Raw genomic sequence first — 57,671 nt, 5'->3', positions numbered from 1 at the left:
GGCCCGCTATGGCACGGATAAGCCGGATTTGCGTTTCGGCATGGAGATCGTGGAGCTGACCGACCTGCTATCCGACAGCCAGTTCCGGGTCTTCTCCTCGACGGCGGCCGGCGGGGGACGGATCCGGGGCATCCGGGCGCCCGGCTGTGGGAGCTATTCCCGACGGGAGCTGGACGAGCTGACCGCCTTCGCCCAGCAGCATGGCGCCAAGGGGCTCGTCTGGTTGATCCGCACGGACGAGGGGCTGCGCTCTCCCATCGCCAAGTTCCTGACGCCAGAGGAGACGGCCGGGGTTATCGAGCGGTTGGAGTTGGAGCCGGGCGATCTCGGGCTGGTGGTCGCCGATCAGCCGGACGTTGTGGCTCAGGCGCTGGGGCATCTCCGGTTGGAGATGGGGCGCCGGTTGGACCTGATGGATCCGGATGAGCTGGCGTTCGTATGGGTCGTGGACTTCCCGCTGTATGAGTGGGATGAGGACGAGAGGCGCTGGACCGCCATGCATCATCCGTTTACGGCCGCTTTGGACGAGGATTGGAAGTATCTGCAGCCGGGGCCGGACTACGACCCGGGCAAGGCCAAGGCGAAGGCCTACGACATCGTGTGCAACGGTTGGGAGGTGGGCGGCGGCAGCATCCGAATCCACCGCCGTGACCAGCAGGCGCTGATGTTCGACGTGCTGGGGATCACGCCGGAGGAGGCCCAGGCGCAGTTCGGCCATATGCTGGAGGCGTTCGAGTACGGCGCGCCCCCTCATGGCGGGATCGCCCCTGGCATCGATCGGCTGGTGGCCATCCTGGCGGGCGAGCACAACATCCGGGAGGTCATCGCCTTCCCCAAGACGGCCCAGGCTACAGACCTGATGACCGGGGCGCCCTCGCCGGTGTCCCAGCGCCAGCTGGATGAGTTGCATATCTGCCTGAAGCTGGACGAGTAAAGTCATCGCAATGGCGGCGGGGCGTCTGGATATGCCCCGCCGCCTTATTTTCCCCGCTACACCTCTATCTCCATCCCGTCGTAAGCCACCAGGATGTTGTATCTGCTCAGCTCCGCGACCAGCTCCTCGTGTTTCCGGTTGTGGTGGCTGATGTGCGTGATCACCGCCTGGCGGGTTGGGTAGGATCGCAGGAGATCCTCCAGGCCCAGGACGCTGATGTGGTGCTCCGTCTGCTCGAAGTCGGGGGTGTGGAAGATGGCCACATCGGCCTGGGCGAGCAGCCGAAGGTGGAACTCGCTGAGCAGGTCGTTGCTGTCGCTGTAGTAGACGATCCGCTTGCCGTCCTCCTCGAAGAGAAACCCATAGCAGGGCACGTGGTGCATGACCTTGAACGGGATCACCTGCAGGGATCCGAAGACGATGGGGGCGTGGGACTCGAACTCGGAGAGCAGGATCATCGTCGATAGCCGGGGGGTGAGCCGGATTTGCGGCAGCACGTCATATCCAGCGAACGCATGGAGCACCCGGTTGCACCAGTACTCGAACTCCATCAGCCCGCCGACGTGGTCGTAGTGCTCGTGGGAGAGGAGGATGGCGGAGATGTCCGAGAAGTCCCCGTGATCCAGCATGTTGCTGATCTCCGGCGGCGTGTCCACCAGCAGCTTGTGCTCGGCCCCGCTCACGAGCAGGGATGAGCGCCGCCGCCTGTTCTTGTCCCCCGGCTCGCGCGCTGCCTCGCATCGAGGGCAATCGCATCCGAAGCTGGGGATCCCCTCCGCTGCACCTGTGCCCAGGAAGGTCACCTTCATCGTCGCACCTCCACGCGATCGTCGGGAAAGGCAGGCCCGGTGTGGTGTTCAGTGTGCCTCATCCAGCGGGTTTATGCAAGCCTCCGGCTCCTCGCCCTCCCCGCCGCCCGGACCAAGGGGTAGTCCTCACGATCTGCACCGCCTGAGGTTCGGCGGGGGAGTGCTTTTTCCATTGGCAATCATCGCCGCTGTGTCACTTTGCCTGAAATCTGCTATAATGACGGTAACCTGAGGGCGTGTCTGAGAAAAGCCGTTGTTTCTGCACGGTAAGTTTTCAGACACGCTCTGAGGGGGATGGTGGATGGCCACCCTCTCGTGGCGAGGATGGGACCCGACGTGCGGGATGGCTCCCCCCTGGTCCGGAGGTCCCAGCGGGTGATACTTTTCGCAAGGAGCACGTTATGGTTGTGACGGGAGATGCTAGGCCGCCCGGCCGGCTGATCGCCGTGGAGGGCCTGGACGGCAGCGGGAAGTCAACGCAGATCTATCTGTTGCGGCGTTGGCTGGAACTGCAAGGGTTGAAGGTGTTCTTCACCGAGTGGAACTCCTCGCAGATGGTGCGTCGTGCGACGCGACGTGGTAAGAAGAAGCAATTGCTGACCCCCATCACGTTTTCCCTCATCCACAGCACCGACTTCGCCGATCGATACGAACGCCAGATCCTGCCGTTGCTGAAGGCGGGGTTCATCGTTCTGGCCGATCGATATATTTACACCGCCATGGCTCGGGATGTGGCGCGGGGGTGTTCCCCGACATGGGTGCAGAACCTGTACAGCTTCGCCTTGCAGCCGGATATCACCTTCTTCTTCCATGTGCCGCTGGATGTGGCCGTGCACCGCATCCTGAGCAGTCGCACGAAGCTGAAATATCACGAGGCGGGTATGGACCTGGGGCTTTCCCCGGATCCGGTGGAGAGCTTTAAGCTCTTCCAGGACCGGGTGCAGGCACAGTACCTGAGCATGGTGGAGAAGTTCGACTTCACGGTGATCGATGCGGCCCGGCCCATCGAGGAACAGCAGGAGGAAGTGCGGCAGGTGGTGGAGGAGAAGATCGATTTGGCCCGCTTCCGGTGGAGGACGCGCCGATGACGATGAACGCGTTTTACGGTGAGGGGATCCCCGGCGTCACGCCGGAGAGCTTGATCGGGAAGTTGATCGTGATCGAAGGGGCGGATGGCAGCGGGCGTTCCACGCAGATCGCGTTGCTGACCGAGGTGTTGGAGCGACGCGGCCACGCGGTGGTGAACAACGTCGGGCTCAGCCGGTCAACGCTGATCAGCCGAGAGCTGGAGGAGGCGAAGCAGGGGAATGTGCTCAGCCCGACCACGCGTAGCCTCTTCTATGCCACCGACTTCGCCGACCAGTTGGAAAATCGCATCATCCCGGCCCTCAAGGCCGGCTTCATCGTGCTGGCCGACCGATACATCTACACGCTGATGGCGCGTGACCTGGTACGGGGGGCGGATATGCAATGGCTGGAGGGGGTGTACGGCATCGCCCTGGTGCCGGATGCCGTCTTCTTCCTTCAGGTGAGCCCTCGCAATCTGGTGGAGCGGAACTTCCAGAAGGCGGGTACGCTGGACTATTGGGAGGCGGGGATGGACCTCGGGCTGTCCCGTGACATCTTCGAGTCCTTCATCAAGTATCAACGGATGTTGCGGGTCGCGTTCCGGCGGCTGCAGGAGCGCTATGGCTTCGAGGTGATCAACGGCAATCGGTCCATTCGAGCTATCTCCCGGGATCTTCAGACGCGGGTATTGGCCCTGCTAGGAGAGGCGTAGTGTCATGGCGAGAAAGCGTGTTGCGAGCGGTTCGTCCTCTCGTTCGGTGGACGAGGAGCGGCTGCGCCGGGAACTCGTGGCCGAGTTGGACAAAGTGCGGGCGGATCTGCGAGAGTCCGTAGCCATGTTTCGGATGCGACTGGAGGGACGGATCACGCAGGTCCAGGAGGCGGTCTCCTCACCCGATCTGATGAGCGAGGATCTGGATAAGGAGGCTCGGGTGGAGGCGTTGACCGCGATGCTGGAGGCGATCCGTAGCCTGCGGGTGAAGCCGGAGAAGGGGCGCCGACGTGATCTGAAGCGGTTCGAGGCGCTGGTGGATGCCCTGGCGGAGCAGGCGGCGTCATGGGAATAGGAGATCCGGGGATGCTTCTCTGCGCTTTCGGGGGCAGGAGGGGAGTGTGACAGCAAATCGATCGAGTTCGGAGGCCCGCCACGTGGTCGGGGTGGACCTGGGCGGGACCAAGATCCTGGCGGCTGTGGTGGATGCGGAGGGGAAGATCCTCTCCCGAGCCAAGGTGCGCACCCAGGCGCATCGCCAGGCGGAGGCGGTCATCGCTCGTATCGCCGATGCGGCCCGGACGGCTGTGAAGGAGGCCGGGCTGACCTTGCAGGACATCGGCGCTGTGGGGATCGCCGCGCCGGGCGTTTTGGATGCCGAGGCGGGCGTGGTGCGCTTCGCCCCGAATCTGCGTTGGCGGGATGTGCCGCTGGCCGCTGCCTTGCGGCAACGGCTTGCCGTGTACCTGGAGAACGATGTGAACATGGGCACGTTGGCAGAGCACGCGTTGGGGGCGGGCCGCGGCGCCCGGGATGTGGTGGGCATCTTCGTCGGCACCGGCATCGGCGGCGGGATCATCATCAATGGACACCTGCATCGCGGTCGCAATGGCAGCGCGGGCGAGGTGGGACATATGGTGATCCGGATCGGCGGCCCCCGCTGTGGCTGCGGGCGCCGTGGCTGTCTGGAGGCCCTGGCCAGCCGCACGGCTATCGTCCGTGATCTGAGGGAGGCCATTGAAAGCGGGGAGAAGAGCATATTGCCCGACCTCGCCAAGGGCGACCTGAGCCGCATCACCAGCGGCGTGCTGGCGAAGGCGGTGGCTCGCGGGGACAAGCTGACCATCTCCGTGTTGAAGCGGGCGATGAAGAGCCTGGGCATCGGCGTGGCCAATATCGTCAACCTGCTGGGGCCGGAGGTGATCATCCTGGGCGGCGGCGTGATCGAGGCTCTGGACGATAAGTGGTTGGATCGTGTGCGCAAGGTGGCGCAGAAGTACGCTATGCCCAACGCCATGGAGGGGGTCAAGATCGTGCGCGCCCAGCTGGGCGACGATGCCGTGGTGTTGGGAGCGGCCGTGCTGGCCCGGCAGATGATGGTCGAAGCCCCGCCCCGGCGGCTGGCCGTGATCGACATCGGCACCAACTCCGTGCAGCTTTTGGCGGCCGCGCTCCGGGATGGCCGGATCGAGCAGGTGATCAAGGACGAGGAGCGCATTACCCTGTTGGGAGAGGGGGTAGGGCAGTCCGGCCGACTGGCCCCGGCGGCCATCGAGCGCACTCTGGCCGCGATCTCGGAGTTCGCTTTGGAGTCCTCCCGAGATGGGATCGAGCGCCTGGTGGCCTTTACCAGCAGCGCCGTGCGTGCGGCGGAGAACGGAGCTGAGTTCGTCGCTCGCGTCCAGGAGATGACGGGCGTGGAGGTGCGCTCGCTCACCGGAGATCAGGAGGCCGAGCTGACGTTCCGGGGCATTGTCGAGGATGAGATGCTGGCGGGGCGCCAGCTTATGGCCGTAGACGTCGGCGGCGGGAGCATGGAGGTGGTGCTGGGCGGCCCGGAGGGGATCGACGCCCGTTTGGGCCTGGACCTGGGCGGCGCCCGGCTGACCGAGCGTTTCCTGGCCTCCGACCCGGTTTCGGAGGAGGAGCTTGCCCAGCTGCGCTCCTTCGTGCGTGATGTGCTCTCGGCGGTGCTTAACCCGGCCTCGGTGGAGGGACGCACCGTCGTCGCGACGGGGGGCACGGCCCGCACGCTGGCGGCCATCGACTTGGTGGAGACGGGTGGCTCGGTGGGCGAGGTCCACGGGTATGTGCTCTCCGCGCCGCGCGTGAACACCCTGTTGGATCAGCTGGCGCGCATGCCTCGGGCGGAGCGACGCCGGGTGCCGGGGTTGCCGTCCGCCCGTGCGGATGTCATCGTGGCCGGCGCCGCCATCTTCGCCACGCTGATGGAGGTGCTGGAGGTCGAACAGATGGTGATCAGCTCCCGCGGGCTGCGCTATGGGGCGTTGATGGCATTGGCGCAGGAGTGAGCGGGGACGGGATCGCCGTCCCTTGCGGCGTGCTTCCGTTCGGCTCCCAAGCCTGGTTCCCCGGGCTGGGAGCCGTTTCCGTGTGAGGTATCGCTGTACTAACATTATAGGATTTTCATGTTGACAGGCGCAATCTAGCCGGTGTATACTCTTCGCTGGTTTGAAAATGCGCTTTGCGTGGAGAGATCAGGTGGGTATTCCGGGTCGATGTGTGGGCGCATATGCGGCTTAAACGACTGACGCTGCAGGGCTTCAAAACCTTCGCCTCGCGCACGGAGTTCGTCTTCGATTCCGGCATCACGGCGATCGTGGGGCCGAATGGGAGCGGGAAATCCAATCTGGCCGACGCGGTGCGCTGGGTGCTGGGCGAGCAGTCGTATCGGCTGCTGCGCGCTCGCCGGACGGAGGACATGATCTTCGCCGGGACCCGGCAGAGGGCGCGTCTGGGGATGGCCCAGGTCACGCTGGTTTTGGACAACGCCGATGGCTGGCTGCCGGTGGACTTCTCCGAGGTCTCTATCACCCGGCGCGCCTATCGGTCGGGGGAGAACGAGTATCGGCTGAACGATAGCCGGGTCCGCCTTCGGGACATCCAGGACCTGCTGGGCGACTCCGGGCTGGCCCGGCGCACGTACACCGTGGTCGGCCAGGGGTTGGTCGATCAGGCGCTGGCGTTGCGGCCGGAGGAGCGCCGTTCGCTGTTCGAGGAGGCGGCCGGCATCGCGGTGCATCAGGCCAAGCGGGATGAGGCGTTGCGTCGCCTGGAGGAGACGCAGGCGAACCTCGTCCGGGTGCAGGACATCCTGAACGAGATGGCGCCACGGCTGCGATCGCTAGAGCGGCAGGCGCAGCGCGCCGCGGAGTGGCGCCAGGTGTCCGCCGACCTGGAGGCGGCGCTGCGGGTTTGGTACGGCTATCAGTGGCACCGGGCGGTGCGGCGGCTTGAGGAGGCCCAGGAGGAGGCGGAGCGGGCCGCTGCGTCCCTAGCCGAACGCCAGAAGGCCCTCTCGGCGGTCGAGGCGCACATCGTGGAGCTGCGTCGGCGGCAGACGGAGCTGCGTGACCGATTGGGGAATTGGCATCAGGAGAGCAGCGCACTGCATCGCCAGGCCGAGCAAGTGCAGCGTCGACTGGCCGTGAGCGGCGAGCGGTACCGTCTGCTGGGGTTGCGGGCGGAGGAGCTGACGCGGGAAGTGGAGGGGCTGCGTCAGCGCATGGAGGCGCGATCCCAGCAGGTTCAGGCGGCGCAGGAGGCCGTGCTGCAAGCGCGGGCGAAGGCGGAGGAGGCGGCACGGGCAGCCGAGGAGGCCCGGCGGATGGCGGAGGCCGAGGAGCAGGAACGTCGCCTCCGACGTCAGGAGCTAGAGCGGGCCCAGGCCGCCCTGGTGCGGGTGGATGCCGCCATTGAGGAGACGCGTCGCCGCATCGCCGAGTTAGAGGAACGGGACCGGAGCGCTGCTCAGGAGCGTGCGGAGCTGGCCGGGAAGCTGGCCCGGGCCGAGGAGGAGGCTGCTCGCCTGGAAGAGGACGTGAAGGCCTCCGAGGCTGCGTTGGCGGAGTGTGCCCGGCGGCTGTCGGAGCGGCGTGAGGCGCTGGAGGCCGCCCGGGACGCGGCAGACCGGGCGAGACGTGAGGAGCAGCAGGCCTCCGTTGCCCTGGCGGACGCCCGGCGCCGTCTGGATCAGCTTCGGACGCGTTTGGACCTGTTGGACCGGCTGCATGAGGAGGGGGCCGGGCTGTACGCCGGCGTGCGTCGCGTGCTTCAGGCCGCACGAGGCTCCCGTCGGGAGCTGTCCGGCGTCGTAGGCACGGTGGCCGAACTGCTGCACGTGCCCTCCGAGCTGGAGGTGGCGATCGAGACGGCCCTGGGAGGGCGTCTTCAGGATGTGGTGGTCGAGCGCTGGGATGACGCCGAGGCGGCGATCGCTTATCTGAAGCGGGTGCGGGGAGGGCGCGCGACATTTCTGCCGCTGGACAACTTGCGGCCGTCGCGTCCGGTTCGGGCGCCGCGCATGCCGGGTGTGCTGGGCGTGGCAGCGGAGCTGGTGTCGGCCGATCCCCGCCTGGATGCCGTGGTACGGCTGTTGTTGGGCCGCATCATCGTCGTGGAGGATCTCCCGGCCGCCAGGCGGGTGTTCGCCCGCCTGGAAACGGGAGCGCAGGTGGTCACCCTGGAGGGGGATCTCGTCCGGCCGGGTGGCAGCGTGACCGGCGGGAGTCGGACGGAGCGACGCGACGGCGGGATGCTGGCCCGAGAGCGCGAACGTCAGACGCTGCCCCAGCAGATTAAGAAGGCGGAGCAGGCGGTTGCGGAGGCTCAGCGGCGCGTCGAGCGCTGGCAGGAGGCGTATCAGCAGGCGGAGGCCGACGTCCGTTCCCTCGAGCGGGCCATCGGGGCGATCTCGGATGAACGGGCGGCGCTGCAGCGCCAGTTGCAGGAGCAACAGCGCGCGCTGGATCGGGCGCGTCAGTCGTTAGAGTGGTATCGGTCATTGTCCGCCCAGGCGGAGCAGGAGATCGATCGGTCTGGGCAGCGGATGGCGCAGCTCCGCAAAGCCCTGACCGACCTGGAGGCGGATCGGGCCGTTCGGGCGCAGGCGCTGGCGGAGGCGGAGGCATCCCTGCAGGCGTTGGCGGATAGCGAGGTGGCCGCTCGGGCGGCGGCGGCCCAGGCGGCGGCTGCGACGGCGGAGGCCGAATTGCGCTCCCAGGAGGCGCTGTTGCGGAGCGCCCGTGAGGCGTTGGCGCAGGTCGAGGCCGAATGGCGTGCACGGGAGCAGCGCCTGGCCGACCTGATGGCCGAACGTCAGCAGCTCGCCGCCGAGGTGGAGGGTCTGGAGCGCTCGGTGGCGGCGTTGCAGGCCGAGATCGATCGGCTGGCGGGGCAGATCGAGCCCGCTCAGGCGGAGGCGGATCGGCTGGCGGCCGAACAGGCGAGCGAGGAGGAGCGTGAGGCGCTCCTTCGCCGGCTGGTGCGTCAGGATGAGGATCACCACCACCGAGTGCAACTGGCCCTGGAGAGGGCCCGGGATGAGGTGGAGCGGTTGCGGCGGGAGATCGAGCTTGTGGAGTTGGAGCCCGGCGCGGGCGCTGTGGATCAGCCGCCCCTGCCGCTACATCCGCTGGTGGAATCCCTGCCGGCGGTCTCCGCGCTGCCGGAGGGGTTGGAGCGGGATATCCGGCGGTTGCGCACGCAGCTCAGCCGGTTGGGGAACGTGAACCCCAACGCCCCGGCGGAGTACGAGGAGATGTTGGAACGCCATGCGTTCCTCTCGACGCAGTTGGCCGACCTCAAGGAGGCGGTGGCGACGCTGGAGCAGGCGATCGCCGAGCTGGATGAGCTCATGGAACGCGACTTCCGGCAGACTTTTGAGCAGGTGGCGAAGCGGTTCCGCGAGCATTTCACCCGGCTGTTCGGCGGAGGCACGGCCCGGCTGGAGCTTACCGATCCGGACAACGTCAACGAGACGGGGGTTGAGATCATCGCCCGGCTTCCGGGGAAGCGGGCACAGTCCCTGGCGCTCCTGTCCGGTGGCGAGCGTGCGCTGACCGCTGCGGCATTGATCTTCGCGCTGCTGGAGGTGAACCCGCCTCCCTTCTGTATCCTGGATGAGGTGGATGCGGCCCTGGACGAGGCCAACATTCATCGCTTCCGGGAGACGCTCAAGGCGCTGTCCGATCGCACGCAGTTCATCGTCATCACGCACAATCGGGGGACGGTCGAGGTGGCGGACACGATCTACGGGATCTCCATGGGGGCCGATGGGGTCTCGCAGGTCCTGTCGTTGAGCATGAAGGACATCCCCGAGGTCGCGTGATGGCAGGCAGGCCCATGATCGCCCGCGTGATGTCCTGGCCTCGGTTCCGTGTGTACGCGCTGGCCCTGCTGGTGTGCACCTTGTGGGGGGCGAGCTTCGTGCTGACCAAGGTGGCGTTGGAGGAGTTGGGCCCCTTCGCCGTCGCCTTCGGCCGATGGTCTCTGGCCGTCCTCGTCTTCGCCCTCTATCTGCCCCTGATGGGATATACCTCCGAGGTGCGGAGGGCGTTGCACGAACGCTGGCGGGCGTTCGCCTGGCTGGGGCTGGTCGGCATCTGTCTGTTTTACGTGTTGCAGAATTTCGGCCTCCGGTTCTCCACGGCGGTGAATGTGGGATTGGTCATCAACGTGACCTCCATCTTCATCGCGATCCTGGGGGTGTGGTGGCTGGGAGAGCGCCTGGAGCGACATGCCGTCCTCGGCATCGTCGTCTCCTTCGTTGGCGTGTCCCTGGTCAGCCTTCAGGGAGGGCGTTTGGCCCTTGGGGGACGATCCTGGCTGGGCGATGGCCTGACGGTGCTGGCGGCGTTATGTGCCGCGGTGTACTCCGTCTACGGAAAGCGGGTGGTGGCCCAGTACTCACCCGCCGTCGTGACGGGGTTGGCCGCCCTGTTCGGGGCTGTGTTCCTGCTCCCATTGGCGATGTGGGAGGGGTGGACATGGCCCATCTCCGTGCGAGCGCAGGGAGCCCTCTGGGTCCTGGGATTCGGCAGTAGCGCCCTGGCGAATTTATGGTGGTGGAAGGTGTTGGAGCAGAGCGACGCGTCCCGGGCGGGCACTTACCTCTTCCTGATCCCCATTATCTCCACCTTCCTGGCCGTGGTGTTCCTCGGCGAGCCATTCACCTGGATGACGGCGTTGGGGGCTGCCCTCGTCCTTGGCGGGGTCATGCTGACCCAGCACCAGACGGTGTGAGGCCGTTGGGACGGGGAGATCCCCCTGATCGCTCATGCAATTTGGCGTTCCTTATGCCTACTGGTATAATTGCTTTTTGGGAATAAAATGACTTTGCGCGTGTCCGGTCGTCCTCGAGGGGGGCGACCATAGCTTGTGTGGCTTTGCCGTGGAGGGTCAAGAGCGTGTTACAGCGGAAGACGCAGACGCCGGAGTATTGGGAGCAGGAATTCGAGGTGACGGAGGAAGACCTCGAGCACCTGTACAATCTGATTCTGGAGCGCAACAGCCCGATCTCTACCGAAGAGATGGTGCTGGAGGTGATCCGCCGTCGTTGCCAGCTCGAGGAAGAGCGGATGCGGGCGGAGTTGTCGCGTGGCGTGGTCTATCAGCCACGCGAACGCTATGAGGTCGGCCAGCAGTTGGTCTTCCCCGTGTTCGACTATCGCCTGGGCACGGTCGTCTCGGTGCGGCCGGGGCGGAACCCGGAGCATGGCGAATTCGATGTCATCGCCGTGCAATTTGAGAACGAGGAAGAGCCTCGGGAATTTGCGGCCAATCTGAAGACGCCCCACAAATTGAACCGGGCGGACGATAACGGGGCCGATCTGTGGGAGGCGGCCCATCTGATCTCGCCCGACGAACTGTATCAGGCCTACGGTGATCGGGTGCGAGAGCTGTTGGTAGAGGCGTTGCAGCGGCCCGATTCGGAGTTCGTGTGCTACGATGATCAGTGGATGCTACACGGGCTGCTGGCCGAGATCCATGTGGGCCACTTGAACTTGGCCGAGGCGTTGATCGAGGTGAAGGGGCAGCCCTTGAGCGTGCAGGAGATCCTGGCCGAGCTGGATTTGCCCGAGGAGATACCGGAGCCGGTCAAGGAGTTCTCCCTGAATGTGGCGCTGCAGCAGGACGATCGGTTCGATCTGGTACATGGTCGAGAGGGCGAGCTGTGGTTCCTGCGGCGATTGGAGCCACCCGAGGCGTTGAGCACGCCGAAGTGGCTCGTCTACACACCCGTCCGTTACAACCGTGCCTTCCTGAGCGTGGAGCTCCTCCAGGTCGAATGGGAGCTCGACGACGAGTGGACGGAGGGTGGGATCAGCACCGACTCGGCGGGCATGATCCCCAGCACGACGGTCGTGTTGACGTATCCGCATTGGAAGGCGGGCACGTTGCCGCTGAGCGCTCGCACGCGATCCTTCTTCCCTCCGGGAGATCGCGGCCGGGGGGTGATCACCTTCATCGATGGGCGCTGGGGACAGCGTTTTCAGGGGTGGATCGTGTATGAGGGCCGGTACGTGTGCGGGCTGGCGCCCTGGTTCGAGCAGCACAAGCTGCCGGTGGGGGCGTACATCACCCTGGAGCGTACCGCCGACCCCAATGAGATCACGGTGGACTTCCGCCCACGGCGTATGCGTCGGGAGTGGACCCGGATGGCGAGTGTGGAGGATGGTCGGCTGACCTTCCAGATGGAGAAGCAGCCCATCGCTTGTGAGTACGACGAGCACGTCCTGGTCGGGGAGAAGGACCCGGACGCACTGGAGGCGCTGCGCGTGCAGCTGGATGAGCAGGGCGCCGACGTCTCCGACCTGTTGGCGATGGTGTTCCCAGAGCTGGCCAAGCTCAGCCCTCAGGGGACCGTGCACGCCAAGACGCTGTATTCCGCCATCAACATGGTTCGTCGCTGCGCCCCCGGGCCGATCTTTGCCGCACTGATGTCGGATCGTTCGTATCGGGAGATGGGTGGCGGCTACTACGCGTTGAATACGGAATAGGCGGGAGAGGGACGATGATTTGGTTGAAACCCACGGTGGATACGAAGTTTTACATTGACCAGGAGTGGTGGGAGCGAAACGGCCTGAACTTCCGCCTGTATCTGCGCGATCAACTTTGTCCCGAGTGCAAGGAGCGGTTTCCCACCCATCGGGAGACGGAGAAGGTGGATTGGGTGGACCCAGACACGGCGGAGGTGAAGCAGACGGATGCTCTGCTGGAGTGTCTGCGGAGTTGCTGTGCCAAGCATGCGGAGTTCATCACCCCGCAGGTCCCTTTGGTGGCGGCCGCCTTTCGCCTGTTGCTGGTCAACGGGAATCGTCCCATGTCGCCGCGAGAGATGCACGAGGTGATCCAGTGGCGGACGCCTGAGATGATCTTGCGGACGTTGACGGGGGATCACATCTATCTGGGGATCCGCCCTGTAAGCGAGAACTGATCTAGGGCCACAGCATAGGATCGTTTTGGCGCCGAGGCATATATCCTCGGCGCCTTTTTTCTTGCCTTATATCTCCAGGGTGATCTCGCTGCGCTGGATACGGGCGAACGCGGCCGGCGGATCCAGGTTCTCCTCGGACATCCGCAGGTAGAGATACTTGAAAACGTCCCGCACGATGGCCGTCAGGGGCACGGCCAGCAACATCCCCCAGATCCCGGCCAGCTCGTTTCCCATGACCAGCACCAGCATGATCAGTGCGGGGTGGAGCTGCACGCTCTGTCCCTGGATGCGGGGCACCAGGAAGATGTTCTCGATCTGTTGCACCCCCGCGAAGAGCAACAGGGTCCACAACATCTTGCTGGGCGACTGCAGCAGCGCGACCAGGAGTGCCGGGATGGCGCCCAGGATGGGGCCGATGAAGGGGAAGATCTCCAGCACGCCGGCGATCAGCCCCAGGAGCAGCGGGTAGTTCACGCCCACGATGGCCAGTCCGATCGTGTCGATGACGAAGATGAACAGGCAGAGCAGGAGCTGGCCACGGATGTAGGCGCTGAGGACCCCGTCTGCGGCCCTCCCCAGGAAGTGAGCGTCCAGCCGATAACGCTCCGGGATAAGCCGCATGATCCCGGAGAGCACCCGGGCCTGGTCGTTGAGGATGTAGAACAGCCAGAAGGGCAGGATCAGGACGCCCAGCACGAAGCTGACCGTGTTCGTGATGACGGACAGGGAGCGGGTGATCCCCTGCTGTACGCCGGTGACCACCAATGCGGCCATCTGTTGGATCCAGGAAAGGATCCATTGCTCTACTTGGGGGCGCAGGTTGCCCTGGGCCACCTCCTCCAGCCGAATGCCGAAATATTGCTCCGCCAGCCCGCCGACGTATTCCCACGCGTTCAGATACCAGTCCGTCAGCCCCAGATTCATGCGTGCCCGGGCGCTTTCCAGCCGATCGGGCAGGGCGGTGAGCAGATCCTGGAGCTGTCGGAGGATCAACGGGACGAGGAAGGCCATGATGGTGACCATGATACCGATGATGAGCAGGTAGACGATGATGATAGCCAGCGGTCTGGAGGCCCGAACGCGTTGCAGAGGCGCGGGCATGTGCTCGTCGAGGAAGTTGACGACGGGATGCACGACATAGCCGATCAGGAGGGCGATGAGATAGGGGTAAAGGCCTCCGCGTGCTGCCCAAACGGTCCAGGCCACCAGGAGCAGAATCGCGGTTACGAGGATGAGTCGATTACGGCGGGAGCGCATCATTCGACACCTACCTCTTTCCTGCTGCTTTCACTGTGTGGAGCCATCTCCAGACAGTGCTGGACAGCGCTCTCGATCTCCTGCGAGGGCGGCGCATCCTTGCGCAGATAGGCCAGGAATTCGATGTTCCCGGCGGGCCCAAGGAGGGGGGATGGGGTCAGCCCGTGCAGGCTCAGGCCCTGCTCCTCGGCGAAGGTCAGAATGCCCAGGAGCACCTGTCGGTGCACCTCGGGGTCTTTGACGACGCCGCCGCGCTGGACCTGATCACGCCCCGCTTCAAATTGGGGTTTGATCAGGGCGATGATCCGTCCAGAGGGCTTGAGCCACCCCTTCACGACGGGCAGGATCAGGCGCAGTGAGATGAAGGAAACGTCGATGGTCGCCAGGTCGACCTGGGCGTCGTCGGGGAGGGCGCTCAGATAGCGGGCGTTGGTGCGCTCCAGGACGACCACCCTGGGATCGTTGCGCAGGGACCACGCCAGCTGGCCATAGCCGACATCGATGGCGTAGACGCGGGCGGCGCCGCGCTGGAGCAGGCAATCGGTGAACCCGCCTGTGGAGGCCCCCACGTCCGCGCATACCCATCCCTTGGGGACGATGTGGAACGCGTCCAGCGCCGCGGCCAGTTTGATCCCACCCCGGCTGACGTAGGGCAGCGGCTCCGTCACCTCGATTTGGACGTCGGGTGTGATGTGTCGCCCGGGCTTGTCCGCCCGTTGTCCATCCACACGCACATGCCCGCTCATGATCAGCGCCTGGGCCTGGGTGCGGCTCTCCGCCAGCCCACGCCGGACCATTTCCACGTCCAGCCGTATCTTGCGTCGGTCTGTCATCTCCTCTCGTCTTTTGCCGTGCGGTTGCATCCCTGGGGTGGCCCAGACGGGCCGTCGACATGCAGGGCAACGCTCTAGCCCGCCATCATCAAGGCCGCTGGCCAGGTGGCACCCCGCCTTTTCACGCGCCTGGAAGTTGACGATCACGCGAGTGTAGCGTAGAATTCGCTCCTGAAATTTCCGGGGGCCAGGCGGAAGGGCACGGGTGAGAGGTGCATCCTTTTCGATGGGGGTGCCGTGCCTGGGACACATGCGCCAGCAGGGTGCCCATCGCCCCGCCACGTCCGGCTGTCTGATGGGTTCGGGAAGGGAGAACGATCGATTTGGCTCGAGCGTTGTTGAAGACCATGCGGCCGCGGCAATGGACGAAGAACGCCTTCGTCTTTGCCGCGCTGATCTTTGACGGCAAGCTGACGCAGGTGCCAGCGCTCCTGCACACTCTGGCGGCCTTCGTCTGGTTCTGCCTGCTCAGCAGCGCCGTCTATATTATCAACGACCTGGCCGATATCGAAAAGGATCGGGCGCACCCGGACAAGCGGCGTCGCCCCCTGGCATCCGGTGAGCTTTCCCCCCGCGTCGCGGTCGTCGGGGCCGTGGTATTAGCGGTCATCGGGCTGAGCGGTGCGTTCGCGACGAGGATGGCGCTGGGGTGGGTGGTCCTCTCCTACCTGTTGCTGAACCTGGCGTACTCATTCTATCTCAAGCACATCGTCATCATCGATGTGATGAGCGTCGCGGCGGGCTTCGTCCTGCGGGTGGTGGCCGGCGTCGTGGTCGTGCAGGTCGCTCGCTTCTCGCCCTGGCTCTATGTCTGCACGACGCTGTTGGCGCTCTTCGTGGCTCTGGGCAAGCGACGCCATGAGATCACCTTGTTGGCGGAGAACGCCGGCGCGCATCGTGCCATCCTGGACCACTACACGGTGCCCTTCCTGGATCAGCTCATCTCGCTGGTGACCAGCACCACCATTATCGCCTATTCGCTGTATACCTTTTCCGCCCCCAACCTGCCGCCCAATCATCTGATGATGCTGACCGTTCCCTTCGTGTTGTACGGGATGTTCCGGTACCTGTATCTGATCCACGTGCGTGGCCTGGGCGGCGCGCCGGACGAGCTCATCCTGCGGGATATCCCCTTTTTGCTCTCCGTGCTCCTGTGGGGGGCAGCCGTGGTGATCGTCCTCTACGTGGTGCCCTCGCAGCTTTGACCCATCCGGATATCAGTCGCTCTCTTCCTCGGGCAGGAACTGACGCCAGGGTCCCTCCATGCCCTCCTCGGTGACCCCGTAGTACACCTCAATCGAGCCATCGGGCATGCGTTGCACCAGGTCGTAGCGAATCTTGCCCGCTCGCTTCTGCTGGCGCCACAGCCCGATGTTGCCCCGCCAGGTGATGTCCTGCGGGTTGAGCGAGTTGGACTCGTGCTGGCTGATGGCGTAGTTCCACAGCTTCCGCGCCGAGGCTCGCGTGACATTTTGGACGACCTGGTTGTTGCGGAGGTCCTTCAGCGTGTGGTAGAGGACCCCCTTCCGCTCCACGGTGTCCAGGATCTGCACACCGACCTTGGGGGGCTCCATGCGGTCCGTCCGGGCGGGAGGCTCCGCCTGTTGGGTTTGCTTCTCGGGCTTGGCGGCGGAGGGCATTTCCGGCTTGGGTAGAGCCTGCTTCACCAGCTCGATGATCTCGTCACGCACCGCCAGGCTGGTCTCGCTCTCCTGCCGGATGTAGATGTGCGTCTGATCCAGGCAATAGGGCTTGTCCTGGCCCTCGGGCACGACGACCCGCACGACCGGGCGCCCCTGGCTCTCCATGACGTCCACCGTCACGTCCAGCGGCGGGGTGACCTTGCGCTGGATCTCCTGCTTGAGCAGGGTGATGGCCTCCTCCGGCTTGTCCACCCCGGAGGGCAGCCCCTTGCGCGTCCCGCTGACGCCGATGTAGATGGTGCCGCCCTGGGCGTTGGCAAAGGCCACAACATCGGCCAGCACGGCGTGCAGCCGACCGCCCTTGCGGGTCAGGTTCTCGTGGAACGACTGGACGATGTTCGGCCCCTGCTCACGGGCGGCCAGGACGTGGTCGTAGGGCTCCCGGGTGGGGCGATAGGGCCGGGTCCGGGCGAAATCGTTGCCCTCAAAGACCGCCTTGATGGCCTTGAAGCTGACCTCGGGCAGCAGGATCTCGGTGACGCGATCGCCGATCCCCAGCTGGTGTCTGTCCTTGAGGTCCCGATTCAGCCGGTGGGCATCGGAGCCCTGGATGCAATGCATGCGCCTGGGATATTCGGGCTTGGAGCCGTCGAAGAAGCGGGCGGTGGCCCGCCGGCTGCGGCTCTCCAGGTCCGTCACCTCCAGCGCGTGCAGGTGTGGGTCTTGCGTGTAGGCGATCTTGGTCTGGCCGCCGAATGGGAAGTCTCGCATGGCCACTCCATTTGCCGAATTGGCATGGGCCGCGATCACCAGCCCGCCGGCCTCGTGGATCAGCCGATAGGCGGTCAGCACGTCCGTCGTGGGCCCCACCTCTGTGGAGCCCTCGTCCAGCTTGTCAGGCGGGACGTTGAGCTTCAGTAGGAGATACTCTAGCTCACGGACCGGGGTTTCCGGGGGAAAGATACCCAGGATGTGGAACCCAAAGGTGGCTGTGAACTCAAATCCCGGCAGGATCAGCAGTTTGTCGCCCAGGCGGCGATATTCGTCCAGCGCCCTTCTCTCCTGTGGACGTAGCCGCTTCTGTTGTTCCAGCCAGGTCAGCCGCTTGATCTCCTCACGCAGCCGGGCGACGCCTGCTACGGTGTTATGGTCGGTGATGGCAACGATGTCGAGCCCTCGCATCTCGGCTTTGTACAGCCAATCAAGAAATGTGACGTCGGGCTCGGCCCAATCGGCGGAGGCTGGAGAATGCAGATGTAGGTCCATCCGCCGCCAGGTACGTCTTCCCTTGCGATGTCTATTGCTACTCTTACTCACGAAATACCCAATACTCCTCAATATGCTTTAGGATACCAATACGCCGGCCGTGGTCGCATCAAGGCCGGCCAATGGGTCGCTCAATTCTTTTCCTCCGCCGGGAGCGACCAATCCCGACGGGGCCCCACCCGACGATCGAATGGGGGAAATTCAGACTGCTTACAATAAGCAACATCATTGTACCATAATCTGTGAGGGGGACCAAAACGAGGCGATGACGAAAGGGGCGAGCCCTCCGCAGGGCTTGCGGGTCGTCGGCTGTCAGGCGAGGGATCCCTCATCGCCCTTGGTTTCGTGTGGCCCATAGCGTGCCCAGGGCGCCTATCCACGTGAGCAACCCCAGGCCTACTCCCACCCACCAGAGCCGGGGCCGGTACGTGAGCGTCACCTCGTGCCGCCCGGCGGGCAACGGGATCGCCTGGAAGATGTAGTTGGCCCGCAACACCGGCACCCGCTCGCCCGTCTCCAGCCGGGCCTGCCATCCCGGGTACCAGGTCTGGCTGATCACCAGGTAGCCCGGCGCCGCCAGATCCGCCGTGATGCGCACCCGGTTGGGGCCCTCCGGGCTCCACGTGGCTGCTGTCATGTCCCCTCCGGGGGACGACAACGAGCTGCCTCCCTCCACGATCACCTCTCGCGTGGGGTCGAAGGTGGGGGCGTGAATGGCCTGCCAGGCTTGCTCATGATCCGGGACGGCGGCGGCCTGGTACACCACCCAGGCGCGTGGCAGCGGCGACCGATTGCGATACACGTTCAGCGCCGGATCGCCGTCGAAGGCGAGCTCAAACTTCTCCCAGTCCAGGACGACGTCCTTGCGGGCGATCACGTACCCGGCGTTCAGTAAGTCGTACAGACGGCTGGAGCGGCCGCCCATGTTCTCCCAGTATCGCTGGTAATCTGTCAGCATCAGCGGGTTCACGGTGCCCCATACGTCGTCCAGGCCGTGCACCAGCGCTGCGCTGGGTTGCCACAGGTCCAGGATCCCCGTGCGAGCGTCGATCCGGGTTGGGCCGGGTTGGGAGCGCAGGAACGCCACCAGGGCGGGGTGGTCGAACCCTCGGGTGGGCTCCTGTCCGCTGAGGTCGTTGTAGGCGCCGCTGCCCAGGTCCAGCAGGATGATCGCCAGGGCGATCCAGGCCAATGTGGTGCGCCTGGCGATGCGGGGGCGCCAGGCGGCCAGCCATATCCCGGAGGCGATGGCGAATCCCAGGCTGAGCATGGCCGAGATGAGGGCTACGGCGATGTGAAGGACGACACCGGGGTCGGCGTCCTGCTTCGTGATGAGCGCCAGGTAAAGGCCCAGCGCGAACAGCCCAAGCCCGCCGGCCAGCGCCCAGGTTCCCCGCCATGTCCAGCGCATCCGCTCTCGGACCTTGTTTCCTTCGCGTAGCAAGGTGTCTATCCCCAGCGCCGCCAGCCCGGCCAGTGCCAGGTCCGTGACCAGTAGCATGCGCGCAGGGGCCCTGAGCTGTGCGAAGCCGGGCACGACCCAGGTCAGCCAGCCGTGGGGCAGCGCGTAGATGCCCAGGGCGATCACGAACGATCCGATGGCCAGCCCCAGGAGCCGCCACGTGATGCGGTCGCGCCGCGCCTCAACGGCCAGGGCGGCCAGCACCAGCGGCAGGATGCCCAGATACCCGATCTCGACTCGATCCCACGGCCCCCAATGGAATTGGGGGCCGCGCCCGAAGAAGCCGGGCATGACCCACCCGATGAATTGCGCCGGGCTGAGGGAGAACCCCACGGTTTGCGTGTAGTCCCACTTCGCACGGGCTGTGTATCGGGTGAGCTCCCAGGCGGGCAGCAACACCGGCGCGGCGATGAGCCCGCCGACCAACGCCACGATCGCCAGCCGCCCGACCGCTTGCAGGGCGGCCGGCGGATCCCAGCGTGGCATCAGCAGCAGCCTGATCGCCGTGTCCAACGCCAGCGTCAGTCCGATGAACAGCGTCATCTGGGGATGTCCGGCCAGCGTCCCGATGCCCAGGAGCAGCCCGGCGACGAGGGCCCAGCGCCATCCCCTTTCAGTCTCGCTTCGACGGAACGCCCATAGCGTCCACGGTAGCCAGCTGCCCACGGCGATCAGGTTCAGATTCCCGAAGTGCACCAGCATGGGGTCGCTGAAGGTGACGGCCAGGGCGCCGGCCAGCGCTGCCCAGCGGCTGAGCCGTCGGCCTCGAGGCAGCTCCCGGAGGAAGAGGTATGTTCCCAATCCCATCCACCAGAAGTGGAAGAGGCTGAGCCCCTCCATGATCGTGTAGGTGATTTGGGGGGCCAGGAGGAAAACCACCAGGTGGAGGGGGTAAAGGAAGCCGCTCTGCGGATCGGCGGCGAAAGGGCTGCCGCTGTAGAGGTGGGGGTTCCAGAGGGGGAGATGACCGGATCGCAGCGTTCGTGCGGCGAAGTGGTACATGGGATACAGGAACGAGGCCAGATCGCCGCCGTCGGCGGGCATATAGGCCTGCCCGGAGACGATGCGCCAGAAGAACCCGACCACCGCCAGCCCGAGGAATCCTGCTGCGGCCACGTCCCATCTGGTGCCGAGGGGGAGATGCCCGAGGGCTTCCAGCCGGCGGGTCAATCCCCATAGCAGTAGCCAGATGATGACGAGGATCAGCAGGATCATGACGTTCTCCGAGGCAGGCGTTGATGTGCGCTTGCAAGCGGCTGCATGCGACCACATTATACCGCTACGGGAGCGATTTCGCCAGCACTCCCTTGCTCGGCGGGGTGGTCTCCCTGTCTAATGTTGGTGAGCCCACGGGAGACCATTTTGTGAGCAGCGCTACATGAATGGCGCCTCCCGTGGGCTTTTTCCCAGGCGGGGAATTGATCTGCCGCCACCTACCTGTGGGCAGGGGCGATTCATGAATCGTCCCTGCCCCGGCAACACCCATGAGGGAGACTGCCCTCAGCGGCGTGTCCAAATTTGCACCTGCCCTTTCCCGGCCTGATTTGGGGGGCAGGAGGGATGCACCACCTGGCGCTCGTCCCCTGAATTTCCTTACCCTGCCGGTGGGTGGTATACTCGGGCGTAGCCCGGCTGGGCCCATTTGCGAATATCGTGTTGACATAATTCATGACGCTGGCAGCTTGAGGGGTGGGATGATGAAGATCGTCACGACGGAGGAGATGCGCCGGATTGAGCGGGAGGCCGATGCGAGGGGCCTCTCCTATGCGCAGATGATGGAGAACGCCGGCCGTGCGGTGGCCGAGGCCGTTCGGGAGGAGACGACGTGGTCCCGGTCCGCCCCGATCCTGGTGTTGTGCGGGCCGGGGAACAACGGCGGGGATGGCCTGGTGGCCGCCCGGAACCTGGCCCAGTGGGGATACTCCGTGCGCGCTTACTGCGTGAAGCGGAAACCCGATGGAGATGAGAACCGGGAACGGGCGATCCGGGCCGGCGTTGAGGTGCGGGACGAGGTGGACGATGCCGACCACGCCCGGCTGCGGGCCTGGCTCTCCGAGGCCGGCGTCATCGTGGACGCCTTGCTGGGCACCGGGGTCACAGCGCCGCTGCGTGATCCGATCAAATCGGTCTTGGAGCTGGCCCAGCGGGTCGTGCATGGGCGACGGGCGCAGTCCGGAAGGGCCGCCTCGGAGGAAGAGATGTCCATCGTTCCCGCCCTTGCCATCCCGCCTGCGGCTGGGGGGGAGGCGGCGTCCTCGCCGCCGCAGCCGGAGATCGTGGCGGTGGATTGTCCCAGCGGCCTGAATTGCGACACCGGCGAGCTGGATCCGACCGCCCTTGCCGCCGATGTTACGGTGACCTTCGCGTATCCTAAGGTAGGCCACTTCCTGTTCCCGGGGGCGGGCGCTCTGGGGCGCTTGCTGGTGGCCGATATCGGCACGCCGCCGGAGCTGGCGGATGATGTGCAGGTGGAGCTGGCGACGCCCGAGGCGATGCGTGCGCTGTTCCCGGAGCGGCCGCTCAACGCGCACAAGGGTACGTTTGGTCGGGCGTTGGTGGTGGCCGGGTCGGTGAACTATGTCGGGGCGGCGTATCTGGCGGGCGCGGCGGCCACCCGGGTGGGGGCGGGTCTGGTGACCATGGCCGTCCCCCGCTCCCTGCATCCGGTTCTGGCGTCCGCTCTGCACGAGACCACCTGGTTGGTGCTGCCCCAGGATATGGGCGTGATCGCTCCGGATGCCTGCCGGGTACTGGATGAGCAGATCGACGGCTATCGGTCGCTCCTCATCGGGCCGGGGCTTAGCCAGGAGAAGGAGACGGTCACGTTCGTCCAGGAGTTCCTGTTGGGCGGCCGGGCGGTGCGGCGAGGCCGTGGCCACCTCGGCTTCCTGCCCCATGAGGAGGAAGAGGAGACGGGTGGCCGGCCGGCGTTGCCGCCCACCGTCGTGGACGCCGACGCGCTAAACGCCTTGGCGAAGCTGGAGCATTGGGCGGATAGCCTGCCCCCCAACTGCGTCCTCACGCCGCATCCGGGGGAGATGGCCCGCCTCTGCCGGACGGGCACTCGGGAGGTGAACGCGGATCGGCTGGGGGTCGCCCGTTCTTGTGCCCGGGAGTGGGGGCAGGTGGTCCTATTGAAAGGGGCGTATACCATCGTTGCTGCGCCGGAGGGGCAGGTAAGGATCCTCCCCTTTGCGAACCCGGGGTTGGCGACCGGCGGCACGGGGGACGTGCTGGCCGGCGCCATCGTCGGGCTGCTGGCGCAGGGCCTCACCCCCTTTGATGCGGCGGTCCTGGGAGGATATCTGCACGGCCTGGCGGGCGAGCTGGCGCGTCGGGATCTGGGCGAGACGGGCATGGTCGCGGGGGATCTGCTGTCCCGGTTGCCGGAAGCCATATGCCGGTTGGTGGGGGAGGGGGCATAGCAACGTCGGCGCTCACGTCGGAAAACGAACGGGCGGACCCCATGGGCCCGCCCGTTTTCGGTGACTCGGGTATTGGAGGACGCTGGTCAGCTCTCGGCGTCCTCTTCCCCTTCCGACTCGGAGGATTCCTCTGGCTCGGAGCCGGCTTTGCGGCGCGCCTCGGCGATGATCTCCTCCGCCTGCCTGCGTGCCTCGGCGACGATCTCCTCCGCCCGCTGTTCCGCCTCCTTCAGGATCGGCTCCGCCTTTGTGCGGGCTTCCTCCAGGATCGGCTCCGCTTTCCGTTGGGCTTCGGCGAGAATCTCCTCCGCCCGCTGGCGCGCCTCAGCGACGATCTCATCGCTGCGCTCTCGAGCCTCGGCGATGATCTCCTCCGCTCTCTGGCGTGCTTCGTCGGCACGCTCCTTCAGGTCCTGTCCTCGCTCCACGATCTCCCTACGCAATTCGTGTCCCGACCGGGGCGCCAGGAACAGAGCGGATACGAAGCCGCTCAAAGCGCCCAGGATAAATCCCCAGAAGAAGGACCCACCACCGTTGTTCCTTCGCTCGTCCATAACGCTCCCTCCTCACGCGTCCGAGATGCTCAGCAAAGCGGAATGGCCTCCGTATCGCCGGCCATCAGGCTCGGCCTTCGCCTTGCCAAGGATGTCGGTCCTTTCGCCGCTTTAGCGATCCCCATCTCGCGACCGGCCGGCCAGCGTGGCTGCGGCCTCTCGTAGCCCGGCGATGTACCCGGAGGCCTTGGCGATGGGAGATACGACGCGCTCACTGACGAAGGAGGCGGTCTCCTTCACCGTATCGGCCGCATCCTGGGTGGATCGCAGGATAGGTAATACCTCTTCTTGCAGCGTGCGAATCAGCTGGTAGATCTGCCAGATGAGGATGCTCAGGAGCACCCCCACAGCCAGCACTTCGATCGAGATGAAGATGATGAAGAGATCACGCACCACCTGGGCGCGTACCGGCTTGACGGCCAGCGCGTAGATCGCAAGCCCGATGAGGGCCAGGATGATCGCTGCGATCAGGCCGATCTGCCATTTGCGGATGCCCTGTCGTGTCTCGCCGTTCATGGGAGTGTGGCACCTCCTGTGCCGATTGTATCACATTTATAGACGACGAGCAATGAATAAGGCCAACCATGCTCCCAGCGTGGCGCTTGCGATGTCCAGTTGCCCGATGCGTACCAGCATCAGATCGGCGAGGTAGCTACCCCATTGTGCCAGGCCAAAGCCGATCCATGCGGCGATGAGGAAGCGGGATAGATCTTGCAGGGACTCGCCCCGCCAGATGTGGAAGGCGGTCCCGTATAGGCTGGCGATCAGGAAGCCCAGCACCCATGCGGGCGGTATCGGTATGTGCATGGCTCACCCCATGTCCAGCTCTGGAGGCAAGGGCCGGTCCTCCGGCTCGATGATCCCCCCGCCGAGGCAGACGTCGTCCTGGTAGAAGACCACCGCCTGTCCCGGCGTGATGTCGCGTAGCGGGCGGTCGAACCGGACGTGCACTCTCCCTCCCGGCAGCGGCCGCACCCGGGCTGCCACCTCGGCGCCCTTGTAGCGGATCTTGGCGGTGACGGCGATCTCCCCCTCAGGCGGCCGGCCGGAGATCCAGTTCACATGAGCGGCGGTTAGCTCATCACGTCCCAACTCGTCTCGGGTGCCCACGACCACCGCGTTGCGTCCCACATCCAGCTTCAGCACGTACAGGGGCTCCCGGGCGGCGATGCCCAGCCCGCGTCGTTGCCCGACGGTGTAGTAGGGCAGTCCCTTGTGTTGTCCCAGCACGTTCCCGGCCCGATCCACGATGGGGCCGGGGCGCACGGCGTGGGGTGCCCAGTCCGCCAGGAAGCGCCGATAATCCCCGTCGGCGACGAAGCAGATCTCCTGCGACTCCTCCTTCTCCGCCACCGGCAATTCGAGCTCGCGCGCCCGCCTTCGGACCTCCTCCTTGGTCAGGTGCCCGATGGGGAAGCGCAGGTGGGCCAGCTCCTGTTGTCGGACCACGTAGAGCACGTAGGACTGGTCCTTGGCCCGATCGACGGCCCGCAGCAGCTGATAGGTGCCGTCCGGGGTCCGTCGGACACGGGCATAATGCCCTGTGGCCAGCGCGCTCGCCCCGATGCCTATCGCATAGTTCAACAGGCGCCCGAAGCGGATGTGGCGGTTGCAATACAGGCATGGGTTGGGTGTGACGCCGCTGGCGTACCCGGCGATGAAGCGGTCGACCACGTGCTCCTTGAACGGCCTTTCGACGTTTAGGAGGTAGAAGGGGATGCCCAGGATCCCGGCGACCCGGCGGGCGTCCTCCACGGCCTCATCGGAGCAGCATCGATTCAGGCTGGGGAGCCCGGGGCGTATCTCGGCCCACAGGCGCAACATCACCCCGATGACCTCGTAGCCCTGTTCCACCAGGAGCGCCGCGGCCACGGAGCTGTCCACCCCGCCGCTCATGGCGACGACGACGCGCTCTCGGGTCATGGCCGTCCTTATGCCCAGGAGGGGGCGTAGGCGCGCAGCCGTTCCACGATGCCGGGCAGGACGTCCAGCACCCGATCCACATCCTCCGGACGGGTGCTGCGCCCCAGCGTCAGCCGCAGATGTCCCACGGCATCTCGTCTCGGGATGCCCATGGCCGTCAGCACATGGGAGGGCTCCTGGGCGCCGGATGTGCAGGCGGAGCCGCTGGAAGCACAGATGCCTTCCAGATCCAATCCCATGAGCATCCCCTCGGCTTCTACACCCCGGATGATGAAACTGGCGTGGCCCGGCAGCCGGCGGGTCCGATGCCCGGTGAGCCGGACGTCCGGGATGCGGGCCTCGATGCCGTCGATCAGGCGATCTCGCAGGGCGGTCAATCGAGCTGCCTCCGCCTCTCGCTCCTCCTGCGCCAGCCGTAGGGCGGTGGCCAGGGCGACGATGTAGGGGATGTTCTCCGTCCCCGGCCGGCGCCCCCGTTCGTGGCCGCCCCCGGTTTGGATCGGCCAGAGCGGCGTCCCCCGACGTACGTACAGGATGCCTACGCCCTTGGGGCCGTAGAATTTGTGGGCGGAGAGGCTGAGCAGGTCCACGCCGAGCGCGTCCACGTCGAGCGGAAGGTAACCCCCGGCCTGCACGGCATCGGTGTGCAGGGGGATGCCGCGCTCTCGGGTGATGGCGGCGATCTCGGGCAGCGGTTGGATCGTCCCCACCTCGTTGTTGGCGTACATCACGCTGACCAGCACGGTGTCGTCCCGCAGCGCCTCCCGAATCGCCTCCGGGTGCACGAGCCCCTCCCCGTCCACGGGTACGACGGTGATCTCGAACCCGTAGCGGTCGCGCAGATCCTCCGCGGTGTGCAAGACGGCATGATGCTCGATGGCGGTGGTGACGATGTGGTTCCCCCGGCCGCGCGCTCGTTGGGCCAGGGCCACGCCGCGCAGGGCCATGTTGTCGCTTTCCGTCCCGCATGAGGTGAAGACGACCTCGTGGGGATGGCAGCTCAGGATCTCGGCCACGGTCCGGCGCGCATCCTCCATGGCCTGGCTGGCCTCTCGGCCCAGACGGTGCAGGCTAGACGGGTTCCCGTAGCGCTCTGTGAAATACGGGAGCATCGCCTCGACCACCCGCGGGTCCACCGGGGTGGTGGCGGAGTGGTCCATATAGATGATCGACTTGCTCATCACGCTATCCTCTCGACTCGTAATCCCTTGGCCTCTCGTCTCTGATAAGAGCGTGTCTGAAGATTTGCCGGTAGGGCGTCTGAGGAGCTCCCTCAGCTACCGGCTTCACAGGGGGGAGCCCCTCCAGGCCTTCCCCCAGCAGAAGCAACAGCTTTTTCACTAAGGGCGTGTCTAAAATGCGATTGCTTTTGGTGGACATTCTACCACGATCCCGGGCGTGGGCCAAGCGGTTTGTCTCTGCCAGGTTATCCAGGCAAAGGGGCGGCACGACCCGGGGACATCATGTTTTGCCAATTCAGACACTCTGGGGTAAGATTGTCGATGGCCTTTCGCAGGGTACATAATACAACGGAGTGGACTCGTCCAATGCTGGAGCCATTTGTTTCTCCCGAATCGGTTGCAATCATCGGAGCCTCGAAGACTCCTGGCAAGCTTGGCTATGCGGTCCTCCAGAACGTGCTCCAGTATGGCTTTCCCGGCTCGATCTATCCGATCAACCCCAAGGGTGGCGAGATCCTGGGCCTAAAAGCGTATCCCAGCGTGCTTGATGTGCCTGGGCCCATCGATCTCGCCGTGATAGTGATCCCCAGCCAGTTTATCGCCAAAGTGCTGGATGAATGTGGCCGGAAAGGTATACGCGGAGTCGTGATCATCTCGGCCGGGTTCCGAGAGATCGGTCCCGAGGGCATGCAGCGTGAGCGCGAGCTGCTTCGTATCGCAAAGCAGTACGGCATCCGGATCATCGGCCCGAATTGCTTGGGGATCATCGATACGCTAGTCCCGCTAAACGCCTCATTTGCGGCCACCATGCCCGATCAGGGCAGCATCGCCTTTATGTCCCAGTCCGGGGCGCTGTGTACCTCGATCCTGGACATGGCCAAGCCGCAGGGGATCGGCTTTTCCCGCTTCGTCTCATTGGGGAACAAAGCGGATCTGAACGAGATCGATTTCTTGGAGGCGTGGGCGGATGACCCCCACTCGGCGGTGATCACGGCCTACCTGGAGGGGATCACGGAGGGACCTCGCTTCATGCAGGTGGCGCGCGAGGTAACCCGCAAGAAGCCGGTGATCACCATCAAGTCCGGCACGACCAGCGCTGGATCCAGGGCGGTCTCCTCGCACACGGGGACGTTGGCCGGATCGGATCGCGCATACGAAGCGGCCTTCAAGCAGACGGGGGTGATCCGGGCTCGCTCGGTGCAGGAGCTGTTTGACTTCGCCGTCGCGTTCGCCCGCCAGCCGATCCCGGAAAGCGATCGGGTGGCCGTGGTGACCAACGCGGGGGGGCCGGGCATCATGTGTACGGATGCCTTAGAAAAGGCGGGGTTGCACCTGGCGCAGCTCACCGATGAGACCCGCCAGAATCTGGGCGATCACCTGCCGGCCGCAGCCAGCGTGCTCAACCCCATCGACGTGTTGGGGGATGCGCTGGCCGATCGTTACGAGCTGGCCGTGGAGGCCGCCGTCAACGACCCCAATGTGGGCGCGGTGATCGTGATCCTCACGCCGCAGTTCATGACGGAGATCGAGAAGACGGCCGAGGCGGTTGTGCGGGTCTCGCAGCGGTCGAGCAAACCCATCCTGGGCTGCTTCATGGGGGAGGCGAACGTGGGCCCGGGCGTGGATATCCTCAATCGAGGCGGTGTGCCGAACTACCAGGTGCCTGAACGGGCGGCCGAGGCGTTGGCGGCCATGTGGTCTTACCGCCAGTGGCTGGAGCAGCCCGATGATGAGATCCCTCGATTTGAGGCGGACCGGGAGCGTGTGCGCCAGGTCTTTGATGCGGTACGATCCAGCGGCCGTGTGACCATGGGCGAGGTGGAGGCGCGAGCCGTTTTGGAGGCGTATGGTGTACCCTTGCCCAAATCGGAGTTGGCCCGCTCGGCGGAGGAGGCGGTGGAGATCGCCGAGCGCATTGGGTACCCGGTGGTGATGAAGATCGCCTCGCCGGACATCCTGCACAAGACGGACATCGGCGGGGTCAAAGTCAATCTGATGACCGCCTCGGATGTGCGTGACGCCTTTGACCTGATCACCTATCGGGCGGGGCGGTACATGCCCAACGCGGAGATCTGGGGATGTCTGGTACAGCAACAGGTGAGCGGCGGCAAAGAGGTGATCCTGGGGATGAGCCGCGATCCCCAGTTCGGCCCCCTGTTGCTCTTCGGGTTGGGGGGGATCTACGTCGAGGCGTTGAAGGACGTCACATTCCGGGTGGCGCCGATCGGACGTCGGGCTGCCATGGAGATGATGCGGGAGATCCGGGCGTATCCATTGCTTCGGGGCGTGCGAGGCGAGGAGCCGTCCGACCTGGAGGCGATCGCAGACATCTTGCTGAGGATCTCGCAGCTGGTGACGGACTTCCCGGAGATCGTAGAAATGGATATCAACCCTCTGAAGGTCTTCGACCGGGGCAAGGGCGCGCTGGCCCTCGATATGCGTCTGGTGTTGGCCGCGTAGGTTCAGGAGGATCTAACCAATGGCGAACGTGTACGTAACTTCTATCGAGACGTTTTCCGGAAAAAGCGCGATCTGTGTGGGGATCGGATTGCGCTTCCGACGCGACGGCCTGCGGGTGGGCTATATGAAGCCCGTGAACGTGGCTGCCCATCCGGGCCCGGCCGGGCCCAAGGATGACGATGTGGCCTTCATCAAGGACGCTTTCGGCCTGCCTGAGCCGATGGAGGTGTTGGCCCCCGTGGCCCTGACCCCCGCACATACGGAGCGTCTGCTGCGTGGTGAGGACGACACGGACTATGAGGCCGTGTTGCGCTCCGCATACGATCAGGTATGCCAGGATCGGGATGTGGTGATCCTGGAGGGAGGGGCGACGCTTCGAGAGGGGTACATGGTGAACCTCCCCACGCCGCGAGTGGCGGAGATGCTGGACGCCCGTCCGCTGGTGGTCATCCGGTGGGAGGAGCCCCGGATGGTGGACAACGCGCTCACAGCCAAGGTGCGGCTGGGCGATCCGATGATCGGCGTGGTGTTGAACACGGTGCCGCAGAGCAAATTGGACTACGCGGAGGAGGTGATCCGCCCCTTCCTGGAGCGCAAGGGGATCCCCGTGTTGGCCATCCTGCCCAGGGATCGGCTGCTGCAAGCTGCCAGCGTCACGGAGCTGGCGGAGGGATTGGGCGCGCACATCCTGGCCTGCGCGGAGAAGGCAGACGCCCTGGTGGAGACCGTGATGGTGGGGGCGATGAACGTAGACAGCGCGCTCTCCTATTTCCGTCGCACGCCCAACAAGGCTGTGATCACGGGCGGCGATCGGGCGGATATTCAGCTGGCGGCGCTGGAGACCTCCACCCGCTGCCTGATCTTGACGGGCAACATCATGCCCAATCCCATGATCCTCACCCGGGCCGAGGAGCTGGGGGTTCCTGTGCTGCTCTGCCAACAGGATACCCTGACGGCCGTGGAGATCGTGGAGGGGTACTTTGGGCGCAGCCGCTTCCAGCAGCGTCCGAAGATCGAACGTTTTAGCAAGATGCTGGATGAGCGCATGGATTTCGATCAGCTTTATGATTCCTTGGGGCTGAAACGATCCTGAGCGAAGATCACCAATCCCCGATCTCTAATCGTTGGAGATTGGGGATTCGGAAAAGGAGTTGAAGCCGTGACCACGATCATAGAAGATATCGTCGCGCGTGAGATTTTGGACTCTCGTGGGAATCCCACCGTTGAGGTGGAGGTGATCCTGAGCGGTGGGGATGTCGGCCGGGCGGCCGTGCCCTCCGGCGCCTCCACTGGCGTGCATGAGGCCGTTGAGCTGCGTGATGGCGATGCCTCTCGCTACGGCGGCAAGGGTGTCCTCAAGGCGGTGGAGAACGTGAACACCACCATCGCCGAGGAGCTTCTGGGGTGGGACGCGCTGGATCAGGTGGGGATCGACGAGTTCCTGATCAACCTGGATGGCACGCCCAACAAGGGCAACCTGGGCGCCAATGCCATCCTGGGCGTCTCCCTGGCGGTGGCGAAGGCGGCGGCGGCCGCGATCGGGCTGCCGTTGTATCGCTATATCGGCGGCGTCAGCGCTCGCGTGCTGCCGGTGCCGATGATGAACATCCTGAACGGCGGCAAGCACGCGGTGGACTCCACCGACCTGCAGGAGTTCATGATCATGCCGGTGGGCGCTGAGAGCTTCGCCGAGGCGCTACGTTGGGGGGCGGAGACCTACCATGCGCTGAAGAAGGTGCTGGCCAAGCGGGGATACAGCACCAACGTGGGGGATGAGGGAGGCTATGCGCCATCGCTCAAGTCCAACGCCGAGGCGATCGAGGTGATCCTGGAGGCGATCGAGGCCGCCGGCTACAAGGCGGGTGAGGACATCTGGATCGCCCTGGACCCGGCCTCCAGTGAGATCTACGAGGATGGGAAGTATGTCCTCAAGAAGGAGGGCCGCTCCCTGACCAGCGCGGAGATGGTGGACTTTTACGAGGATTGGGTTAACAAGTACCCCATCATCTCCATTGAGGACGGCATGGCCGAAGACGACTGGGAGGGATGGAAGCTGCTGACCCAGCGCCTGGGCGATCGGGTGCAGTTGGTGGGGGATGACCTGTTGGTCACCAACGTGGAGCGGGTGCAGCGGGCCATCGATGAGAAGGCGTGCACGGCGCTGCTGTGCAAGGTGAATCAGATCGGCACGCTGACGGAGGCCATCGCCGCGGTGGATCTGGCCCATCGCGCCGGTTGGGCGGCCATCGTCTCCCATCGCTCTGGCGAGACCGAGGATACCACCATCGCCGATCTGGTGGTGGCCCTCAACACCGGACAGATCAAGACCGGCGCACCGGCCCGGACGGACCGGGTGGCCAAGTACAATCAGCTCCTGCGCATCGAGGAGGAGCTGGGCGAGCAGGCGGTCTATCCGGGCATGAAGGCGTTCCGGGTGAAGCGATAATCGGCATCGTGCCGGGGATCGCAAGCCTGTCCCACATCGACTTTCAGGGGGAGCCTTTTACGGGCTCCCCCTTTTCGTTTTGCAGACGGCGGGGGCGGTGCCCCATATGTAGGTGTACAGCTCTTGCCCTTGAGCGCTCCTTCCCGTGACCTCCCGCTCCAGGCGGGCGAGCCCGCGCCGAAAGGCCTCCTCAGGGATGAGGCGCAGGGCCGAGTAGGCCTTCTGGCGATATCTGCGCACGTGAGATGGGCCCAACGGGAACGCGTGCTCCGTGTGTGATACCTGGATCTCTCGGAATCCGGCCGCTTCCATGGCTCGCTGGATAGCTGAGATGGGGGGATAGCGCCGAAGCTCGATGGGGATGGTCTCTGGGAAGTAATGAGACAGGGTGCGGCGCCTGATGTCCTCTTTGGAGTCGGTTACGGTTACGATGATCCCGTCGGGACGCAGGACGCGTTGGGCTTCCCGATAGAACGTCTCCAGGCGAGTGATGTAGTGGATTACGTTCACGCATAGGGCTAGGTCGAAGGTGTTCGCCGGGAAGGGATAAACGGCCTCCGCATCGGCCAGGCAGAAATGCAGACCGGGATACCCGCCTCGCGCGATGCGGAGCATGGCGAGGGATCGATCCAGGCCCACCCCGTGAGCGCCGAGAGTTGCGGAGATCGCGACCAGGTGATTCGCCGTGCCGCATCCGATTTCCAGGACGCGGCCGATCTTCCGGCCGCTCAGCATTTCGGTGACGTGAGCGATCACGCGTTCGCTGGCACGCCGGCACCTCGCGTAGGTGCCGGCGATGTGGTCGTAGTCTATACGCCCCACGATGTCCATCGCAAGCCTACAGGGGTGGTGCGAAGGGACCTCCCTTCACCAAGACATCGGCTTTCGTCTATTGTCGCTCGCCGCTGATGGAGCACTGTGCTATAATCCGGGAGGTCGACGCTATCCCTCCGTGCGACAGGGATTGCTCAGCGTTCCGATGCCGTCGATCTCCACGGTTACCACGTCGCCGTCCTGCAGGTATCGCGGCGGCGTGCGGAAGTGTCCCACGCCGGGTGGCGTGCCCGTCAGGATGACGTCTCCGGGCAGCAGGGTGAAGGCGTGGGATAGGAACTCGATGAGATGGGGCACTCGGAAGATCAGCTGGTCCGTGCAAGAGTCCTGGACCACCTCGTCATTCACCTTGCAGCGCAGAGGGAGCTGGTGGGGATCGGGGATCTCGTCCCTCGTGACGATCCACGGCCCCAGGGGGCAGAAGGTGTCCAGGGACTTCCCCCGTACCCATTGGCCGTCGGAGAATTGGAGGTCTCGGGCGCTGACGTCGTTGGCGACGGTATATCCGAAGATGTACGCATAGGCCTGGTCAGCCGGCACGCGGCGAGCCTCCCGCCCGATGACGACGGCCAGCTCCACCTCCCAGTCCACTTTGGTGGTCAGCGCCGGATCCCAGCGGATCTCGTCGCCGGGGCCGATGACGCTGGTGGGAAACTTGGCGAAGAGGATCGGATGGTCGGGCGGCTCGGCCCCCTGCTCCTTCACATGGTCCATGTAATTCTGGCCGATGGCGGCCACTTTGGACGGATTGGGGATGGGGGCGGCCAGTTTGACGCCGGCCAGCGGGCGGGCGAACGGGGCCAGATCCCCGGCTTGTAGCGTGCGCTCGACCTCGCTCCAGGCATCGGGGCCCGCCTCGAGGAGGGAGCGCATGTCGGACGGGAGATGATAGCCGCCCAGGAGCGCGTCGTGGGCTGCCGCCAGGTCGATGATCTCATCGCCCATGACGGCCCCCAGCCGCCACTGTCCGTCCTGGATGAATGTTGCCAACCGCATGGATGCCTCCCTGAGATTTGTGTTTTGCCCGTGAACATCGGGTCCAGTATAGTCGGACGCCCCCATCTGTCAATCTGTACTCTTATCGGGCAGTGTATCCAAGATGGTGGAAATTCCGCGAGGCCCATCGCAAGCCCACAGGGGAGGTGCGGAGAGGGACCTCCCTCCGCCAAAACATCCTCTTTTTCCGCTTTGCACCTGTCCTTTCCCGGCCTGATTCGGGTGGGCAAGGCCGGGCGAGGCAGGTGAGGGGCGGAAACCGGGAAGTCTCTTTTGAGGGGCTGCGCCCCTCAAAGCTCCCTGCTGTATTTCCACCGAAAAAGATACACTACCTCATTATCGACCGGAGTGGATCAGCCATGACCTCTGTCCCACTGGTGATCGAAAGCGACATCAACCCATATCGTGAGAACGTGCAGGCCAAAGCGAACGAGCCCATCACCGTGGCCGGCCTGCTGGATCGCGCCCGCCGGCTTCTGGGGTATACGGACATCGATTGCACGTTGGAGGCCATCTACGACCGGCTGGAGGCCAACGCCCCGCGGGTGGCCATCATCGGCGGGTCGTGGGATCACCCGGCCCATATCGTGGATCTGGAGACGGCGCTAAGGGCTGCGTATCGCATCTGGCAGCGCGGCGGCGTACCCTTCTACTTTGGCGTGCCGGTGATGTGCGACGGCACGGCGCAGAGCACTATGGGCATGAGCTATTCGTTGCAGTCCCGCAACGCCGTGACCCAGATGGTCGTCAGCCAGATGGAGGGGCAATGCTATCACGGCGCCTTCGTCATCCAGGGATGCGACAAGACGCCGCTGGCCATCGTCTCGGCGCTGGCGCTGCTGGATCGCACACGACAGGAGCGGGGGGAGCCGCCCGTCTTCGCCACCTTCGCCCCGGCCCATGTCCTGCGCGGGGGGACCATCCCCGACGATCTGTGGACCGAGCTGGAGGCGGTGGCGGTCGAGGCCGAGAAGCAGGGATACGATGACATCGCGTACGATCTGCGGGATGCGATGTCGTATATCCTGCAGTGCTCGTCCAACACGGCGTTCCAGGGGGTGCTCATCCGGGCTCGTGAGCTGGGACTCATCACCGCTGCGCAGCACAAGGGCTTTGAGAAGCGGCTGGCGGTGAACACATGCGACGCGAAGGGGGGCGTGTGCGCCTTCAACGGCACCGGGAATTCCAGTCGCCACGTCGTCTCCGCCTTCGGGCTGGTACACCCGGCTGTCGAGCTGTTGACCGAGCCGCCGACGCAGGAGCAGATCAACGCGGCCGTGGATGCCATGCTGGGTTTCTGCAACGATGGGACGTTCAGCGTGCGTCGCATCGTGGTGCAGAACATCGAGAACGCGGTGCGGGTCCATGCGGCTACCGGCGGGTCGACGAACCTGATGATGCACATCGTGGCGGCCATGATCCACGCCGGGTACGACTTCAGCGTGTGGGATATGGATCGCATCCGGCGGGCCGTCCCCGTGCCCGATCTGTTCGACTACAGCCTGACCCAGGGGCGGGACATCTTCGTGCTGGCGCAGCAATGTCGGGCGGGACAGATCCGGGGTATGGAGACGATGATCCACGAGCTGGTGGAGAACGGCGTGCCCATGCGCCTGGACGCCCCCACCGTGACGGGGACCTCGTGGCGGGAGCGGCTGAGCGATCCCCGGGGGCTGGAGGCAGAAAACGTTCGGGAGAATCCCATCATCCTGCATCGGCCGAAGCGCCCCGCTGCCGGCGTCGATGTGCTGACCGGCAACTTCTTCGAATCGGCCGTGGTCAAGATCAGCGGCATGCCGGAGGAGCAGATTGACGAGTTCGACGAGGCGGTGGCACTGGTCCTCTACTACGAGAACGAGGACGAGGCCAACCAGGCCCTGTTGGATGTCCACCTGTTGGATCGGTTCAAGGAGGAGGTGGCTGGGAATCGTGACCTGCTGCTGGCGATCCACCGGCACAACACCGGCCGGGCGACCGTACAGGGCCGGACGTATACGCCGGTGGAGAGGCTGGCGACGATGGAGGCGGAGGCCGTCTTCGACGTGATGGTGCGTGAGGGCACGCTGAAGATCGCCATGGTGATCAGCGGGCAGGGGCCGGCCGCCTATGGCATGCCGGAGATGTTCACGCCGATGCAGCATATCAACGCCAACCGAGCTGTGAAGAAGCTGACGACGCTGATCAGCGATGGGCGGTTCTCCGGCGTGAGCTACGGCGCGGCCATCGGGCACGTGACCCCCGAGGCGTTGAACGGCGGCCATATCCTGTATCTGCGCACAGGGGATGCCCTGCACCTGCGCCTGCGTGCCCGGCGGATCGATCTGTTGGATCCGGATGTGCTGGCCCGAACTGGGGAGACGCGGGATTATCCGCACGATCTGCCCACCGAGCGGGCGGCCCTGGGCGAGGAGCGGCTGGCGCGCATCCGGGCTCGCCAGCGTCGCGTCGCGCCGACCAATCGGCTGACGGCATGCACCGATGCGGCTCATGGCGTGGTGCCGCTGGCCGTGGCGGAGGAGGCAACGGAGCCGTATCCCCACGCCGCGTGATGACGTGATGGATGCCTGCAGGCCGGGCTCCCATGTCCGGCCTGCGGGATGGAGGTCTTCCGTATCTTCCGGGCCCTGGTAGGCAAGCCCTTTTTCTGCGCTCACAATTACGCGCATGGCTGCTCGCTAGATTTGAGTGAGTTTTTTCTGTCTTTCACGTCTGCGCAGGATGCTATCTCGATTGGGTAGCTCTACGTTCTCCTGTGGAGAATTATGCGGACGGCGCTCCTATCCAATATCTTGTATTATGTGCTGGGATTGGCCCTATATATTGCGTCTTCCGCTGCATCGGGATGGCCCCGCCGTGATTACCACGGCGGGGCGCAGAGCCGCCTTTGGTTGACAGGTGCGACAAAAACGATACAATAAGGATCGAACTCTCATGTGATCAGGCCTTAACGTTCGACGATTGTGTGGATGGACAGCGGAGTTCATTCATGTTCGGCCTCATGGATGAACTCCGCTGTTTGTATTCGGGAACACGGCATCTTGTACAAAGACAGAGAGAGGAAAGGAGGCGCACAGTGTGGGGTAAGCTCAGCAAGAGAGATCGGGCTCGCATTCGGGAGGAGCTGAAGTGGGCCTACGACTTCGATCCTAAGGACCCGCTGTTCGGGTTGAGCCGATCGGACCTGCGGGGCCCCAAGATGAGCCGGCGCACCGTGCTGCGTCTGTTGGCCGCGGCCGGCATGTTAACGTTGTCAGACGTGCTGGTGGCGTGCGCTCCGACTGCGGCTACGCCCGAGGTGGCGGCTCCCGAGGGAGAGAAGGCCCCGGCCCCGACCCCGGAGAAGAGGGGGGGCGAGCTGACCGCCGGCTGGGCGGGGACCGCTGAGATTCGCACGCTCGATCCGGCCCAGATCAACCAGGTCCTGCAGTTCCAGATCACCTCCAACGTCCTGAGCGGGTTGACCCACATCAATCCCGACCTGACCGCCGAGGGAGATCTGGCCGTGGATTGGGAGGTCTCGGAGGACGGCCTGGAGTGGATCTTCCACCTTCGCGAGGGGGTGACCTTCCACAACGGGGATCCGTTTACCGCGGACGACGTCGTCTTCACCTACAATCGCTCCAAGGATCCGGACCAGTCGATCCACTCCCGCGTCCTGTCCAACGTCCAGGACGTGCAGAAGGTGGATGACTACACGGTCAAGATCATCCTAGAGAAGCCGCAGGCGTCGCTCCTGGTCAAGACGCTGGAGCGCTCCAGCGGCCGGGCCATGACCATCGTCAATCGGCGTGCGCTGGAGGAGATGGGCACCGAGCAATACGGGTTGACCCCTGTGGGAACGGGGCCCTTCCGGGTGGTGGAGCATCAACTGGGCCAGGGTGTGGTGTTGGAGCGGTTCGAGGACTACTATGATCCGGAGCGGCCCAAGCTGGACAAGGTCACCATCATCCCGATCCCGGAGCCGGAGCCGCTGGCGGCGGCGATCGAGGCCGGCGACATTCAGCTCATCGGGGGCAATGCGCCCGCGGCTGAGCTGATCGATCGGTTCGAGGCCAACCCCGATCTGGTGGTCTCGCAGATCACCGGGCCTGGCTTCCAGGCGCTGTGGATCAACCCGTGGCGCGATCCGTACAAGGTGCCGGACTTCAACAAGCCGGTGGAGGAGCTGAAGAAGGAGAAGGGCTTCATGGTCCGGCTGGCGATCGCCAAGGCGATCGATCGCCAGGACCTGATCAAGCGAGCGCTGTTTGGGCGTGGTCAGCCGGCCTTCGGCACGGTCAATCCGGCGATGCGCTTCTACTTCGACACCTCGATCAACGAGACCAGCGAGCAGCGCTTCGATCTCGAGGAGGCTCGCCGCCTGTTGGCCGAGGCCGGATATCCGAACGGCGAGGGATTCCCCACGCTCAAGCTGATGGTGACCCCGGCTGGTAAGCGTGAGGGCGAGATCATCAGCGATATCCTCAAGAAGAACCTGAACATCAACATCGAGCTGGACATCAAGGACTTCCCGGTCCTGATCGATCACTTCGACTCGATGGACTTCGATCTGCTTCGCATCGGCAGCGGTGGGGACTACGATCCCGACGATGCGCTGGTCGACTGGATGCAGACGGAGTCCAAGTTCAACGGCCCCAACCGGGATAAGGAGACGATGGCCTTCGGCTTCTTCTCGGACAAGGAGGTCGATGAGCTGATCGAGCAGGAGCGCGTCGAGACGGATCTCGAGCGCCGGAAGGAGCTCGTCCAGAAGGCGAATAAGATCACCTCGGACAAGGTGGCGGCCGCGTTCCTCTACCATCCGCTGGACATCCTGGTCTATCGCAAAGAGGTGAACTATCCCGACGTGAGCCGGATCCCCGGGCTGGTCGATCTGGACCGCGTCACCATCGAGGAGAGCTGATCCCTGATGCGTCGGGGATAGTCGTGGGTCCTCCTCTTCGACGGGGTTGTCCGTCGGGGAGGAGGACTCTACACGCTGTTGGAGGGAGTGCGAAGCGGTACGATGAGCCGATATATCGTCAAGCGAGTGTTCTATTCGTTGGTCGTGATCTGGGCCGTGGCCACGCTGGTCTTCTTCATGCTGCGGGCGGTCCCTGGCGATCCCTTCCGCGCCATGCTGGCCGACGTGGACCCGGAGGCCGCCGAGGTGTTGCGCCGGAAGTTCGGCCTCGATCGTCCCGTATACGTGCAATATGTGCTCTGGTTCGCCCGGGCGCTTCAAGGCGATCTGGGGAACTCCATCTATGGCAGCAATGTGGCGGTGAGCCGGATCATCCGTGAGGCCTTTCCCCGAACGATGGCGCTGGCGGGGTTCGCTTTCGTCCTTTCGTTAACCCTGGCCATCTCAGCTGGCATCATCTCTGCGGTGAAAAAACATACCTGGCTGGATCATACCTTTACCTTCGCGGCGTTCCTGGGGCTCAGTATGCCAGACTTCTGGCTGGGCATCCTGCTGATCATCGTATTCGCTGTGAACCTGCACTGGCTGCCCGCCATCGGCTACGTGCCCCTTTCCAAAGGGTTCTGGCCGTGGCTTTCCCATCTCATCATGCCGGCCATCGCCGCGGGAACGCCCTTTTCGGCCATCATCGCCCGGATGACCCGCTCCGCCATGCTGGAGGTGCTGAAGACGGACTACATCAAGGTCGCCCGGGCGAAGGGCTTGACCGAGCGGGCGGTCATCTTCGTCCACGCGTTGAAGAACGCTTTGATCCCGGTGGTCACCGTCATGGGGATCGCCTTCGCCCTGTTGATGTCGGGCACGGTGATCGTGGAGAACGTGTTCGCCATCCAGGGGCTGGGGCGGGTGTTGATCCAGGGGATCCTGAATCGGGACTATCCGGTGGTGCAGGGGGCCATTCTGGTGGTGTCGGTGATCTTCGTCTTCACCAACTTGCTGGTGGATATCCTGTACACGATGATCGATCCTCGAATCCGGTATGAGGGGTAGGGAGTGGGCTCGTGCTCAACGCGGTTGCCGAAGTAGAGCAGGAGATGTTCGATACGTTCGCCGTCGCCCCCAAACGACGACGGCCCTGGCTGCGATATCTGTGGCGGGACAAGAAGGCGCTGATCGGCCTGATCGTCCTGATCGTTTTGGTCGTCACGGCTGTGTTCGCCGCCCAGGTCGCCCCCTATGATCCGAACGATCAGGTGTTTGAATATCTGGAGCCTCCGTCCCGGACGCACCTGCTGGGGACCGATGATCTGGGCCGTGATCTGTTCAGCCGGATCATCTACGGCACCCGGGTGTCGATCTCCGTGGGCATCATCACGGTGGTGCTGGCGTTGCTGATCGGCGTGTTGATGGGGTTGTTGGCCGGCTACTACGGTGGCTGGATCGACAACCTGATCATGCGTTACATCGACTTGCAATGGGCCTTCCCCAATTTCATCATCGCCGTCTATCTGGTGGCCGTGTTCGGGACCGGCCTGGAGAACGTGATCGTGGCGATCACGCTGGCGTTTCTGGACGACTTCGCCCGTGTTATGCGCGGCATGGTGCTGTCCATCCGGGAGGAGGAGTACGTGACGGCGGCCCGGGCGGTGGGGGTCTCCGACGCCCGCATCCTGTTGCGACACGTCCTCCCGAACGCGACGGCGCCGGTCATCGTGCAGGCCACGGTGAGCGTCTCCTATGCCATCCTGGCCGAGGCTGGGCTCTCCTTCCTGGGATTGGGGGTGAAGCCATCGACGCCGACGTGGGGATTGATCCTGAGCGATGCCCGGACGTTCATCTCCCGGGCGTGGTGGTTGGGGGTCTTCCCCGGGCTGGCCATCATGATCACCGTCCTCAGCATCAACTTCCTGGGGGACGCCCTCCGGGATATGTTCGACGTGCGAGAGTACCAGGAGGTACAGCACTGATGGATCTGCATACGTTCTCCATTGCGGCCCGGTGTCCGGCCGAGGGAAGCTATGGTGTGGCCGTGAGCACAGCACGGCCGAATGTGGGGAGTCTGGTCCCCTTCGTCAGCCTTCATGGCGCCATCGCCACACAGGCTCGTGTCAACACCGATCTAGGACGGAAAGGGTTGGCGCTGTTAGAGGCCGGTGTGGAGATTCAGATCGCCCTGGAGGCCCTGTTGCAGATGGATGAGGATCGGGAGATCCGCCAGCTGCACGGCGTGGATGCGCGAGGCTCGTTCGTCTTCACGGGCAGTCAGTGCGTCGAGTGGGCGGGGCACCGGGCGGGGAAGCATTACACCGTCGCCGGGAATATGCTGACGGGGCCGGAGGTGATCGACGCGATGGCTGAGGCGTACGAGGCGGCGGAGCGGGAGGGGGCGGAGCTCAGCGAGCGTCTGCTCCGGGCGCTGGAGGCGGGCCAGAAGGCCGGCGGGGACAAGCGGGGCAAGCAGTCGGCGGCGTTGCTGGTGGCCAGCCCGGACCCGCGTTGGTACCATAACCTGCGCGTGGACGATCACGCCGATCCGGTGGCGGAGTTGCGGCGGATCTACGACCTGGTGGTTGAGCACTCCAAACGGATCGAGCAGGAGTACGGCCTGGAGGGGCTGCGGCTCTTCAGCAAGATCAAGTATTGAGTTCGGGAGGGGCTGGCGTCGGCTTTGGCTGGCGTTGGCTTTGGTCGAGTCGAAGGCCCCCGGCTTCCCAGAGAGGCCGGGGGCCTGGTGTTGCACGGTGTGTCCTCTGAGGCGAGCGGATGTCCTCTCTATCGATCGGGCCGTTCACCTGGCTGCTGGCTTTCTCCCCAATCCTGGTCTCCGTGGCGTTGATGGTGGGCGCCCGCTGGAGTGGGGCGAAGGCCGGATGGGTGGGGTGGTGCCTGGCGTTGGGCGTGGCGGCCTTCGCTTTCGGCGGTGGGACGCGCCTTCTCTGGTATAGCCAGCTGAAAGGGCTCCTGCTCACGTTTTTCGTTCTGTATATCGTCTGGTTTGCGCTGGCCTTGTTCCATGTGGTGGATGAGGCCGGCGCCCTGCAGGTGATCAGCGTCGGGGTGGCCCGGCTCACGGCCGATCGCACCATGCAACTCCTGATCCTGAGCTGGGTCTTCGCCTCCTTCCTCCAGGGGGTGACCGGCTTCGGGGTGCCCGTCGCCGTGGTCGCCCCGTTGCTCGTTGGGCTGGGCTTCCCGGCCATGACCGGCGTGGTCGCCGCCAGCATCGGGCACGCCTGGGCGATCACCTTCGGCAGCATCGCTTCGTCGTTCTACGCGCTGATGGCCATCACCGGGATGGACGGGTTCACGCTGGCGCCCTGGACGACGTTCCTGTTGGGGGTAGCCTGCTTCTTCTCCGGCCTGGTGCCCGCCTACCTGTACCAGGGATGGCCCTCGCTGCGGCACAGCCTCCCGGCCGTCCTGGTGATCGGGAGCGTGATGGCCGTCGTGCAGTATGGGATGGCCACGCACGGCTTGTGGAATCTGGCGTCGTTCATCGCCGGGCTGACGGGGCTGGCCGTCGCGGCTGCTCTGACTCGATTGCCCATGTACCGGGGATCGGCGGGGGAGCAGCTCGCCAACCGTCGTCACCTCGATGCGCCGATCCGCATAAGTGTGCCGGCGGCCTTATCCGCCTACCTGATATTGCTTCTCGTGGTGGTGGTGGCGCAATTCGTGCCTCCGTTTCCTGATCTCCTCAACCGCGTCAGGATCGTGATGCACTTCCCCGAGACCCGCACGGCGTTGGGATGGGTGAATCCGGCCGGGACCGGGCGCACCATCAGCGTGTTCGGACATGCGGGCGCGTTGATCTTCTACACCTGCGTGATCTCCTACCTGGTTTATCGGCGTTTGGGATGCTATGCCCCGGGCACTCCGGGACGGATCGTGCGGCGGACGGCGCGCGGCGCGTGGAAATCGAGCCTGGCGATCCTGTTCCTGGTGGGCATGGCGATGGCGATGGCCGATAGCGGGATGACCTACGTGCTGGCGTTGGGGATGAGCCGGGTGGTCGGCCGTGCGCTCCCCTTCCTGGCCCCCTTTATCGGCGCGCTGGGCGGCTTTGTGACGGGCACGAACACGAACTCCAACGTGGTGTTCGCCCCGCTCCAGCAGCGGACGGCCGAGGTGATCGGGTACAATCCGTTGATCATCCTGGCTGCGCAGAATGTGGGGGGCGCGATCGGCAGCGTGATCTCGCCTGCCAAGGTGATCGTGGGATGCAGCACGGTGGGGCTGGCGGGCCGGGAGGGCCGGGTGATGCGGCTCAATCTCATCTACGGGGTGCTCATCCTGGGTTTCATGGGGCTGTTGACGGCGGCCCTGCTGGTATTCGTATAGCCAGAAGGCTATCGCCCCGGACGGGCTCACGAGATTGTACTGGAAATCCGCTGATCGCTATCCCCTTCTCTCCCGCGTTACTCCCGTCCACGTTGTTGTTGCAGGTACCAGGTGATGGTGACGAGCACGATGAGCGCTCCCGCGACCTGCCAGACGGAGGTCAGGCGCTCGTCGAGCAGCAGCGCCCCGAAGGCCAGTGCGCTCACTAAACGCCACGCCAGCAGGCTGCTGACCAGGGGGGCGCCGAGGTGCTGGAGGGCGCCGATCTGCGTCACATTGCCGCCGACCAGTACGCCGAGCACGAACCCGGCGAAGACGTACCAGTCCCGCCGGCTGAGCGCCTGCCAGCGGTGCCAGTCCTCGCCGAGGAGCAGGCTCAAGATGGTGGCGATGCTGATGATGGTGACCATCTGCGTGATCAGGAGGGCCTCGCCGGAGATGTTGTGCTGGGCCGCTCGCCGGACCAGGATCATGTATAGGGCCAGGAAGAGGCTGCTGGCCAGGGCGAGCGCGATCCCGATCCCGTCGGTGGAGCTCAGGGCGAGCTTTGTGTTCGACGGTGTGAGGTCTTTGCTCATCATGAGCAGTGCCCCGATGAGGCTGATGGCCGTGGCGCGGCCGGTGTAGGGAGGGATGCGATCGTGTAGCAGCGTGGCGCTGAGGAAGGCCACCAGGAAGGGCGTCATGAGCGTGATCAGCTGCACGTAGATGGCCTGCGTGAATCGCACGGCGAGCAGGTTGGTGATGGCTCGGGAGACGACCGCCAGGGCGAACATCCACAGGATCGGGGATCGGAAGACGCGAGGATCCAGGCGGCGGAATGTGACGAGCGCCAGCGCGATGAAGACGAAGATGTTCCCGGTGACGATGAGGGACATGGTGGGGAGGCCGCTCACGACCTGAAGGTAGCGGGCCAGGACGGGATATGCCCCCCAGCTGGTATGGGCGGCCAGCGCGACGAGGATCCAGCCGGACCGTGTAGGGATGTGGGGGCGCCTGGTTAGTGGGGTGCGTCGGGACATGGCTGCGGCCGGTTGGACGGGATAGGCGTGAGTCTCATTTTGGGAGGCGGCTGTCCCCTGGGCTTTAGTGGCTTCGTGGTATGCTTCTCAGATCCGGAAGAAGTCCTTCTTCTGCCTTCGACCTGCCCGGCCTCGGCCTGGGTCCTTCAGAAAGGGCCGAGAAAGGCAGGTGCAGGCCGGAAAAGGGGGGCTTCCGTGGAGGGGAGGCCCCCTCCACACCTCCCCCTGTGGAGCTGGTCGTTGAGGGAGATCCCTCAGACACCTTGCTGGTAATTTCAGACACGCTCTTACAGGAGATGGGAGAGGAGCCCCAGCGATCCCGCGCCCAGGAGCGCGATGACCGTGGTTTTGATCGTCTTGCCCGCCCAGCACGCGACCAGGAAGCTGCTCAGGGGGAACCGGAGGGCGCCGGCGGCGATTCCCGCCAGGTCGAAAGCCGGGTTGGGCACCATGGAGAGGAAGAAGACGACGAACAGGCCGTATCGTCGGGTTTTCTCAACGAGTTGCTGATAGCGCTCTCTGTCCTCGATGATGGCGCGACCGCTGGCGCCGGCCAGGTAGCCGGTCAGCTCGCCCAGGGTTTCGCCCAGGCCGGCCGCAAGGCCCACGAGGAGGGGGCTGAGCACGCTTCCCGTCGCGAAGACGACGGCGATGCCGGGAGCTGGCAGGAGGATCGTCGCACTGCTGGCCATGCTGATGAGGAAGATCCCAGGATATCCATAGTGCCCCAGAGAGCTCAGACGATCCCGCTCCAGGATGATCAGGGCACTGATGCCGATGGCCAGAAGGAACCCTCCGATACGCAGGAGACGAGCTTGCCAGACGGCGGGCAGATAAGCGGGGCGCATGTGTCGCTCCAAGGGTTGCTCTACTAGGTGCCTGCTCCCAAGGCCGGGGATCATATAAGCCTCCCATGAGACCGCTTGTGTATGAGGTTGGATAGGTGTGCCCTTCTTCGTTTGAGGGGGGCACTTGTTGTAACGCTTGAGGTGCAGGTAAGTTGCGCCGTGTTGACGAGAAAAACTGCCGGTAAAACGGCCTACAGGACCTTCTCCAGACGCCAGATGCCCCAGAGGCCGGCCGCGGCGGCGATCGCCCCCACCGTGTATCCCTCCGCAATGGAGGCCTGCGTGACGAAGAGGGCGAGGATTCCCAAAGCTCCCGCCAGCAGGTAGCAGATCAGCACCGCCTCCCGGCGAGAGGCTCCCATCCTCACCAGGCGGTGCGAGATGTGGTCCCGGCCGGGCGAGGTCATCGGGTTCAGCCCGCGGCGCAGCCTGGAGAACACCACCAGCGTCATATCGAAGATGGGCAATCCCATGACTAGCACGGGGACCATCCAGGTGACGATATAGACGTTGTCGGGGAACCGCAGCTTGATGCCCACGGCCGCCAGCATGAAGCCCAGGAAGAGCGATCCGCTGTCGCCCATGAAGATGCTGGCCGGGTTGAAGTTGTACACCAGGAACCCCAGGCACGCGCCTAACAGCGCGGCCGCCAGCGCCCCCACCAGGTACTGTCCGCTCATCAGCGCCAGGAGCAGATAGAACGTGGCAGCGATGACGGCCAATCCCCCGGCCAGCCCATCCATGTTGTCCAGGAAGTTCAGCGCATTGGTGATCCCCACGACCCATAGCGTTGTAATGGCGATGTTCAGGAGGGGCCACCGGAAGAGCTGCACCTGGACGCCGGAGGCGATGAGGATCAGGGCGGCGACGATCTGCCCGGCCAGCCGCAGCAGGGGGGAGAGTCCCCGGCGGTCATCCCACAGCCCCATGAAGGACACCAGGGTGGCGCCTACGAAGATCCCCACCATCTGGTTGACATAAAATTTGTCGCCGAACAGGACGAGGGCCAGGATGAACGCCGCGTAGATCGCCACCCCGCCCAGCAGCGGGATCGGATTGGTGTGCACTTTCCGGGCGTTGGGCTGGTCCAGGATTCCCAGGCGCAGGGCCGCATAGCGGGCCATGGGCGTCCCGCCGATGGCGAGCACCAGCGCGCTGGTTAGAATCAACATGTAACGTGTGATCATGGCTGTTGGCTCAGCCGATTCTCCAATCGGGTGATGTATTGGTCCAGCGCCGGGCGTTTCTCTTCCGGCGCTAGGTCACGTGCCAGCTTGGCTTCCGCCAGCGCGTCACGCAGACGGCCTGTTTCCTCGTAGAGCCGCGCCAGCGCCTCATGACCGGAGGGATCGTTGGGCTGGTATTGGAGGTATTGCTGGGCGGCGGTGATCGCGTCCTCCAGGCGGCCCTGACGGGCGTAGATGTCCCGAAGCGCCCTCCATACCTTCCATGCCTGCGGCTGGTTGGGGCGCAGCGCCAGCGCCTTCTCGTATGCGGATGCGGCTTTGGCCCACTCCCCGAGCGCGTTATACAGATCGCCCATAAGCAGATAGGTTTGCTCGTACCGGGCGTCCAGCGCCAGTGACTGCTGATAGCGGGCCAGTGCCTGGTCGAACTGCTCTCTGGCCAGATCCTGTTGTCCCTGTTGCCAGTAGAGCCCGCCCAACAGGTAATGAACCAATCCCCACTCATTGTACAAATGCGCCGCGTTGGGGCTGAGCCGAACGGCTAGCTCGTAATAGTGCAGCGACTGTTGCCAACGCGCTTCCTTTTCCTTGGGATCGCTCATCAGCTCGCCCCAATTGCGATAGAGGCGAGCCAGGTTGGCCGTGTGATCCGTGTTGAGGGGGTTCAGCTGTTGGGCTCGCGTCAGCGTCTCCTCGGCCTGCTGCAGCAATTGTTGCCGGACGTTCGGATCTTTCGTCTGGCGTGCCTGCTCCAGCAGAGCGCGTCCCAGGAAGAGGTAGTAATAATCCTCGTTGGGCGCCAGGTCCAGCGCCCGTCGATACAGCATGGCGCTTTGGGTCCACCGGCGTTCCGCGTCGTACGCCTGTCCCTGCTTGTAGTAGATGTCCGCCTGGATGGGGTGGACGCAGACGTTGAGGATCACGATGGCGGCGATGACGGTCGTGACGATCCCCGCCAGGGGCGCGTACAGGGTGGCATAGGGGGGCAGGCGGAAGCGATCCTCCTGTAGCCACAGGAGGGCTGCGGTTCCGATCATGGTCGCGATGACCACCACGACGTAGATCAGGAAATGATTCGCCACGTGGGTGAGGGCTGACTCGCCGGGGGCGGGGCGCCAGGCCATCCGGTGCGCCTGGTAGAGCCCGAAAGCGAGAAATACCGCCCAGCAGCCCGCCGTGTACGCCCCCAACGCCCGAAGCGCCTGCCGGGCCGTCCAGCGTTTGACCTGGCCCAGCTGCCCGACCAGCAGCAGGCCTCCCACCAGCCAGGTGAAGCCGAGCAGCCAGATGATCCCCAACCCTGGGACGCCCTGCCTGGTCTGGGTGTCGTATCGGGTCGTGAGCGAGCGCCAGAAGATCTCCCACGTGTTGAGATTCTTCGGCACGCTGGTGATGTAGTCGTATGCCAGGGTGATGAAGATCAGGGCGCCAATGCCCACGTAGGGCCACACGTCGAGCAGCGTGGAGCGGCCTGTATCGGGCTGGGGCTGAGGGCGCCGTCGGCGCTGGCGTCGGCGGCGTCGTGTGGTGGGCGGAGGGGTGGCCTCGGCCATTGCGGGGGCCTCCTGCAGCCGTCCCGTGCCGACCACGACGAGCAGGGCGGTCAGGGCCCAGAAGTACGTCCGGCTGGCGACGATGGCGATCCCGAAGTGGATCTCCACGAAGTGGGCCACGATGGTGGAGAGCAAGGCGATGATGAGCAGCTCCCGACGAGGGTCTCGGGGTGCAGCGGTGGGCGCCTCCGTGTCCATCACGTCCCGACGGGCCCGGAACGCTGCCAGCGTGACAAACCCGACCACGCCGATGATGAATCCGAAGGGTATGCCCACACCCGCCAGGCGCAGCGAACCGTCCAGGATCCACGGGATCACGATGCCGAGCGCGGCGCTGCCCGCCGCCAGCGCGAGGAAGAGGTTTCGGTCGGAGCGGGTGCGGATGAGCCCCAGCCAGCGCAGGCTATAGTAGAAGATCGACGTGAACAGATAAAAGTAGGCCAGGAAGCCGAATAGCCCGGTGATGATCAGCGCGTCGAACGTCTCGTTATGCGACCGATCCGGCGAGGCGTTGCGTCGCTCCAGATGGGCCAGCTCGGGGGGATAGAAGGGATTGTAGGCGACCCACATGGATTCCGGGCCGTAGCCGATCAGCGGGCGCAGCACGTTAAACCGATCCTCCGAGCCGTCCGGGTAGGCCAGGGGCTCGTGTGGGGCGATCATGCGCACGGCCCCCTGCCAGATCAGCGTGCGGACCCGGTTGGTGCCGGTCTCCAGGTCTAGGATGGTACCCAGGCGGCCCAGCCCCGACTCCTGGCGTAGCCCGGCCAGGGGGCTGTTGGGAAGGTTGAAGAGGACGAGGAAGCCGCCCAGGAGCAGGGCCAGGATAATGGGGGCGATCCACACCCAGCGGAGCGCCCGGCGCAGGCTGCCGGGGACCTGTGGCATCGTCAGCGCCCACCTCCAGAGGGCGATGAGCACCAGCAGGGCGAAGACGTAGAGCCCGGCGACCCAGCCCAGGAAAGGCCCTCGGCTCTGGCTGAGGACGATCCCGGTGGTCACCTGGATGATGAGGATGAACAGGCCGCAGCCGGCCAGGATCGCATCCCAAAGGCTCCCGCCCTCCACGTCCCACATGCGGGCGAAGGCCTCGGTCATTGGCTCCAGCGTGAGGAAGAAGGCCATGATCAGATAGGCGGCGACGAAGATGGGGTTTCCCATGTTGGCCGCCACCCGATGAACCACATCGCCGCCCCACGGGAGGGGATCCTGCTGGAGCCGTTGCCAGATGCCGTAAAGGCTGATGGGCACGCTGGTGAGGATGACGGCATAGAACAGGCGTCGGAGCTGGGCGGGACGTCGTAGGTGCCCCAACATCAGGAAGAAGATCGCGATGTAGCAGAGGGTGGTCAGGGTGCCCTGGAGGCGTTGATAGGATCCCCAGAAGCTGATCCGTGGCACCACGGAGAAGATCGTGCTGATGAGATAGGCCAGGACCAGGAGCAGGGTAGGGAGCACCAGTGGGATACGGATGATCTCCCGCATCTGCTCCCGCAGAGGGCGCTGCGCCTTCGTGGGGCGTGCCAGGCCGTCCACCTGCTTGACCAGCCATGCCCCGACCATGACGAAGACGATGGCTCGCAGCACGCTGATCTTATCCGGTTCGAAGACGCGCGAGGAATAGACGTTGAAGAAGAGCGGTACGGTGATAAGCGCCGCCAGCCATCCGGCCTCGATAAGGGCATCGCAGAAGCGGGCAAGTTTGCTGGTCATGGAATGGACACATTCACCTGATCATGCTGTCTGGAGAACACAAGGCATCTCATCCCTCGGGCTCGCTTTCGGAGAGCGGACGGATATTCGAGCTGAAGGATGCAATGGATGTTGTGGGAAGCCTGGCGCCTGCTATCTTAACCCACCTGCAGGGAAAAATCAAATCGTCTTCTTTTGGCGTAGGTGAGGACGGAAGCCGGGAAGGTTCCTTGAGGGGCTGCATTCCTCAAGGCTCCCCGCTGTATTTCCCATCGAAAAAGGGAGACACGACCCGGGGCAGCAGACGATTGACAAGATCGTCAAAGCGTGTACGATACCTCAGGTTTTCTGTGGGCCAACCCCTATCTTGAAAGGAGAGGAGGAAGATTCATGGATTGGTATCTCTATCCGGCCGTGATCGCTGCGGGGTTTGCCTGTGGCTTCATCAACACGTTGGCGGGCAGCGGCTCGTTGATCACGCTGCCGTTGCTGATTTTCCTGGGGCTCCCCGCCACAGTGGCGAACGGCACCAACCGGGTGGCCATCCTGTTGCAGAACATCGTCGGCGTGCGTGGCTTCCAATCACATGGCCTGCTGGATCTGCGACAGGCGTTATGGCTGGCCGGCCCTGCCGCCCTAGGAGCGATCGTGGGGGCCCGCATCGCGGTGGACCTGAACGAGACGACCATGCAGCGAGCGATCGGCGTGATCATGGTCATCATGTTGTTCGTGATGCTGATCAATCCCAAGCGCTGGCTGCAGGGGCGGGGCGGGGAGGTCCGGGAACGGCCGGGGTTGGCCGAGATGGGCTTGTTCTTCCTGATCGGGATCTACGGGGGATTTATCCAGGCCGGGGTGGGCATTTTCCTGTTGGCCGGCCTGGTGTTGGGCGCCGGATTTGACCTGGTGCGGGCGAACGCGATCAAGGTCCTCATTATCCTGGTCTTCACGGTCCCCGCCCTGATCGTGTTTCTGCTGAACGGTCAGGTGAATTGGGGCATCGGCCTGATTCTGGCGACCGGGAACATGATGGGGGCGTGGGCGGGAACTCAGTTCGCCTCCCGGCCGGGGGCCGCCGTGTGGGTCCACCGGATCCTGGTGGCCGTGGTCGTCGTGTCCAGTGCCAAGCTGCTGGGCCTGTTCGATCTGGTCACCCGGGCGGTAAGCTGAGCCGTTCTGGCCCCGGCCGATTTGCGTCAGCCTTGGGGCTATGCTAGGATGCTCGACGTGTTGGCTGGGGCCGCCCTCGGTCCTCGTGTGGGTGGGGCCTGTCTCTCCTGATGTGAGCTTCTTCCTGAAGGTGGACCTGATATGAGCGAACCACGCCCCTTGAAAGTGCTCTACCTCTCCGCGGAGGTTGTCCCGTTTGCGAAGACCGGCGGACTGGCCGATGTGGCCGGGGCGCTCCCCAAGGCGATCCGGGCGTTGGGCCATGACATCCGGGTGGCGATGCCCCGGTATGGTCGCATCTCGCCCGAGCGATTTGATCTCAGGCCCAGGTTGGAGCCCTTCCCCATCCCCATGGATGATATGGAGGAGCCGGCCTCCATCCTGGAGGGGCGCATTGGGGATGGAGTGCCGGTCTATTTCGTGGAGAACGCTCGGCTGTTTGATCGGGAGGGGATTTACATGTATCCCGACGACGCCGAGCGATTCATTTTCTTCTGCCGGGCGGCTCTGGAGATGTGCCGCCAGATGGACTGGCGCCCGGATGTGGTTCATTGCAATGACTGGCACACGGCCATCATCCCCAACTGGATGCAGACGATCTATCGGGATGATCCCTTTTTCGGCGAGGTGGCGACCGTATACACGATTCACAATCTGGCCTACCAGGGGATCTTTGGCTATCGTGTCCTGGAGATCGCCGGCATCAACGAGTACGGTTTCATCGCCCACCCGGACCTGGCGCCCGACCTGAACGATGTGGTGGATCTGATGGCGCGCGGGATCCTCTTCGCCGATATCATCAACACCGTCAGCGAGCGGTATGCCCAGGAGATCCTGACGCCGGAGTTCGGCGAGCGGCTGGACCCCATCTTGCGGGACCGGCGTGACCGGCTGTTTGGCGTGCTCAATGGCATCGATTATGATCTGTACAACCCCGCGACCGATGCCCATATCACCTCTCACTTCGATGTGGATCATCTGGACGATCGGCTGCCGAACAAATCGGCTCTGCAGCAGGAGGCTGGGCTGCCGGAGCGCAACGACATCCCGCTCATCGGAGCGATCTCCCGTCTAACCGACCAGAAGGGGTTCGATCTGATCGCGGAGATCATCGACGCCTGGATGCAGCACGTGCCCAGCCAGTTCATCCTGTTGGGCACCGGCGAGCAACGGTACCACGATCTGTTCGAGCGTATTCACGAGCGTTACCCGGAGCGGATCTCCGTGTTCCTCACCTTCAACGCCCCGCTGGCCCAGCGGATCTACGCGGGCTGCGACATGTTCCTGATGCCCTCCCGCTTCGAGCCGTGTGGCCTGGGGCAGATGATCGCGATGCGGTATGGGGCCGTCCCCGTGGTGCGGGCTACGGGGGGGCTGGCGGATACGGTGGCCAACTATGATCCCCGTACTCAGGAGGGCAACGGGTTCTCCTTTGAGCCTTATGATGCCATGGCGTTGTACGCCACCCTGGTGCGGGCCACTGAGACCTACAAGTATCGGGACGTGTGGCGTCGGCTGATGCTGCGGGGCATGCGCTCGGATTTCTCCTGGGATCGATCGGCTCGAAAGTATGTGGACCTGTACTATCGGGCGATCGCCACCAAGCACGGCGCACATCGCCCCGAGGAGTACGATGTATTGCGTCGCGGAAGCACGGCTGAGCGAATGGGTGGTGACGAGTAACGGAGGAGGCAACGTGGGAAGAGCGGCGGAATTCGAGAAGGTGCGTGAGCCGTTGTCAGAGTCGTTGCCCGAGATCCGGCCGGGCATCGTGGATTTGCCCAGGATGATATCGGAGCTGCCGCGAGACGCTCGGGAGCGCGTCCAGCGCCTCTTTCACGTGAGCGAGACGGTGGGGCATCTGGATCCGCCGGAATCGATGCATGCCTGGATCCGGGGGTACTTCGGCTCCGTGGACGTGGTCATGGCCCAGCGCATTGTGAAGGTAACCAACCAGGTCACCCTGGAGGGGGCGCTGTTCAACGAGCTGCGTGCCCGCCGTCCCATTGAAGCGAGAGGGCCGAGCGATCTGGTGATGGAAGCTCGCGCGAAGACGGGGGATCCCTTCTGTCATCCGGAGTCGGGCACGCCGGAGGATATCTTCGGCCGGGTGTGGGGAAAGCACTGCGTCACCGCCTCGAACATCGCCAAATACGATGGCTTCCACGGCCTGGTGATCTTCCGAGAGCACGACCCCTTGCAGTTCGGCGAGGAGCAGGTCGTGGATTACATCACCACGGCGTTGGCCTGGGCGGATGAGGTGATGGCCTGCGACCCCGACGCCCGTTACTTCTTCTTCATGTGGAACTGCCTGTGGAAGGCGGCGGCCAGCATCATCCACGGCCACGCCCAGGTGACGATGACGAAGGATATGCATTACGCCCGGATCGAGGGGTGGCGGCGGGCGGCGGTGGCGTACCGGGCCGCTCATGATAGCAATTATTTCGATGATTTGTACATGGCGCATGCGGACCTGGGGCTGGGCTTTGAGGCGGATGGGGTGCGCGTGCTGGCCTACCTCACCCCGGCCAAGGAGCGGGAGACGCTGCTCATCGCCCCCCATCTGACGGATGCGCTCAAACGGGCGCTGTATCGGGCGCTGGCCTGCTTCCGGGACCGAATGGGCGTGTTCAGTTTCAATGTGGCGCTTTATCTGCCCCCGCTGGCCCCGGTGCCGGAGGACTGGTCGGGGTTCCCGGTCATCTTCCGTTTGGTGGATCGCGGGGATCCCGTCAATCGCACAGGGGACATCGGTGCGATGGAGCTCTATGCGGCGAATGTGATCGGCACGGATCCCTTCTACGTGATCCAGCAGATGCGTCAGGCCTTCCAGGCGGATTGAAACCCTGCTGTGCCATGGCGGGCGGCATCGCATTGAAGCGTGAAGTGTGGGAAAGGACACGACAGTGCCGGATCTCCCGTCGGGAGCTGGGGCGCTTGTTGCTCGCTTCCCTGGGGGTTTGGATAGGGGGGTGTGTCATGGGAACATCGACCTCACCGTCGGTCCGATGGGAGCCACAGGCGGCTCCGCCGGGGGAACCCGGCCCTCTGCGGGCGGGCGCGGCGGTTCGCAAGATCACGCCTGATCCCGCTGAGAAGCGCGTGTATCTGGCCGGGTTCGGGATCAACCGCGTGGCCACCGCCGTGCATGACGATCTCTGGGTGCGGGCGTTGGCCCTCGGCGATGGGGTGACCACCATCGCGTTGGCGGCCCTGGATCTGATCGGGCTTTTTCAAGACGACGTCTTCCTGATCCTGGGAGAGGTGTCGCGGCGCGGCATACCCTTGCAAGGGGCGATCATCGCCTCCACCCATACGCACTCGGGGCCGGATACGCTGGGGCTGTGGGGGCCGAACCGCATCACGTCCGGCGTGGATCAGGACTACCTCGCCTGGGTGCGTGCCCAGACGACGGAGGCCATCATCGAGGCCGTCGATGGCTTGCGCCCCGCACGCCTGCGGGCAGCGTCCGTGCCGGCGCCCGGGCTGGCTCGTAACGCCCGTGATCCCTCCATCGTGGACGACGAGCTGTCCGTCTTGCGCGTGGAGGAGGACGACGGAACGGCGATCGCCACGGTGACCAACTTCCCGTGCCACCCGGAGGTTTTGGGGAGCGAGAACACGGTCATCACCTCCGACTTTCCGCATTTCCTGCGAGCGCGCATCGAGTCCGCTGACGGTGGAACGGCGATCCATTTCAGTGGTGATCTCGGCGGCATGATGACGCCGGATGTCCCCGCTCATACCTTTGCTGAGGCGCAGCGCATGGGGGAGCGATTGGCCGAGCGAGCGTTGAACGCTTTGGCCGACGCTTCGCTTTTGGTGGTGGATCGGATCTGGTGGCGCCAACGGAAATTCGAGGTGACGTTGGAGAACCCGCTGCTGAGCATGGCCCATCGGACCCGGCTCATTCATCGCCATATGACCCAGGCGGATGGGCGCACGGTCATCGAGACGTCTGCTAGTCTGTTGAGCCTGGGCGGCGCGCAGATGTTGGCGGTGCCGGGGGAGGTGCTCCCCCGGCTTGGGCTGAAGCTGCGCGCTGTGCTGCCGGGGCCGTATCGGTTCCTGATCGGGTTGGCCAACGACGAGTTGGGCTATATCCTGGACCCCTCAGAATTCCACGCTCCCGCGAATTATTTCGATCCGGGGGATTCCTATGAGGAGAGCATGTCCATAGGGCCGGAGATCGGGCCCGCGCTGTACGCTACCACGCAGGCGCTCGTGCGGGCCCTGCAGGACATGGAATAGCGGAGTGTTGCCCTGGAGGTGGGGGGTTATTCCTCCAGGGGCTCCGACGCGGGGACCAGCTCGCGATAGGTGATCGTCCACACGGCGGCGTGGAACGCCTGGTAGGCGCCCTGGAGTATGAGCAGCGGGATCAGGAATACCGTGGCTCCAATGGGGATCCCTATCAGCCAGGCGGCCCATCGGGACCCCGTCAGGCCCATCACCAGCCACGCGGGTATGCCCCCGGCGGCCACGGCGATCGCGCCCAGGAGGATGATCACGGGCACGGTCACGATTCCCCATCCGATGGCGATTCCCCACATCAGCAAGGCCATCAAAAGGATATCCTGCCACTGGGCGACGAAGAGATCGTACCCTCGTCGCAGGCTTTCGCTCCAGCTTTGGTCGTCGAGGACGGCCTGGCGAGCTACCAGCTGGCGCCAGATGCCCACGGTCCCTCCGACGATGAACAGGATCAGCAGGGCGATCAGCACCAGGCCGATGGTCAGCACGACCGAGAGGATCTTCACCGCGGTGCTGTCGACCAGCAGCAAGAGCAGCGGGGAGAGCGCCAGGGCGAGGACGGACAGGGCGAATATGGACAGAGGGATGTCGATGATCAGATCGATGCCGAAGAGCCGTAGCGCCCTGCGATCCAACCCCAGCGCGAAGCCCTGTCGCACGGTGGGCGTGCGGTCATAGAGGAGCTTCTCGTCGATCAACCGGTAAAGCCCGGTTTGCGCGATGTATCGTAGGATCAGGGCGAGCACGATCAGGATGGCGACAAGGCATAGGATGCCGAGGAAAAGGGCTTCCCAATTTTCGGACAAGGTGGAGAGGTCCTGATGGGTGAGGCGCCATTGCGCCTGGCCGCCGCGCGGGAAGTTGAAGCTTCCGCCGCTGGTCAGGGCGAGCAGCGCGCCGAACACCCACAGGGCCTTTGACCGCCATGTCAGGTGTAGGGACCGGCGCAGGATGTCAATGTGATCCATGTCTTGCCTCCAGTTTTATCGATTCCACGTTCGTTCACGTGATGATGGCCGGGCGCCGGGGTGGCCTGGCATGGCGCCTCAGGCTGCTTCGCCTCTGCCCACCCCTGGCCGACCTGTGGTGTCGCCACAGAAGCCAGAGGGACAGCAGGTATCCCAGGCTCAGGATCCCGATCAACAGGCTCAGGATCAGGGCGGAGAGCACGAACTCCGTCACAGCGCCCCATTCGGGCGGGAGAGCGATCAGATTGGCCCCCCAGCCCAGCGGCTCCGAGAGGCCGCGCAGCGCGAGCCAGCTTAGCACCTGGTCCGCCTGGACGCTGGATGTCCGGTAAGGCATCCACCGGGGATCGATCAGGCCCAGCGCGGCGAGCAGGGAGATCAGGAGCACGATCGTGCCGACGACCTGGGCCGTGACGTTGCAGAGAAGCAGGCCGGCGGATGGAAGCCAGCGAAGCCAATGGGGCAGGGAATGCGTCGTCTCCCTTCGATGAGGGAGTTGCTCGCGCATCTGTCGCCATACCTCCCGGGAGGAACGGAGGGAGGCCCATGGGACCGGCGCGCTACGCAGGACCTCGCGTAGTCGGTTCAGCTCGCTCAGGGCGTGCCGACATCGTGGGCACGCGGACAGATGGCTTTGTAGAAGATCTCGTTTGGCGGGGGTGAGCTCCCCGTCATGATAGGCGATCAGCCATTGGGTCCACGGTTGGTGATCGTCGGGCATAGGATCCCTCTATCCCTTTGGATTTTCCGGCTTGAGATAGGCCTCCAACTCCTCTCGTAGCCGCTTTCGAGCGTAATTCAGCCGGGACATGACCGTCCCGATGGGTATGTCCAGCGCCTCTGCGATCTCCTGATAGGATAATCCCTCATATTCTCGCAGGATCAGGGCGGCCCGGCTTCGTTCCGGCAGGCGAGCGATGGCCGATCGCACCGCCTCGGCGTCGACGGCTCGGTCCAGCGCCTCCGAAGGTTGGGTGACCGGAGATATCATGCTTTCCTCCAGGTCAGCGATGGGGCGCTGCCGTCTCATCTCATCGATGGTCGTGTTGACCGCGATCCGACAGAGCCACGGGCGGAATCCGGTGGCTTCTTCCCCCTTGATGCGGAAACGAGGAAGGGCCTGCCAGGCCTTCAGAAACGTCTCCTGTGCCATATCCTCGGCCAACTGTGGGTCGTTGGACAGGCGATATGCGATGCTCATCACCAGTCGGTAGTAGCGTTGAACCAGTTCGCCGAAGGCTTGCTCATCGCCTTGTTGGCTGCGCCGGATCAATTCTGCTTCGGTGGTCGCGTGAGCGGTCATGATCGACTCGCATGAGGGTGGCCGGGCCAGTTCGTTGAATAGAACGGCGGAGGATGCGCTCCTATTCGAACGGGCTGGCGGGGGAGGGCGTGGTCGGCCGACGCGAGATGAAGAAGAGGCCACCACAGGGGTGGCCTTTGCAGAGTAGCGAGGTCGGGTGAGTGATCAAGGTCGCTCATCACGACGTGGGAAGTTCATGGGCCAGGATGCTCATCCAGAGGATGTCATGGTAACGACCATGGCGGAATTCCGCCTCCCGCCAGCGACCTTCGATCCGAAACCCCACCTTTTCGTAGGCTCGGATGGCGCGTCGGTTCTCCTCGTAGACCCGCAGATAGATGCGATGGAGGTTGAGCTGCTGGAAACCGTATCGGATCAGCGCCCGCATCGCGTCGGTCCCCAGCCCCTGTCCCCAACGGGACTTCTCGCCGATGAAGATGCCGCATTCGGCCGTGCGGTTTCGCTGGTCGATGTGGCTGAGCCCGCATCCGCCCACATGCTGCCCGTCTTCTAGCGCATCGATGGCGAAGTTCATCACCGATGGATCGGTGCGTTGCTTTGTGAACCAGTCCTCTTCGTCTTCCAGGCTCCATGGGCGGTACGGGCCGAAATATTCGATGACCTGGGGATCGTTCAACCAGGTCGTGTAGCGGGGTAAATCATCCCGGGTGATGGCCCGTAAGCGTACCTTTTCCCCCTGGATCATGCGGGAACCAGCTCCTGATCTGAGACGGGACGTTGTCCCTGGGTCGGCGGCTTATGCCGCCCGCGTTGCTTCAGATAGGCTGCCACATCCTGACGCGCCCTTTCGAACTCCTTCAGAAGCGTTTCGTCATCGGCTTTGCTCCCCGCGATGGTGCGCTGGGCGCAGAGTGTGCATCCCAGGGAGGCCTTGTAGCTTCCCATGTCGCAGTTGAGGCAATCGCATAGGCGGATCATCATCAGAGAGAAGGCTACGGTGTCCAGCGTTCCGTCAGGTTGGGCGGCTACTCGTTCTACCAGTTTACGCCATTTCTCGCCGCGCAGGTTCTTGAGGGCGGCGATGCTCCGGTACGGGAACAGGATCTCGCTTTGCGGGTACATCCCTCAACCTCTCGTCCTCGATGTAGTGGGTCTTGATGCATGGTAGCATAGTCGACGCGCGTGTGTCAAGATGATATTGGCGGATTTTTCCCAGGAAGGTGCGATCTGAGAGCGTGTCTGAGAATTTACCGGCAAGATGTCTGAGAGGTCTCCCTCAACGACCAGCTCCGCAGGGGGAGGTAAGGCAAAAGAAGGGCTTTTTCCGGAGGGGCTCCGCCCCTCCCTGAAGTTTGGCTTTTTGGAGAAGGGACTAGTCAAAAGGGAACGCCTTGGGTAAAGTAGAGAAAGTAAAGAACCAAACCCCAG

The 57,671-nt window shown here is 64.4% G+C and carries 44 protein-coding genes and 1 pseudogene (1 of these 45 running past the window's edge); 24 read left to right on the top strand and 21 right to left on the bottom strand.

Annotated elements, in window-relative coordinates:
• Window positions 1–934, top strand: the 3' portion of a protein-coding gene (aspS, locus tag GXP39_03800) for an aspartate--tRNA ligase (protein ID NOZ27164.1). It extends 854 nt beyond the left edge of the window; 934 of the gene's 1,788 nt are visible here — the last part of the coding sequence; the start codon falls outside the window, past its left edge; it ends in the stop codon at window positions 932–934.
• A gap of 56 nt (window positions 935–990) precedes the next feature.
• Here aspS and GXP39_03795 read toward each other — a convergent pair whose 3' ends face one another.
• Window positions 991–1,743 carry an MBL fold metallo-hydrolase gene (locus GXP39_03795; GenBank protein NOZ27163.1) on the bottom strand — a complete coding sequence of 251 codons (753 nt, stop codon included), beginning with the start codon at window positions 1,741–1,743 and terminating at the stop codon, window positions 991–993.
• A 401-nt stretch (window positions 1,744–2,144) separates the two neighbouring features.
• Between GXP39_03795 and tmk the strand changes: the two genes are divergently transcribed.
• The 8 genes from tmk to GXP39_03755 all read left to right on the top strand — a co-directional run bounded on the left by tmk (window position 2,145) and on the right by GXP39_03755 (window position 12,761).
• Window positions 2,145–2,831 (top strand): dTMP kinase, encoded by a 687-nt coding sequence (tmk, locus tag GXP39_03790; GenBank protein ID NOZ27162.1) that lies wholly within the window; start codon window positions 2,145–2,147, stop codon window positions 2,829–2,831.
• A 2-nt stretch (window positions 2,832–2,833) separates the two neighbouring features.
• Window positions 2,834–3,523, top strand: coding sequence for a thymidylate kinase (locus tag GXP39_03785; GenBank protein ID NOZ27161.1), 690 nt, complete (start codon window positions 2,834–2,836; stop codon window positions 3,521–3,523).
• Window positions 3,524–3,527: 4 nt separating this feature from the next.
• Window positions 3,528–3,878, top strand: a complete 351-nt coding sequence (locus tag GXP39_03780) for a hypothetical protein (GenBank protein ID NOZ27160.1) — start codon at window positions 3,528–3,530, stop codon at window positions 3,876–3,878.
• The gene (locus GXP39_03775; protein NOZ27159.1) at window positions 3,844–5,835 is read left to right on the top strand and encodes an ROK family protein; all 1,992 of its coding nucleotides are present in this window, start codon (window positions 3,844–3,846) and stop codon (window positions 5,833–5,835) included. Before GXP39_03780 ends, GXP39_03775 begins: the two co-directional genes overlap by 35 nt.
• Window positions 5,836–6,056: 221 nt before the next feature.
• Window positions 6,057–9,653 (top strand): chromosome segregation protein SMC, encoded by a 3,597-nt coding sequence (smc, locus tag GXP39_03770; GenBank protein NOZ27158.1) that lies wholly within the window; start codon window positions 6,057–6,059, stop codon window positions 9,651–9,653.
• Window positions 9,653–10,567 carry a DMT family transporter gene (locus GXP39_03765; GenBank protein NOZ27157.1) on the top strand — a complete coding sequence of 305 codons (915 nt, stop codon included), beginning with the start codon at window positions 9,653–9,655 and terminating at the stop codon, window positions 10,565–10,567. The genes smc and GXP39_03765 overlap by 1 nt, the downstream gene beginning before the upstream one ends.
• A 164-nt stretch (window positions 10,568–10,731) precedes the next feature.
• Window positions 10,732–12,324, top strand: coding sequence for a hypothetical protein (locus GXP39_03760; protein ID NOZ27156.1), 1,593 nt, complete (start codon window positions 10,732–10,734; stop codon window positions 12,322–12,324).
• Window positions 12,325–12,338: 14 nt separating this feature from the next.
• Window positions 12,339–12,761 carry a hypothetical protein gene (locus tag GXP39_03755; protein ID NOZ27155.1) on the top strand — a complete coding sequence of 141 codons (423 nt, stop codon included), beginning with the start codon at window positions 12,339–12,341 and terminating at the stop codon, window positions 12,759–12,761.
• Window positions 12,762–12,827: 66 nt separating this feature from the next.
• Here GXP39_03755 and GXP39_03750 read toward each other — a convergent pair whose 3' ends face one another.
• Both GXP39_03750 and GXP39_03745 read right to left on the bottom strand, forming a co-directional pair.
• The gene (locus GXP39_03750; protein ID NOZ27154.1) at window positions 12,828–14,021 is read right to left on the bottom strand and encodes an AI-2E family transporter; all 1,194 of its coding nucleotides are present in this window, start codon (window positions 14,019–14,021) and stop codon (window positions 12,828–12,830) included.
• A complete protein-coding gene (locus GXP39_03745) occupies window positions 14,018–14,851 on the bottom strand; it encodes a TlyA family RNA methyltransferase (protein NOZ27153.1) in 834 nt (277 codons plus the stop codon). Before GXP39_03745 ends, GXP39_03750 begins: the two co-directional genes overlap by 4 nt.
• 323 nt (window positions 14,852–15,174) lie before the next feature.
• Between GXP39_03745 and GXP39_03740 the strand changes: the two genes are divergently transcribed.
• Window positions 15,175–16,056, top strand: a complete 882-nt coding sequence (locus GXP39_03740; GenBank protein NOZ27152.1) for a decaprenyl-phosphate phosphoribosyltransferase — start codon at window positions 15,175–15,177, stop codon at window positions 16,054–16,056.
• Window positions 16,057–16,068: 12 nt separating this feature from the next.
• Here GXP39_03740 and GXP39_03735 read toward each other — a convergent pair whose 3' ends face one another.
• A complete protein-coding gene (locus GXP39_03735; GenBank protein NOZ27151.1) occupies window positions 16,069–17,760 on the bottom strand; it encodes a transcriptional regulator in 1,692 nt (563 codons plus the stop codon).
• A 328-nt stretch (window positions 17,761–18,088) separates the two neighbouring features.
• Window positions 18,089–20,437, bottom strand: coding sequence for a YfhO family protein (locus GXP39_03730; GenBank protein NOZ27150.1), 2,349 nt, complete (start codon window positions 20,435–20,437; stop codon window positions 18,089–18,091).
• 479 nt (window positions 20,438–20,916) lie between these two features.
• On the opposite strand from GXP39_03730, the gene GXP39_03725 reads away from it, so the two are divergent.
• Window positions 20,917–22,647: an NAD(P)H-hydrate dehydratase gene (locus tag GXP39_03725; GenBank protein NOZ27149.1), complete on the top strand. Its 1,731-nt coding sequence runs from the start codon at window positions 20,917–20,919 to the stop codon at window positions 22,645–22,647.
• A gap of 86 nt (window positions 22,648–22,733) precedes the next feature.
• Here the strand turns inward: GXP39_03725 and GXP39_03720 are convergent, their stop codons facing one another.
• The 5 genes from GXP39_03720 to GXP39_03700 form a co-directional block, all read right to left on the bottom strand.
• Window positions 22,734–23,201, bottom strand: a complete 468-nt coding sequence (locus tag GXP39_03720; protein NOZ27148.1) for a hypothetical protein — start codon at window positions 23,199–23,201, stop codon at window positions 22,734–22,736.
• A 111-nt stretch (window positions 23,202–23,312) separates the two neighbouring features.
• Window positions 23,313–23,717, bottom strand: a complete 405-nt coding sequence (locus GXP39_03715; GenBank protein NOZ27147.1) for a hypothetical protein — start codon at window positions 23,715–23,717, stop codon at window positions 23,313–23,315.
• 36 nt (window positions 23,718–23,753) lie between these two features.
• Window positions 23,754–24,008, bottom strand: a complete 255-nt coding sequence (locus GXP39_03710; protein NOZ27146.1) for a hypothetical protein — start codon at window positions 24,006–24,008, stop codon at window positions 23,754–23,756.
• 3 nt (window positions 24,009–24,011) lie between these two features.
• A complete protein-coding gene (gene mnmA / locus GXP39_03705) occupies window positions 24,012–25,124 on the bottom strand; it encodes a tRNA 2-thiouridine(34) synthase MnmA (GenBank protein ID NOZ27145.1) in 1,113 nt (370 codons plus the stop codon).
• Window positions 25,125–25,132: 8 nt separating this feature from the next.
• The gene (locus GXP39_03700; GenBank protein ID NOZ27144.1) at window positions 25,133–26,305 is read right to left on the bottom strand and encodes a cysteine desulfurase; all 1,173 of its coding nucleotides are present in this window, start codon (window positions 26,303–26,305) and stop codon (window positions 25,133–25,135) included.
• Window positions 26,306–26,671: 366 nt separating this feature from the next.
• Between GXP39_03700 and GXP39_03695 the strand changes: the two genes are divergently transcribed.
• The 3 genes from GXP39_03695 (at window position 26,672) to eno (ending at window position 31,211) form a co-directional block, all read left to right on the top strand.
• On the top strand, window positions 26,672–28,765 hold the full coding sequence (locus GXP39_03695) for an acetate--CoA ligase (protein NOZ27143.1): 2,094 nt from the start codon (window positions 26,672–26,674) through the stop codon (window positions 28,763–28,765).
• 19 nt (window positions 28,766–28,784) lie between these two features.
• Window positions 28,785–29,858, top strand: coding sequence for a phosphotransacetylase family protein (locus tag GXP39_03690; GenBank protein ID NOZ27142.1), 1,074 nt, complete (start codon window positions 28,785–28,787; stop codon window positions 29,856–29,858).
• 66 nt (window positions 29,859–29,924) lie between these two features.
• Window positions 29,925–31,211, top strand: coding sequence for a phosphopyruvate hydratase (gene eno, locus GXP39_03685; GenBank protein NOZ27141.1), 1,287 nt, complete (start codon window positions 29,925–29,927; stop codon window positions 31,209–31,211).
• Between the two features lie 57 nt (window positions 31,212–31,268).
• Here eno and GXP39_03680 read toward each other — a convergent pair whose 3' ends face one another.
• Both GXP39_03680 and GXP39_03675 read right to left on the bottom strand, forming a co-directional pair.
• On the bottom strand, window positions 31,269–32,042 hold the full coding sequence (locus tag GXP39_03680) for a class I SAM-dependent methyltransferase (protein ID NOZ27140.1): 774 nt from the start codon (window positions 32,040–32,042) through the stop codon (window positions 31,269–31,271).
• Between the two features lie 111 nt (window positions 32,043–32,153).
• Entirely contained in the window at window positions 32,154–33,041 is an 888-nt protein-coding gene (locus tag GXP39_03675) for a fumarylacetoacetate hydrolase family protein (protein ID NOZ27139.1), read from the bottom strand.
• Between the two features lie 359 nt (window positions 33,042–33,400).
• On the opposite strand from GXP39_03675, the gene GXP39_03670 reads away from it, so the two are divergent.
• From GXP39_03670 to GXP39_03645, 6 genes are all read left to right on the top strand, one after another.
• Window positions 33,401–35,590 (top strand): dihydroxy-acid dehydratase, encoded by a 2,190-nt coding sequence (locus GXP39_03670; GenBank protein NOZ27138.1) that lies wholly within the window; start codon window positions 33,401–33,403, stop codon window positions 35,588–35,590.
• Window positions 35,591–36,114: 524 nt separating this feature from the next.
• Complete coding sequence (locus GXP39_03665) at window positions 36,115–37,944, top strand: ABC transporter substrate-binding protein (GenBank protein ID NOZ27137.1); 1,830 nt, start codon at window positions 36,115–36,117, stop codon at window positions 37,942–37,944.
• Window positions 37,945–38,046: 102 nt separating this feature from the next.
• Entirely contained in the window at window positions 38,047–38,994 is a 948-nt protein-coding gene (locus GXP39_03660; GenBank protein ID NOZ27136.1) for an ABC transporter permease, read from the top strand.
• Between the two features lie 44 nt (window positions 38,995–39,038).
• Window positions 39,039–39,911 carry an ABC transporter permease gene (locus tag GXP39_03655; protein NOZ27135.1) on the top strand — a complete coding sequence of 291 codons (873 nt, stop codon included), beginning with the start codon at window positions 39,039–39,041 and terminating at the stop codon, window positions 39,909–39,911.
• Complete coding sequence (locus tag GXP39_03650; protein NOZ27134.1) at window positions 39,911–40,588, top strand: DUF1028 domain-containing protein; 678 nt, start codon at window positions 39,911–39,913, stop codon at window positions 40,586–40,588. The genes GXP39_03655 and GXP39_03650 overlap by 1 nt, the downstream gene beginning before the upstream one ends.
• Window positions 40,589–40,707: 119 nt before the next feature.
• Window positions 40,708–42,285 carry an L-lactate permease gene (locus GXP39_03645; protein NOZ27133.1) on the top strand — a complete coding sequence of 526 codons (1,578 nt, stop codon included), beginning with the start codon at window positions 40,708–40,710 and terminating at the stop codon, window positions 42,283–42,285.
• A 77-nt stretch (window positions 42,286–42,362) separates the two neighbouring features.
• On the opposite strand, the gene GXP39_03640 is transcribed toward GXP39_03645, so the two are convergent.
• The 4 genes from GXP39_03640 to GXP39_03625 form a co-directional block, all read right to left on the bottom strand.
• A complete protein-coding gene (locus tag GXP39_03640) occupies window positions 42,363–43,307 on the bottom strand; it encodes a DMT family transporter (GenBank protein NOZ27132.1) in 945 nt (314 codons plus the stop codon).
• Window positions 43,308–43,594: 287 nt separating this feature from the next.
• A complete protein-coding gene (locus GXP39_03635) occupies window positions 43,595–44,155 on the bottom strand; it encodes a VTT domain-containing protein (protein ID NOZ27131.1) in 561 nt (186 codons plus the stop codon).
• A 191-nt stretch (window positions 44,156–44,346) separates the two neighbouring features.
• On the bottom strand, window positions 44,347–45,327 hold the full coding sequence (locus GXP39_03630; GenBank protein ID NOZ27130.1) for an undecaprenyl/decaprenyl-phosphate alpha-N-acetylglucosaminyl 1-phosphate transferase: 981 nt from the start codon (window positions 45,325–45,327) through the stop codon (window positions 44,347–44,349).
• Between the two features lie 11 nt (window positions 45,328–45,338).
• Window positions 45,339–48,608, bottom strand: a complete 3,270-nt coding sequence (locus tag GXP39_03625; protein NOZ27129.1) for a tetratricopeptide repeat protein — start codon at window positions 48,606–48,608, stop codon at window positions 45,339–45,341.
• Window positions 48,609–48,977: 369 nt separating this feature from the next.
• Here GXP39_03625 and GXP39_03620 point away from each other — a divergent pair, with 369 nt between their 5' ends.
• The 4 genes and pseudogenes from GXP39_03620 to GXP39_03605 all read left to right on the top strand — a co-directional run bounded on the left by GXP39_03620 (window position 48,978) and on the right by GXP39_03605 (window position 53,942).
• Window positions 48,978–49,757, top strand: a complete 780-nt coding sequence (locus GXP39_03620; protein ID NOZ27128.1) for a sulfite exporter TauE/SafE family protein — start codon at window positions 48,978–48,980, stop codon at window positions 49,755–49,757.
• Window positions 49,758–49,898: 141 nt separating this feature from the next.
• Complete coding sequence (glgA, locus tag GXP39_03615; GenBank protein ID NOZ27127.1) at window positions 49,899–51,440, top strand: glycogen synthase GlgA; 1,542 nt, start codon at window positions 49,899–49,901, stop codon at window positions 51,438–51,440.
• A gap of 103 nt (window positions 51,441–51,543) precedes the next feature.
• On the top strand, window positions 51,544–52,599 hold the full coding sequence (locus GXP39_03610; protein ID NOZ27126.1) for a hypothetical protein: 1,056 nt from the start codon (window positions 51,544–51,546) through the stop codon (window positions 52,597–52,599).
• Window positions 52,600–52,805: 206 nt separating this feature from the next.
• Window positions 52,806–53,942: pseudogene (locus GXP39_03605) on the top strand (hypothetical protein).
• Window positions 53,943–54,034: 92 nt separating this feature from the next.
• Here the strand turns inward: GXP39_03605 and GXP39_03600 are convergent.
• The 5 genes from GXP39_03600 to GXP39_03580 form a co-directional block, all read right to left on the bottom strand.
• Window positions 54,035–54,979 (bottom strand): hypothetical protein, encoded by a 945-nt coding sequence (locus GXP39_03600; GenBank protein NOZ27125.1) that lies wholly within the window; start codon window positions 54,977–54,979, stop codon window positions 54,035–54,037.
• Window positions 54,980–55,013: 34 nt separating this feature from the next.
• Entirely contained in the window at window positions 55,014–55,700 is a 687-nt protein-coding gene (locus tag GXP39_03595; protein ID NOZ27124.1) for a hypothetical protein, read from the bottom strand.
• A gap of 9 nt (window positions 55,701–55,709) precedes the next feature.
• Window positions 55,710–56,282, bottom strand: coding sequence for a sigma-70 family RNA polymerase sigma factor (locus tag GXP39_03590; protein NOZ27123.1), 573 nt, complete (start codon window positions 56,280–56,282; stop codon window positions 55,710–55,712).
• Between the two features lie 178 nt (window positions 56,283–56,460).
• Window positions 56,461–56,988 carry a GNAT family N-acetyltransferase gene (locus GXP39_03585; protein NOZ27122.1) on the bottom strand — a complete coding sequence of 176 codons (528 nt, stop codon included), beginning with the start codon at window positions 56,986–56,988 and terminating at the stop codon, window positions 56,461–56,463.
• Window positions 56,985–57,365 carry a hypothetical protein gene (locus GXP39_03580; protein ID NOZ27121.1) on the bottom strand — a complete coding sequence of 127 codons (381 nt, stop codon included), beginning with the start codon at window positions 57,363–57,365 and terminating at the stop codon, window positions 56,985–56,987. Before GXP39_03580 ends, GXP39_03585 begins: the two co-directional genes overlap by 4 nt.
• Between the last annotated feature and the right edge of the window lie 306 nt (window positions 57,366–57,671).

The sequence above is a fragment of the Chloroflexota bacterium genome (assembly GCA_013152435.1).
GTDB lineage: Bacteria > Chloroflexota > Anaerolineae > DUEN01 > DUEN01 > DUEN01.
The sequence above is the reverse complement of the archived record's forward strand: the minus strand, read 5'-3'. Positions and strand labels throughout refer to the sequence as shown.

Coding starts and splice junctions, on each gene's coding strand:
- GXP39_03715 (NOZ27147.1), bottom strand. CDS start 23,717: ATGAACGGCGAGACACGACAGGGCATCCGCAAATGGCAGATCGGCCTG.
- GXP39_03785 (NOZ27161.1), top strand. CDS start 2,834: ATGAACGCGTTTTACGGTGAGGGGATCCCCGGCGTCACGCCGGAGAGC.
- GXP39_03670 (NOZ27138.1), top strand. CDS start 33,401: ATGACCTCTGTCCCACTGGTGATCGAAAGCGACATCAACCCATATCGT.
- GXP39_03730 (NOZ27150.1), bottom strand. CDS start 20,437: ATGATCCTGCTGATCCTCGTCATCATCTGGCTACTGCTATGGGGATTG.
- GXP39_03765 (NOZ27157.1), top strand. CDS start 9,653: ATGGCAGGCAGGCCCATGATCGCCCGCGTGATGTCCTGGCCTCGGTTC.
- GXP39_03725 (NOZ27149.1), top strand. CDS start 20,917: ATGATGAAGATCGTCACGACGGAGGAGATGCGCCGGATTGAGCGGGAG.
- GXP39_03620 (NOZ27128.1), top strand. CDS start 48,978: ATGGATTGGTATCTCTATCCGGCCGTGATCGCTGCGGGGTTTGCCTGT.
- GXP39_03775 (NOZ27159.1), top strand. CDS start 3,844: ATGCCCTGGCGGAGCAGGCGGCGTCATGGGAATAGGAGATCCGGGGAT.
- GXP39_03650 (NOZ27134.1), top strand. CDS start 39,911: ATGGATCTGCATACGTTCTCCATTGCGGCCCGGTGTCCGGCCGAGGGA.
- GXP39_03780 (NOZ27160.1), top strand. CDS start 3,528: ATGGCGAGAAAGCGTGTTGCGAGCGGTTCGTCCTCTCGTTCGGTGGAC.
- GXP39_03720 (NOZ27148.1), bottom strand. CDS start 23,201: ATGGACGAGCGAAGGAACAACGGTGGTGGGTCCTTCTTCTGGGGATTT.
- GXP39_03610 (NOZ27126.1), top strand. CDS start 51,544: ATGATATCGGAGCTGCCGCGAGACGCTCGGGAGCGCGTCCAGCGCCTC.
- GXP39_03655 (NOZ27135.1), top strand. CDS start 39,039: ATGTTCGATACGTTCGCCGTCGCCCCCAAACGACGACGGCCCTGGCTG.
- GXP39_03795 (NOZ27163.1), bottom strand. CDS start 1,743: ATGAAGGTGACCTTCCTGGGCACAGGTGCAGCGGAGGGGATCCCCAGC.
- GXP39_03580 (NOZ27121.1), bottom strand. CDS start 57,365: ATGTACCCGCAAAGCGAGATCCTGTTCCCGTACCGGAGCATCGCCGCC.
- smc (NOZ27158.1), top strand. CDS start 6,057: ATGCGGCTTAAACGACTGACGCTGCAGGGCTTCAAAACCTTCGCCTCG.
- GXP39_03595 (NOZ27124.1), bottom strand. CDS start 55,700: ATGCCCGACGATCACCAACCGTGGACCCAATGGCTGATCGCCTATCAT.
- mnmA (NOZ27145.1), bottom strand. CDS start 25,124: ATGACCCGAGAGCGCGTCGTCGTCGCCATGAGCGGCGGGGTGGACAGC.
- GXP39_03690 (NOZ27142.1), top strand. CDS start 28,785: ATGGCGAACGTGTACGTAACTTCTATCGAGACGTTTTCCGGAAAAAGC.
- GXP39_03695 (NOZ27143.1), top strand. CDS start 26,672: ATGCTGGAGCCATTTGTTTCTCCCGAATCGGTTGCAATCATCGGAGCC.
- GXP39_03680 (NOZ27140.1), bottom strand. CDS start 32,042: ATGGACATCGTGGGGCGTATAGACTACGACCACATCGCCGGCACCTAC.
- GXP39_03675 (NOZ27139.1), bottom strand. CDS start 33,041: ATGCGGTTGGCAACATTCATCCAGGACGGACAGTGGCGGCTGGGGGCC.
- GXP39_03625 (NOZ27129.1), bottom strand. CDS start 48,608: ATGACCAGCAAACTTGCCCGCTTCTGCGATGCCCTTATCGAGGCCGGA.
- GXP39_03645 (NOZ27133.1), top strand. CDS start 40,708: ATGTCCTCTCTATCGATCGGGCCGTTCACCTGGCTGCTGGCTTTCTCC.
- tmk (NOZ27162.1), top strand. CDS start 2,145: ATGGTTGTGACGGGAGATGCTAGGCCGCCCGGCCGGCTGATCGCCGTG.
- GXP39_03700 (NOZ27144.1), bottom strand. CDS start 26,305: ATGAGCAAGTCGATCATCTATATGGACCACTCCGCCACCACCCCGGTG.
- GXP39_03600 (NOZ27125.1), bottom strand. CDS start 54,979: ATGGATCACATTGACATCCTGCGCCGGTCCCTACACCTGACATGGCGG.
- GXP39_03630 (NOZ27130.1), bottom strand. CDS start 45,327: ATGTTGATTCTAACCAGCGCGCTGGTGCTCGCCATCGGCGGGACGCCC.
- GXP39_03755 (NOZ27155.1), top strand. CDS start 12,339: ATGATTTGGTTGAAACCCACGGTGGATACGAAGTTTTACATTGACCAG.
- GXP39_03745 (NOZ27153.1), bottom strand. CDS start 14,851: ATGACAGACCGACGCAAGATACGGCTGGACGTGGAAATGGTCCGGCGT.
- GXP39_03735 (NOZ27151.1), bottom strand. CDS start 17,760: ATGGACCTACATCTGCATTCTCCAGCCTCCGCCGATTGGGCCGAGCCC.
- GXP39_03660 (NOZ27136.1), top strand. CDS start 38,047: ATGAGCCGATATATCGTCAAGCGAGTGTTCTATTCGTTGGTCGTGATC.
- GXP39_03710 (NOZ27146.1), bottom strand. CDS start 24,008: ATGCACATACCGATACCGCCCGCATGGGTGCTGGGCTTCCTGATCGCC.
- GXP39_03750 (NOZ27154.1), bottom strand. CDS start 14,021: ATGATGCGCTCCCGCCGTAATCGACTCATCCTCGTAACCGCGATTCTG.
- GXP39_03585 (NOZ27122.1), bottom strand. CDS start 56,988: ATGATCCAGGGGGAAAAGGTACGCTTACGGGCCATCACCCGGGATGAT.
- GXP39_03635 (NOZ27131.1), bottom strand. CDS start 44,155: ATGCGCCCCGCTTATCTGCCCGCCGTCTGGCAAGCTCGTCTCCTGCGT.
- glgA (NOZ27127.1), top strand. CDS start 49,899: ATGAGCGAACCACGCCCCTTGAAAGTGCTCTACCTCTCCGCGGAGGTT.
- GXP39_03590 (NOZ27123.1), bottom strand. CDS start 56,282: ATGACCGCTCACGCGACCACCGAAGCAGAATTGATCCGGCGCAGCCAA.
- GXP39_03640 (NOZ27132.1), bottom strand. CDS start 43,307: ATGTCCCGACGCACCCCACTAACCAGGCGCCCCCACATCCCTACACGG.